Raw genomic sequence first — 56,103 nt, forward strand, 5'->3', positions numbered from 1 at the left:
CCCGCCTCATCAGATAAGGTATGCCGTGTTACTCATATCCTCTCACCCCTTAATAGATTGGAAATCCGCGTTAATTCCCTGTCGAGCAAACAATAAATGGTTTGCCGTTCCAATAAGTATCTAAGATTTCTCGGACAGAAATCCGTTCATCATCTTCTTCACTGTTGCGAACCTTATAGTCTAGAGAAATGATCTCTATATCTTCGTGTTCATACAATTCCGATTCAGATAAACCAGTGATTTCCTTGTACCAATTAATAGCTTCTTCTAGCGAATAAGCTGCTACTGCATCACACTCACAAATTTGAAATACATGTACATCTTTAAGTCCTTTTTCTTCGGCAACCTTTAATTCTTCCATCATCAACACTCCTTAATAAATTGGTATTGGTGTTTCTTCGGACTGCGAAACTAAAAATCCATTTCGAACTGTCCAGTTACTTCCTTGACATGGTCGCTCCATGCAATTTGACCGTTAAGATAATGGTTTGAAGCCGCAGGCGCAAATAGGCTTGTTTCAGATTCCTACCGCATCCATTTGATCCGTACCATACTGAAATTCGTTTCAATGCAGTCCCAACTTTCCAACCAAACAGGCTTCATAATTCGTGCAAGTATTATCGATCAAGATATATTCTTCTTGTTCGTCTGGAGACAACATTTCAGAGCGTTTCACGCTTACACCTTCCTTCGCCATCTTTCGTACTGTGCACTACTTAATCATTTGAAAATAATCAATCTTGTAAAGAAAGAATGAATACGCTGAAAAAGTTATCCCTAAATAGTGTTGATTGACTTCTTTAGAAATCTCGTATCAATGACCTAATATTCAGGGTTTTCTGTGAATGGCCGAATCTCTCCCAAATCTCGACGATGCACTTATAGTAGTTTGCTTCATTTCTGTTCCCTTCCTTGGGGCTATGGCAGCCCTCTATAATCTCAAATAAATACCACTCTGCGGACGAACCTGTTTGAGTAATCGCATAGCATATCTCAAAAACAATTGGAGGTATGCTTTATGTCACAGTTTCTTGATGCCCGAACATCACAAAATGCAAGCTATGGTAATACAATCTCGATCCCTTTTCCTGCCAATACCCCTGCACCAATCGGGCAGGTTGGCCTCAATGTAACTGGTGCAGGTGGAAATATACGAGTGCAATTTTCCGGAATTGCAGAGTTGGCATTTCCGGAAACTCCACCATTTGACTCAGTCATTGCATTTTCCGTTGTGAGAGGCGCAGAAGTTTTTCCTGTCGCTTATGCTCTTTACTCGGTAAGTGTCAACGAGGCAAATCCAAACGCTGTACAGGTCGTAACTATAGAAGCTTCTGATTACAATGTTCCTTTGCCAGCATCGAACGAATTGGTCTATACCTTGTATCTTTTTGCACTGCAGATGCGACTCGGATAGGTATTGAGAGTTTTAATGCTGTTGCTTACTCCGATTAACTCTTGGTTGGTTTCCAGTTAAGGGGCTATGTCAGCCTCCTTAACTTCTTTATATAATCGAAATCAACCGCTGCGTAATCTCTTCGATCTGTGATTTTTTGCGTATCGCTTGTATCTTTTTTTCTATCAGTAGATCTGTCATCTTCGTTTATCCCTCATGCACAGTTTGCGTCCACTACTCATTTACTTGGCTTAGTACCATATAAGCAGCCTCTGCCCTCTCTCTGGGGTGGCAGTAAGCAGATCGGCAACAATGTTTATACTGAGATGAGGCCAATTTGCAATATCGCTAGGTTTATATTTACTCCCGTTTTGGTTTTGACCCGAACACGTACAGACATAAAGCAAACTTCCTTGCGTCTACCTCTATTGCCTTTATCTGTACCTCTAGAGAGGCGACAGGGTCACCTGTAAACCAAGGTGCGTCAAGCCAAGCTATTGTCTCTGTAGGTCGCTCTATCACGCTGTAGTCGCCAACAGGATCTACCAGCATGTAATAACAGCGCTCTGGAACGTCTTTGTCGTAATGATAGACTGTTTACCCCATCAACTCTGCTAGCGCCCGGTTAAGTTGCTGGTCACTCATTGTCTGTAACTGTGTCATGAATGGGCCTCCTAAGCTTCGATACTTGACTCACATAAGAGTCGTAATGCTTTGTGATGATCTCTTTGGCCTTCCTTGCAGCCTCGTTATACCGTTCATGGCTGTACACTTTGGTTCCGGTAGCAACATCTGACACGGTCCAGAAATCGAAGTGTTTTCCTTCCGTAATATGGATAAAAAAGTCGTGCTCACCGATAGTGAACACTTTCTCACCGGTTACTGGCTGGAAATCTCCGTTCATCATCCGTATTTTAAATTCCTCTGGTTTTTTCAGCTTCCGAACTGGCGGACGTGGCTTCTCTTTACTTTTTCTCGTTCTTCTTGGTGTGGCTTTCTTTAGAGATGCGGCAATTTTGTTGAAGTCATCCGCAGCAATTCCCGTCATTTCAATGAGTTTTCGCTCGACTTCCTTGAAGTGCCGACTGTGTTCGGTTACTAAGTCAAGTTTTGAATTGCTGTCCATTTGCTCATACCACCAAGGTCGGAAGACATTGTGATATTGATTATCTGCGAACAATTGGACGCTTTCGACTAACCTTTGAGCGTGGAAACGTGATACTGCTTTTCCTTGATGGACATTTTGAGCAACGATCCTGAACCATTTCTTCTGATTCCGTCTTTTGTGTTTGCGCATTATATCTCCCCTTCCTTATTTCCTTCCAACTCAGCCCGGGCGCGTCTACCTTCATCCTTCATCACTTCTGATTGGACAACTTCATCCAGTCCACCCACCCACCAGCTATTGTTTTCTTCAGCAGCGTAAAACTTCAAAATCTTCTGTTGCCGGGCTATGGTCTGCTGTGCCTCTCCCAAAGCGTTGTTCTTATCTACAAATTCGTCCCGCCATTGTTTAGCTTCTTCTTGCCATTCTTTGACCTCTTGCTGTGCCTCTGTTAGAGCATCCCTAGCAGTTTTAACATCAGATACTAGCTTTACAATGTTTCCACGCGCTATCATTCCTTCGTACTCCGGTTCAATGGGATATCCTTCGCCATCTGTGGGCATTGTCCGATATACACGACTCAATTCGTCTAACTGTTCAATAGCGAAATAAAATTTAATCTTTTCTGATACAGGGGTTCCACAGTTCCCGCAAAAATCGTATTCCGTACCATCTTCGTGATAATCCGTTATATATGAATCATCGAATCCGCATTTGGTGCATGGCTTGCATTTTTCATCAATCATTCCGCTTTCGCCGCCTCTCCCTGAATAGGGTTGAACTCACCAATATCCTCGCCGTACGATCCTTTGTAAACCTCTCGGTCATGATTCCAGCAATGCCGGCACATCCGCCCTCCGATTGCCATGTCAAACGTGTGTGGATGGCTCAACTCCAGGGTTTGATTGTCGCACCAGTCAAAGACACTCAATTCCGGCAAGCTGGAAATCCAAACTGTTATGTCCATAGCTAGTTGCTGATTATCGATTGACTCTGCATAGGCCATCAGCGCTGCTCGTGCCGCAGGATCAGCAGTAGGCTTAAGCACAAAGTAATTACCATCGGCCTCTTGCCCAGTCTCCCGATTAATAATTTGGTATTTGTTATAGAGTCCTTTTTGGTCGCTCATACTGGTGTATCCTCCCCGCTATTTTCTCCTTTTTCCCATTTCGCCCGATCTGCTTCATAAAGCTTTTCCCAATACAGTGCATCGACCTTTTCCTTATGAAGTACAATTGGTTTCATAACCGCTCTGGGCAGTAAGGATAATGGACAAAATTCCAGGTGGTCCCTGTTCAGCGTGCAACCCGCATCATATTCGCCCCAGTAATCGACATTCTCCCAAAATGCCGGACACTTCTCGCAACGGCGTTCTGTTATCTCGTGAAATTTCTGCAGAACAATTGATCCCGCGTCTTTAATTGCTTCAATCGGTCTCATACTAGCGTCTCCTTTATGGGTAGGTGGTTAACCCTCAACCTTCTTCAAAAATTCAGTTGCGAACCCGCCTGATTTACCTTCCAGCAGCACAACCTCCGACCCGCAAAGATCCCACGGCTCCGATCTAACCGCCCATACCTTATCCTTGTTTTCTTCTTTACGGGCCTCATAGCAGCTGTGCATGATTACCTGATCACCCGGCTTCAATCCGGACTTCTTCAACTTTGGTTGTTTTGCCATATCGTTTATCTCTCCTTATGGGGCTATGCCCGATTAAAATAACTCCATTTGTCCTATCTCTAGATCAGTGAGCTTAACTAGATTCGGTGCTTGCTCCCATGCGTCTCCACCGTAACCCCTAAACTCACCATCGCGCCGAATATATCCATCCTGAGTATCAATTAAGTAGCGTTGTAGACTTCCATTTACTAGACACACACAGCTATTCTTATACAATTGGTTTATCGCAACCAACTCAATATCTTGTTTCTTAGCTGCTATAGTTTTCTTGATCTCCTCTGCATGCAGGAGCATTTGTTGTTTGGTAGCGCGTACTGCATGCGGTGAATCACCATAAAAGAAACAGCTCATGAAGTTACACCTGATCTCTCTTTCAAACGGCGATGCTTAAAGTCAAATCCCATTCTCTCGAGCTTCCCGCGAACTCCTAGTCCACTCTTACCGATTGTTTGACCGATCGTTTCATAGCTATATCCTTCCTGAGCCATTCGGAGCAAAGTTTGTACCTCTTCGAATGTGTACTTGATATGGTTTTCCATTCGTTCAGGTCGGACTTTCACGCCAAGGTCATGCAGTCGCCGCTTAACCGATGCTTCCGATCGATCAAAGAGCCTGGCGACCTCTGGATATGTCATTCCTTTTGTCCCGAGGACCTGCACTAACCTCTGATCTTCTTCCGGAGTCCAGTTAACAGCCTGAAAGGTTTTCTGAGATCTCATTTTGTCTGCTTTCCGTTTCACCTTTGCCCAGTCCGGCTCTGCTCCCAAGGTGTTAGGATCCATCTTGGCAAGGTTAAGGAGTTCTTTATGCTGCTCAGCCCATTTCCAGAATTCTTCATATCCAATGACCAGGACCCTTGCAGTATTTGCAAAGAGTTTCCTTTTGACCGGCAACCCGTAATCCGGTACCCAATAATTAACGATTTGCCCATATGATTTATCAAGAGCAAGGGCTAATTGATTGACTGTGATTCCGTCAAAGTTCATCCGCGAGTCTCCGAGCCCTAATCTGCCAGCTTTCAGTTTTACCGCATCGATGCTCCGACCCAAGTTTGCAGAGATTGATTTCAAACTGATCGATCCCCATTTATCCTGGAGGTAATCAATCTCTTCTTTTGTCCAGTTTTTGGCGCAACCCAATGATTACACCCCCACCTGTTTTAATTCTGCTGCCTCGGTGTCATCCATTGTGATTGTTGCCATTCCGTCCCACTGTTCCCGTATTTCCTGAGCCTTGGCTTTGACAGCTGCTGCTTGCTTCGGCTGGAGAACGATGCTCATAGCCTCTTCATAGTGCTGCTGGGCTTTGGCGTACGCCCGGGAGTGGATCATGTTCATCCAAGCCCAAAACTTCTGATTCGTGAATGATTTAATTTTTTGAAACGCTCTGCGGCGCTGCTCTTCGGTCATGAGTTCCCATCCTTTCACGTACTATCACGTACAAGTTTCTTCCCTAACTCCTGCAGTTGCTTTCCTACTGGGCAGACTTTATTGCAATGTCCATCGATGTAAGAGTAATTATTGTTGTGGGCTCGGCTTAGTTCGATCCGTTTCAGGCAGCCTATACAATTCAATTCAATGATGTCTCCTATTTCATAAACTGCCTGAACCCGATTCATAAACGTCATACCTCCGTTGTTATATGCATTTATTAATCCTCAAATCGATCAAGGGCCCGATAAGTTCCCTGGGATGCATATCCGTTTAAGGAGTCAGTAATCATTCCGGTAAATACTTGGAGTGCCTTGGGTTCTAGTGATTGCAACAACTGCAATTCTTTTACTCTTAACGGTCGCCCCGCTGCGGTAGTGATTAAGTCAGCCACAGGTTCAATCTGCTGCCTGCGGACCTCCAGTTCTCTCTCTGACTGCTCCTGTGCCGCCATTTTACGGTTGTGTTCTTCCCAGTCCAATTCGTCATACCAAAAGTATTCGCCGTATCGATCCCGGAAGACTCCAATCCAGTATTGCAGCAGCTCATCAGTCGTTTGGATTAAGTCGTGACACAATCCGCATAATCTTAGACCGTTTGTTTTTACACCGCGTCCCTTCCGGCCTCGAGGCCAGACATGGTGTGTGGTGGTGTCCGGTGCTGATCTGCAGTGCTGGCATACTTCGCCAGCTTCAGCAATTAACTCGGCAACTATCTTGCGAGGGAATTCTGCTCGATCAGCACTACTTTTTCCGGGAGTATGACCGGCGAATAAATCACGTTTCCACTCCGAAACTACTTTCTTTTCCTTTTTGTGCTGTCCCAGGCTGCTTGTCTTTTTCGGCTTTTCTTGCTTTTCCGGTTTCCAAAAAGTTTGGTGAGTCACCGAACTATACTCCGACCGATTGGAGCTCAGCCGCTTCCGTATCATCCATGGTGATCGTTTCCATGCCGTCCCATTGCTCTCGAATTTCTTTGGCTTTAGCAAGTACAGCAGCTGCTTGTTTTGGTTGCAGGACAATCGACATAGCTTCTGTAAAATGCTGTTCAGCTTTGGCATAAGCCCTGGAGTGAATAAAGTTCATCCAAGCCCAGAACTTCTTGTTACTGAATGACTTAATCTTTTGAAATGCGCGGCGGCGCTGCTCTTCGTTCATATTGACCCGTCCTTTCTAGCTTCCATAGCATCAATTTCTTTTTGTAACACTCGTTGTTCGAGATAAGTGATTTTTTTAATGTCCAGTACATCCAAGCTCCTATGATAAAAAGGGGCGTATCTGTAATCTGTTTTAGTTTGGGCAATGTACATATAGGCGGTGGCTTGTTCATCATCTACTGGGCAGCCCAGATCCTTGCAACGCTTTCGTGTAAGTAAGATACCTTTATCTGGTGGAGAACCGTACCATTTACCCGTAAACGCTCCAATAGCGTCTGGTATAAAACAAGCGGCTCCTGTATCCATCATTTCATTTTTCGTGAGCCATCCGCGGTGATCGGGCAATTGGATTCAGCTCCTTATAAGATGGGGCAGCCGAAGCCGCCCCGATATGGTTTGTTATGCGATAATGACAACCCGGTCTGATTTAACTTCCTTTTCAAGCGCAACTAGTAAAAAATCTTTAATGTTTGCCATTGCCTGTAGCTTCCAAGCGCCACCATCCGCTTCAATCAGTGCAGCTCGAGGCCCATCCTGCAGCCGGAACACAAAGTCACAAATAGGTTGCGGCACTTCGACGAATGTTCTGAATGGTTTAAGTGAAACTGGATTCGGTACTTTCTCCTCTGAAACAATCTTGACACCGCCAGATGTTGTTACCGCCTGGGATATCCCATCGTCTCCAGTGCTTCTCACTTGCTCTTCTTTTATGTTCCCTACAATCCGCAGCATTGTTGCTCGATCATCATTTGGAACAAAGCAGGACTGAAGGAGAATATTGAATTCCTCAACGTTGATAAATTGCTTAAAAGGAATTGTTGGCAGGAGCGCTTCGGCTTGAACAAGTATGTTCCGGTTCATATCTCGATTGAATGAGCTCATAACCTTAACTTCTGTAGGACTTTCAATGTGAATCATCACTGGTGGCTGTCCATCATAGTCGTTTTTGATGTAATCAACGATGCCCGATAAATTTCTAACCTTAAGCGGGCTTGGTGTTGCTTCTTGGATCAATTGGAAAGCGCCCGTGGAAAACTTTTGAGTTCCTACTTCTTTAATTTCCTTGTTTCCGAGCCCAACAATATACTGAAATGCTTCTTTTAACATGAATAATTCCTCCTATGATTTGATTATCTAAAACCTACTACGTTACTATCTTTCTTGACTTCGAGCTCAGTGACAGGGTTACCAGTGTCATCTCTCACGGATCCATCGTTGGCAATGTAGGTTTGCCCTTTAGTTCCAGACTTCAACTCTTTTGCGGCCACTTTTCCTCCACCATCACGACCCATGACGAAAGTGGTTCCGACACTCTTTATAGGTGCGGTGATCTTGGCTGTGGAAATATCAACTTCTACGATATCCCGTTTATCATTTGCTTTAAATTTCAAGGTAAGTTTGAGCTGTCGGATTTTCTTTGGATCTGTGTTCAGATCTGCAATGTTCTCGAGGATGCGTTGTAACTCGAGTTCAACGACCTCAGCAACTGCTCCATCTGCCAGAGTTGAGAAATCAATATTCATACTTAATCACTCCAATTTCCGTATTTTGTATTAATGGGTACACCAGATCGTTCTATACCTGCGGAGGTGCCCGGTCCCCTGTCATGTATGGGTACCTACGCTGTTTCCGTGAACCAAATTTTATCGACCGTTGCCAAGTAATCCAACTGCACCCGGCCCTGCATAACTTCGTAGGCATCCACCTCAAAGTTATCAATAGTCATGCTCTTTCGCCCACCCCGAGTAGCCTCTCCTTTGTACGCTCGCAGCGTGGCGAATGGTAACAGATACGTTTTACGCTGTCTGCGAAACTCCACAAGGACAAAACATACAGCTCCTACTGCGTGGCACTTTTCTAGATGCTCGTACTGGTGATCCTCAACTCTCTTTAAATCAAATCTATCAAGCTCCTGCGTTGATTTGGCCTCGAAGAATATCGCACGACCTCGATATATACCGTCATAGTCTACAGTGGATTTTGCTTCATAAAATCCTGCGAGTACCTTGGTACCTTTGCTTCTGGTGACTTTTACAGGAGTAGAACGTTTATTAATGACTGCCAGTTTTCGGTTTTCGTAAATTTGATTTATATAATTTATCACTGCTTCAAAGCCAGACCCGCGATTTCCGTATACCACTGTTTTCATGGGTTCACCACCAAATCTTGATGACGCCAAGGCATATAAGGAGCAATGGAATAGATAAGTGTTCGATCCTCGGGCAGCAGCTTCTCAGCGTAATAGTCTAGTTGCTCCGTAGTCAGTGTTTCCTTGCAGTGCTGACACACCGGAATTGTAGCCCAAGTATGCTGAGCAAATGTCTTGCATCCAGGAATCTTACAAGATGGCCACCGTCGACGCATGCGTTCCTCTTGTGCCTTAATCCGAATGTCATAGTCCAAAGATTCATTATTTATAATCTCCAGCAATTGCTTGTCCGTTCTCCAGTTCAAAAAGTTCATCGTGTCCCTCCTTGATTCTTTGCTTCTTTAATTTTTTTTGCATACTCCATCGCAGCTGCCAACTCTTCCGGAGAGCTTTCCGTGCCCCCACCTGGTTCCACTACGGGTAGATGCGGTTTACCGCTTGGTGCACCACCAGTTCGACGAATTTTTTGCTGAACTCGCATATGTGTAAGTATTTTTGGATAATGCTCTCGTAGATTGGCAGGACTAAGAATAATTGTTCGGTAAAATTGTTCGGCCAGAGCATATTTGATAACTTCGCCCAACTCTGACTCAGGGATTTTGTCCCGTTCAAGAATGAGTCTGAAAGTATCAGACCACTTTTGAAAATTAGCATTCTTGATTAAGTGGCTGGTTCCTAGATCCACGGCATTCTCATAAGCAAGTTCATGAAACCTTTTAGCCAGCTTGTATACCCTGTCATCCTCGGAATAAACGCGCTTAGCGTTTTTTCGAGTGGAAGAATCTTTTATCCTTTCTTTCTTAACATTTATATCTTTGTTATCTTTCTTATTATTGTTCCATCCCTGTTCCAACTCCGTTCCATCCCCGTTCTCAGTGCGTTCCAACTCCGTTCCAACGCTGTTCCAAGTTCCCTTTTTATAGTGTTCAAAGCCTTGATACATAGCATAATTGACAACTGTGAACAGCGTTCCAAGTTCGGAGTCTTCAATTTTCAATCGTTCTTCCTTAACAAGTTGTTCAACTTTTCTCGAAATAACTGAGATTGAGTATCTTTTGATTGAACGATTCTCAACATATTCCAAATCCTTTGAGAGATTGCGGTATGCTCGGAGGTATTGACCGCGTTTCACATGCACGCCAGAAATCGTAATCCCTTCCTCCGCAAACACTGCATTCCCAACGATGTAAAAGAAGATTCGAAACTTAGGAATGTCCTGCCATATTGGATTTTCAAAGATTTCTCGACTCGTCTGAAAAGCGCCTCTCATGCTTTCACCTACTTATTTTGTGCATTTTCATAGAGTGTCTTTTGATAGTTTTCTGCCCATGACTTCCCTTATGCTTAAGTTTTGGAACGGAGGTGAAGACCGAAACTAGGCATAAGGGACACCTAACTCCACCCAAAAGGCACATTTCTGACCGCAATACCTAGCAGCTCCCCATCGATAAGCAGTTTCTCCTAACTTCTTCCCGCAATTGTGGCAATGTGTAATTCCATTTGCGTGTCCAGCTGCCTCGCCCTTAGTTGCTACTTTAGGCGACTTCAATCTTTCCAGATCCTGCCGGAGGGTATAAAGTCTTCGCTCGAGCCTGATGTGCTCCTTTGTATCGCCAGCCGGAATCAATTCTTTCCGGAAGTAGATTTCACGGATTTCCTTCTTAAGGTTTGCCTGTTGCTCTTTATGGACGGTTGCCGTCATCAATCTCCGCCTCCTAATGTGTTCATATCTACCCGTACCCGCAGCCTTAGTTCATAGATGTACTCACGTAATGAGGAAAATTCGTTCTTCCACATCATTTTTTCTTCGAGAGCGTCAGCCTCTAGCATACGTAAATTCTCAATTGCCAGATCGCCAGCTGTTTCCTTTTCTCCTCGTGGTGCTTCCTTACGTGCCTTTGCATAGGCGTTCTTACGGGCAGCATATATCCGAGCATATTCACCGTCTCTCACAGCAGATACACGGCCCATTAACATATGAGCCGCCGTTAGCAGCCGTATCTTCTCCATGATCGCTCCTGGAGCATTATCACTGTAAGCATCTGCTTGAGTTCTAAATTTCTTAATTTCCCGAATGTACTGTTCAACGTCCATGGTCTTCACACTGCTTTACGAGCAACAGCCCGTGACAAGCCCTGTCACAACAAATGCCACCCTTTACTTTAATTACCTTGCGACCGACCTCAAGAAGTCCTCCACATCCGGTGCAGTGTGTATTCCAAGGTAGAGTCATACCCACGGGCTCTATCCGCTTCAATAGGCGCTCAACCGCACGAACTCGCTTAATCTTTGGGGTTGACGCAAACAGCGATATATCAAAAGTGACAAAGAAACTTTCTTCTAAAAACTTCTTACATTTAGCGATTTCTAGATCATTTTCAGCAAGTAGTTGCTCGGCTAATGACGGCGTTGTGTCGCTGTTAGCTACATTTGACATTGCGTTTATCCTCATACGATGTTAATCTGGTCTTAATAATAATTTTGAATGTTAATGACGGTCTGCCGGCTCCTACCCCGGTTGGCCGTTTTTCGTTTTCTAGTGCTTGAAGGTACAAATCACGATAGGCCCGGTATTGCTTGTCCGCCCACTCTGCGGATTTCGCTTCTCCTTCTTCTTTCGCACGATCCCTCCAGGTTAAAAATAACGCCATAATGTTTCGAATTAAGTTGATTGATAATTTCATTGTGTAAACCCTCCCTTGAATTTATTGATAAAATAGCTGATGCCCTTACCGGTAATCTTAGGTGTTCTGGTTACCTTCATACCTTCACTGGCACTTCCACGCTGCCCGATTTTGATTTCCATAATTTTGAGCTCCATGGATCGCTGAGTGGGCATGTTGTATTCGGATCCGGTTTTGATAAGATAACCTTGATCCCTCAGTTCCTTGAACAACCTTATTTCCCCAATGTTAATTCCGTTCTGTTTCAGAAGCTTCGCAAGGTCTGCTATGAGCACTGAGTCTCTCGAGACTTCCAAAGCTTCAGCGAATACTACTTTAGGTCGATCCTCCTCAATCTTTTCTTCCAGAGCCCGGCGAGCTGCCCGTTCTTCTTTGAGTTTTGTGGCTGCCTGAATTAGCAGGTCTGGATTGTCCAAAAGATCATCCGTAGCATACATCCCATTTTTCCGAATCGCTGGCAGCACCTCGTGAGTGATCCATCGTTTGAATGGTTTTGCCTCTGGCTTGCGGCTACCGAGGATTAAGGAATAAAGTCCTGCTTCGTTCACAGCAAGTAATTCCTGCTCACCACCAAGGGTCTGTATTAAACGCAACCCCTTTTCGTCCTCATCTAGTCTCCTTGTTTGTGTCTGATCGACATCAATAGCCAAGCAGACATCTTTGGCTATCCACCAGGATTGTCCATCGTGAATCACAACACGAACTTCATTTCCTGAGAAGTTGAACACTTGTAGTTGTTTCATGCCTCCACTCCTTCCGGTAACTCCAAATACATTGAATTTATATGCCTTACTTCCTGATCATCTATTACTTGGAGTATTTTGGGATTGTTCAGATGATATCGCCGGCAGCGGTCTATGAATTCTTGAGTTTGTTCAGTGGTGCAGCCACGGTTAAGATTGTTTAGCATAACTATTTGTAGTTGCTGATCTTCATCCACTGCTTGCCCTACCTCCTGAAAGCTTGTCCATTTATACAAGCCCCTTGAAAGGGCTGTATAACATCTCAACTCGCCTGTGTGAATCCACATTTTTGGCCGCTTATCATTTCTGCGATTGCCAATTTACACCTATCATGCAATTGCTCGTTATCATTCTGATCCATAGACCGAACAACGCCATTCTCCTTGACGAAATGACCAATACATATCAATTCAATTTTTTGGTTCATACAGACACCTCCGCTTCTAATTTATGCTCAACGGATTGTCCATCTTTACCATGATTTGAATTAAAAAAACCTAGTTTTAAACTTGGATTACCTTCAAAAAAAATGATTTCCTTAGGGTCACACTTGAAAGCATCTGCAATTCGTTCTATATCACAAACCTTTATTTCTTCAGGATTACGCTCCCATTTTGCATAAGTGCTGGGATGTATACCTAGAGACCTGCCCACATCTTGCTTGCTTAAGTTAAGATAAGCTCGCCATTCTCGCATTGTTCGTCTCGCCATTTGGCTCACCTCCTCCTTTGCACCCCCAGTATATTCTAGTTTAAAACTAGGAGTCAATAATTATTTTACAAAATTCGATAATTCTAAGTTTAAACTAGATTTTTTGTGGACATCATAGATTTCGAGTGATAAAATTGATTTAAAAATAATTATAAGAAGAGGTTGCATATATGGCGGATATAAATTTTTCTGAGAACTTAAGAATACATCGCGAGCGCATGGGGATTTCGAAATCCGAATTGGCTAGACGCGTTGGTGTTTCAGACGTAACTGTCGGACATTGGGAAATTGGAAAAATAAGTCCACGTATGGGCAAAGTGGAAATGATTGCTGATGTGCTTGGGGTAACAACTGATGATTTGATATTCGGAGAAAACACTTCCAAAAAGCCCGTTAATAATTCGATTCCTTTGTTCGGATCTATAGCAGCTGGAGCACCATTAGAAATGATTAAAGCCGAGGAATACTTAGAAATCCCAGAATATATAAGTCAGCGTTACCCTGGTGCTTTTCTTTTGAGAATTAAGGGCGATAGTATGAACAAAGTAATTCCAACAGGCGCCTACGCTCTCATTGTGCCGTGTCTGGAAGTGACGAATGGTGAAATTGCTGTAGTTTCCATAAATGGAGATGAGGCAACTTTGAAAAGATTCTATAAACTACAAAATACAATAGTTCTTGAGCCAGATAGTTATAACCCAGAGCATAAAGCAAACTCATTTACCTCTGATGACTCTAAACAATTAAGAATTCTTGGGCGCATGGTATGGTATATGGCCCCTTTCGATCAAAAATTTTAAGGATAGAAGGAGATGTGAGTAAGTGCGAGTTGCTGGTTATGTCAGAGTAAGTACAGATGAACAAGCGGAACAAGGAAATTCACTATTTGAGCAGCAAGAACGCATGACTGCATATTGTAGAGCTATGAATTGGGAATCACCCACCTTTTTTATTGACGACGGTTATAGTGCAAAGAACTTAAAAAGACCAGCTGTAGATCGCTTGGTTAAGGAAGTTAGCCAACAGAAGTTCGATGTTGTTCTTAATACAAAATTGGATAGACTTTGCCGGAATTTACTAGACTTATTACAGACAGTCAGTCACTTTCAAACATATAACTGCGCATATGTTTCCGTCTCCGAGGGATTTGATACATCAACAGCGGTAGGGCGTATGACTATGCATGTCCTCGGTGCCTTCGCAGAATTCGAACGTGAGCGTATTCGTGAACGTGTGAAGGATAATATGATTTCACTTGCTAAAAACACTCACAAGGCATTGGCAATACCTTGTTTTGGTTATGACATTATTGATGGACATTATGCAATAAATCAAAATGAAGCTGAAAGTGTTAAGTATATTTTTGATTTAATATTACAGGGATACGGTCATCGTTCTATATCAATTTCATTAAATGACAAAGGAATCGTTACAAAAAGAGGTAAGTCCTGGGATCAAATTAATGTCAAGCGCTTGATAAATAATAGAACTCTGTGCGGTACACGTATTTTCAATATGAGAGAGAATATAGATGGAAAAATTAAAATCCGTGACGAGTCTGAATGGGTTGTTGTTGAAAATAATCATCCTGCTATAATCGAGCCATCAATATTTGAAGAAGCTCAAGAGATAATGAACTCTAGGAAGCCGGCCAGAAAACATGCTGAGAGCGAAACTTATCTTTTGACAGGACTAGTGTATTGCTCTCATTGTAACAATACAATGGGTGGACAAACTAATCGTAGTAAAAATAAATACGGAGAGTACGAGTATTTTCGTTATATTTGTTCATCCTACGTCCGTAAAGGAGGATGTAAATACCATGCGGTTCATCGTAACGATCTAGAAAGTTCAGTGATTAATGAAATACGCCAACTGGCATCTAAATCAAATAAAGAAGTTGTTGTGATTACTAACTCAAGAAGCAAAGAAGCTGAAAAAATAGAATTAAAAAATGCTCTAGCAAAAGTAGATAAAAAAATGCAGCGTCAAATTGAAGCATACGAGAATGAACTTATTTCTGCAGAGGATCTTAAAAAAGCACGGACGAGAGTTGAAAACGAAAAAGAGCGACTTTTAAAAGATCTCATGAATTTGGAAAATAAATATACGGATGCTAATGTAATACACCAGCGGGCTAAAGATTTAATAGGTGAGATTGATGGGATTGATCGGAAACGCTCAAAGTTTTTAATAAGACAACTTATTGATCAAATTGATTATAAGGACGGAGAATATTCAATCACTTGGCGAATATAAATAAGTTGTGTCTCACTATACAAAAGGATCTCCCTTGGCCTGAATATAAGCTGCCGTCCATGGAACCCCCGCTGAATTCTGGTAGAACAAGGCATGATCACGCTGAGCATAGTTCGGACCGAGACCGGCGGCCTCTAGCTGCTCTAAGGTGGCGTCCTTCGTCAGCTTGTAAATCATAGTAGCAATCATCTCGAGGTGAGCAAATTCTTCGGTGGAAATATCATTTAACACACCAATAACCTTGTCAGGAATAGTATACCTTTGGTTCATATAGCGCAGCGCTGCTGCGAGCTCACCGTCTGCACCTCCATACTGCTCCGTCAAATAACGGGCCATCCGGACATCGCATTTACTAACCCGAACCGGGTATTGCAGCTTCTTCTCATATATCCACATGCGGAAGCTTCCCCTCCTTAGTAACTTGCTAGTAACTCATCAACATCTTTAATGTGTTAGACCTGCCAAGGCCAAGGACTTTGGCTCCATTCCCATGGGCATTTTGAATAAGCACGGCCAAAATTCTGAAGCGGTCCGTATAGCTCCTGAAATTGCTTAGCCATACGTGTACGTTCCTGGGTTAGTTGATTAAACTGCTGAATACTCCTTAAATCCCCGGGATGAGTATTAAGGTATAGGTTCAGCTCTACCAATGCAAAATCGACAATTTGTAATTGCTCCAGCATTTCATAGTAGCGGGGCTCGCAAGGATTTGCCTCCATACCTAGTTCCCTCCTCTGCACTTGGATTCATATGGACTGAAAAGTGCCGGCCAAAGTGTACCCGCTTTTAAGGCCTCGGGTAAACTAAACTGCGGCAGATCCGGCGGCTGATAGCCAATATACTGATTGGGCGGCACGACATACGTCTTGAACGGTTTTGGCGGACAGGGATCAAACGGCCCCCTATACGGTGTGTACACTCGTTCCTGAGAATCCAAAGTTAACATCCTCCTTTACTCATTTCACTGCACACGTGACAGCTATTTTGAGCGCTTACCTTCGTAACTAATTTATGACGGGATTCGAAGGAATAAGACGGATACCGTAAAAAAAATCCAGCTGGCACATAGCCAACCGTTTCGCACCACCTACCTGTTGCGAAACACCCTCCTCCCACCTATTCCTGCACTTTATACAACATTCCAGCTCCCAGTACACGAATTACTCACCTATTCCTGCACTTTATACAACATTCCAGCTCCCAACACACCCGATTCCCACCAATTCCTGCACTTTATACAAGATTTCAGCCTCCAACACACCCCTTACCCATCGATTCCTGCACTTTCTACAACATTTCAGCTCCCAGTACACGAATTACTCACCTATTCCTGCACTTTATACAATATCCAGCTCCCAGCACACCTTCCAGCCAGAGGAACACCCATTATTACTCCACAAGGCTGCTAACCTCCAGGAATATAAGGGATTAGAGCACAAAAAAACCTTACCCCACGAGCAAAAACACTCATTGGGTAAGGTATTATTCGTACAATTAAATTTTCATTTACATTACAGTCTACTCGTTTGCCTCATCTGTATCCGCTGTGTCATCCTCTTCCTGAGCAGGACGCTCACGGTGAATATTAATTCTGGTTATCCGCAGCCGGGTAGATTCCTCCACTTCAAAAATGACACCGTCAATCATCACGCGTTTGCCTTTTGATGGATTGCCCTCCAGTTCCTTGAACAGCCAGCCGCCGATGGAATCGACTTCTTCATCTTCGATGATTACACCGGTCAGTTCATTTACATCTTCAATGAGCATTCGACCTTCAACAGAGATATGGTCTCCATTCCGCTCTACGCTAGGCCGTTCATCCTCGAACTCATCATGCAAATCACCGACAATCTCTTCGAGAATCTCCTCGGCTGTCAGTAATCCTGCTGTTCCGCCATATTCATCCACAACGAGTGTAAGTTGGGACTTATTTTTTTGCATCAGCTTTAATACATGACTAATTTCCATGGATTCCGGCACATTCAAAATCGGACGAACCAGAGAAGTTAGATCATTTTGCTGCTCCGGCGGGGCAAATAAAAGGTCAGTAATATGGATAAAACCGATAATCCGATCCTTATCTTCAAAAGCAACCGGGTACCGGGAATGCTTAGTTTCAGTAATGATACGCATGTTGTCTTCCAGCGATAAATTACTGTACAGAACATCCATATCTGTTCGCGGAAGCATGACTTCACGAGCCAGCAAATCGGAGAATTCAAAAATATTATCCATCAGCTTCATCTCGTCCTTATCAAGGACTCCGCTTTTCGCGGATTGGTTCATCAAAATGCGAATCTCCTCTTCGGAGTGAGCAGCCTCAGCTTCGTTGGCAGGCTCCACACCTACTAGCCGCAGCAGAGCATTAGCAGATGCGTTAAGCACCCAGATCACAGGCAAGAACAGATTATAAAAGAACATTAGAGGTGCAGACAATAGCAAAGCAGAACCTTCTGTTCTCTGAATAGCCAAGGACTTCGGTGCCAACTCACCCAGTACAATATGTAAGAAAGTAATAATCGAGAAACCGATAATAACCGATACCGTAGCAATTAAGGTATGATCCGTAATCCCCATTTTGAACATTAGCGGCTCTACGAGCAGCTCCGAGATTGCCGGTTCACCTACCCAACCTAATCCAAGTGAAGCTAAGGTAATCCCAAACTGAGTGGCGGACAAGTAAGAATCCAGCCTCCTATTAACCTTGAGCGCGTACCCTGCCATTTTATTGCCTTCACTAACCAGCTGTGTCAAACGTGACTGCCTGACTTTAACAAGTGAGAATTCAGCAGCTACGAATACACCGTTTAATAAAACGAGCACCAGAACCAGCAAAAGATTAAGCATCAATCTCCCTACTTCGAATTCCGTATGCACTATAATAACGCCCCATTTCTACAGAGTAATCGCTTTTCTTGTTTTAAAATCAACATTTGGATAATACATATCCGCTACCAGAAGATTAGGCCCGCAGCAGCCAGCTGCGTCACAGTGACAATTTACCTTCTGATTCAACGGGTGCTGTGACTGCCACTCTGCAAATATATCGTCCAGCTTGCGGTTTGCGATGTTGCCAAAAGCCGCAATATCGGCGAAGTCAGTAACAAAGACATCTCCGGTAAACATATTTACGTTAACACGGTTTCGTCCATCCGGATCGTTCCGAAGTGTAACATTTTTCTCCGAGCGTAATCTGCGCAGAAGATCTTGATCTTCCTCCAGAACACTGCAAGCGAAGAAGGGCAAAGTCCCAAATAACATCCAAAGCTCTGGATCACGTGTATCCAAAAGTGAGCGGATAGCATCCGCCATTTCCCTCAGGGACAGAACCGGCAGTGCGGAAGCAAAGCTGGTAGCATACATCGGATGCACTTCATGCCTTTTAGCTCCCATATCCCGGATCAGCTTATGAATCTCCGGCAGCTTAGTATGTGTCCGATAGTTGATCATTGATTCCGCGGAGATAAGCATTCCATCTTCACTTAGGCGGCGGGAATTCTCAATCATCGTCTCATATAGTCGATAAGCGGCTTGTTTGGACACGGCATGACCGCTGTTTGCAAAGCCTACCTCGTGAAAGTCATCGCCATTTACATAGTTAAAGGATATATGCATAACGTCCAGATAAGGCAGCAGCTTCTCGTAACGGCCTAAGGGCATGGTAAGATTCGAATTAATCTGTGAACGTACTCCACGCTCCTTGGCATATTTCAGCAAAGGTACTATTATATTATCTACAGTATCGGCCCGAAACATCGGCTCTCCGCCAGTTATGCTAATGGTCTGCAAATGTTCTACTTCATCCAATCGGGACAGCATTTGCTTCAGCGGCAGCATTTCTCCTTCTCTAAGAGTTAGACTATCCCCTACAGCACAATGCTCACACCGCATATTGCATAAATTCGTAACCGTCATCTCCACACTGGTTAGTACATGCCGTCCATGACTTCGCAGAGAGGTAATCGGATCCCACGGATCATAGCTTGGCGACAGTTCCTTCAATGATAATGATGAGGGTCTATATCCATTCATTAACAAAACTCCTTCAAAAGCTTATACGCTTATTTCCTTTATTAACCTAAAATAAATCCAGATCAACATTCTTTTACCCTATATCATACCACGAAGATCAAAAAAACTGCATAAAGGCTCTTAATCCCTTGTCCCAACAGCCATTTATTCAGCAATAAAACAGAATGCAGCGGGAACGGTCAGGGATTCCGGCATAGTCCGGGTTCCGCTCACTCGTCTCCTCGCTGCATTAAGAATGGAGATCCGTTAAGATGATCATCCTATTGTTGTATGGGCTCACCCTGATCTGCAACATCTGAAATCACTACAGAGAGCGCTTTGCTGAGATCATACTCAAAAGGAGTTACAGTTTCTCCTTCGGCACCTGTCAGCACACGCACAATAGGTCTATGGGGAGTACTGGGATCAATCTTTACCACAACTCCACTTTCCCCGGTGCTCAGCTTAACCGTAAGACCGAGTGGGTAAATCGCTACACGATCACGGAACAACTCCAGCTGCTTCTGCTCGTATAGCGTACCCGAACCGACATAAAGTGCTTCCACTGCTTGGTGCGGCAGCATCGCTTTTTTGTAGATCCGGTTAGAGGTCATAGCATCATAGGAGTCGGCTACACCCAACCATTTGGCGTATTCATGAATTTGTGGTCCTGTCAGACCGCGGGGATACCCGGATCCATCAATCCGTTCATGATGCTGTAGTGCGCAATGTGCAGCCAATAATGGAATGTTAGGCTCTTCTTTTAATATCCGGTAGCCAATCTCAGTATGAGCCTGCATATGGCGGAATTCTTCATCGCTCAGCATGCCAGGCTTCTGGACGATTTTAACCGGGATTTGAGTTTTTCCGATATCATGCAGTAGAGAACCCAGGCCAATCACTTTCAGATCGTTCTTGCTGTAACCATGAGCAATACCAAGTACCAAAGTATAAAGACACACGTTTAGGGAGTGAACGTATAAGTAATTGTCAGCCGTATGCATATCAAGAAGCATGATCATTGGATCTACCTGTGAAGACATATCATCTAGAATGTAGTCCATAATTTTAGAGAATTTTTTGTCCAGATGGTAAAAGCCCTTTGTAATCGTTGATGCACCTGTCATATCTTGAAATTGGTTCCTGATCACCTTAAGAGCCTGATTGCGGGTTTCATCCTGCAGCATCCCCGAGATAATCACGTCATCTGTTAGAGCATCCTCAATATATATATAACCGATGTCCATCTTGGCAAGCCGATTGATGATTGGAGTCGTAAGTTCGGCTCCTTCCGCCAGCAAAATCAGTCCTTCATCATTATAAATTTTTTTACCTAGCCTCATACCAGCCTGAAGCTGATTCACGGATACTAAACGCACCTTAGCTCACTCCTGCCTTTAACGGTAAATTATCTTATCTGAATGGAAACCTTTTGTGTGCATTGTACTTATACCGTTACTTCTAAAAGAACATGCAATTGTGCCAAAAAAATGCCTTATCCGTGCTGTGTTATAAGGAATCGAATTAGCGCATAATAAACAACCAGAAAACGGCCGCTAATATAAATCGATAGATAGCGAAATGGGTCAATCTAATTTTTTGAATCAATTTCATAAATACGATTACCACAAGATAAGCTACAACAAAAGAGATAAGGAAGCCGATTACAAAATACCCGATAGTCTCACTAGTAAAATAGGTGTACGAATCAAGCAGTTCGTAGCCTGAAGCTGCACACATAATAGGGATTGCAATCAGGAAGGAAAAATCCGCCGAGGCCCTATAGCTGACGCCGCTCAACATACCACCTGAAATGGTAGAGCCTGAACGGGAGAAACCAGGCCATAATACCGAAATAATCTGATAGAGACCAATCGCCAACGCCTGTCCGTAAGACAAATCGTCTAGTTCATGGGCAGTGATGCGGATTTTGCGTTTATTAACCCACTCTGCAACAATCATCAGAATCCCGCCGGCTACCAGTGCCCACAGCACGGTGGTAGCCCCGAAAAGGCCTTTGATAAAGTCACGGGCAAAGAATGCAACTCCAAGTGCGGGAGCGATTCCCAAAAAGATGTGGAGCAGATTCAGACGGGCTCGCGGCATTACCCCGCCTCTTTCCGAAGGACTACGGCCTAATCCGAATAAACTTAAGACACGTTGACGATAGACTAGAGCAATAGCGAGAATAGCTCCTAATTGAATCACGATTTCAAATGTTTTCATAATCGGTTCTTGTTCAGCGAAGCCTAATAGATTCGCCGTAAGAATCATATGTCCAGTAGAAGAGACGGGAATGAATTCGGTAATACCTTCGACTATAGCTAAGATTATGGCTGTAATTGTATCCATAAAATCCTCCTGATCCGTATATATCTATTAAACGCTAACTTTTTTGAATATTATTTGAAGACTCTTGGATCCCAGCGAACCTCGGCGCATTCATCCAGGCTGCCTGGCCGTCCGAGCTCTATTCGCAGCAAGTCTCTTAGAAAATATGGAAGCATAAACACAGTATCCTTGCCATTAGCGATACTTTCATACCCCATTTTGAAAGTGAACATATCCAGAGTTCCGACACTATACTCGCGTTCATCCTCCAAGGGCTCATTTTCGACAAAAATTGCAATACCGTTATCATAAGGCATGCTCTGTGGATTATACAAGATTTTTAATCCGTCTACCGCTAGAGTTCCGAGTTGTTCTCCCCGAAAGCCATAGCCGTATATAACTTTACTCTGGAAGACGTCTGTCAGGCTCTGCTCCAAAGCCATTCGAATATCCCTTCCTGACAACATCATCACACAAGAGTTAATTGGCGAAGGGCAAAGGGCATGCAGAAGCCCTGTTGAAATCTCTCCTTTAGGTAGGGAACCGAGAAGCTGGCCTGTGTTCACCAAAGAGATTTGACTTCCTGTAAATTGCCGCACCGCCTGAGCCAGCAAATTACCAAAAGGAGATTCTCCATTCTGGTTAAGAGGCAGCTCACGATCTGTAATCGCTACCGTCTCCCGCAGGGCCTCCTGCCCTCGCGCCAAATGAGTCGCAATCACAGGTAGGATTAGATCCTCTGTGAGTATAGGGTTGACGGGAATGCATTCCCCGCTCACCAGTTCAAAGCCTTCTCCTTCTTGACCTCGTTCGAATATAAGCTTGCCTACATAACGTCCAAACTTTCCTGCCCCACATACAGCTGTACCGTTGATTATCAGCGGCTGCTCAAGCATGTGGTGGGTGTGTCCGCCAAGGATTGCATGAACACCCTCCAATTTCTCAGCGAGATGTTTATCCGCGGGAAGCCCAAGGTGGGAAAGCACAATTAACACATCCACTTGCGGAGCCAAAATAAGACACTGTTCCCGAAGAGCTTCCTCAGGGTCTGTAACTTCCCATCCTAGTAATGAATAAAAGGAGGTAAAGGCTACTGTAGCTCCCGTGATTCCAATTCTTATGCCGTCCTTCTCCACGATGGTATGACGTTTCATCCAGAGCGGAGGAACACCTGTAGAACTGTCAACAAAATTACAGCATACCACTGGACACTGCAGGCCTGAAAAAACAGCCTCTAATATATCCGCAGAAAAGGTAAGACCTTCGTTATTGCCTATGGTTACAGCATCATATCCGCATAGGTTTATAACATCGATATTAGCCTGGCCCATAGTGCCTTCTGTCTCAACAGCTGCCCTATCCATATGATCCCCTATATCTACCAGCAGGACCGGATCCTCGCTGAGAACCCTCTGCTCAGTTATCACAGCAGCCACTGGGCTCATCATTTCAAAGTGGCTATGTATATCATTGGTGTGCATGATCGTCAGTCTTTGCGGCGCGGCCCTCATTTGTCATATCCCTCCCACCTGTTAAGCCACACCATAAAGCGGCAGCAAGTACTAATATCTTCTTAGCCAAGCATAACATTTTCAAGCTCATTATGGTATATTAGAGTCATTATAAAATAGCCCAGAGGTGAATAAGTATGCATATTACGATCCGTTTATTTGCTGGTCTGGCAGAGGTTATGGGTACGTCTTCCCTCTCTTTCAATGTCGAAGAGACGTCTATAACTGCTGGAAGACTGAAAGAACTTCTATCCGCCTCCTATCCGGATGCGGCATCTCAAATTTCTGTATCTCTAGTTGCCATTGACCACGAATATGCTCCCGAAGATTCTGATATTCCGGAAAAAGCTGAAATTGCCCTTATTCCCCCCGTTTCTGGAGGAGAAGCTTCCTCTATATACGAAAGTTCACCTGACGGACTCTATGAGGTAACGAATCAGGTGCTTTTAGCCGAAGATATACTTAATAAAGTGCTGGACACCAATCATGGAGCATCGCTGCTTTTTGTGGGTACAACCCGTGAAATGACCGGAGAGCAACATACAACAGCTCTTTTTTATGAAGCATACATACCCATGGCAATCTCCAAACTTCAGGAAATCGGCAAGGAGGTTCAAGAACGTTGGAACGCCCGTTGCGCAATAACGCACCGACTGGGTCTCGTTGGTCTTAAGGAGGCCAGTGTGATCATCGCAGTTTCCTCTCCCCATCGGGATACTTGTTATGAAGCCAGCCGATATGCGATCGAAAAGCTGAAGCAAATGGTACCGATTTGGAAGCAGGACATCAATGAAAAAGGGCATATCTGGAAAGGGTTTGAGGGTCAAACTGAAGGCTCTTCCAAGATGGAACCGTGACTTCTTAATCATTGAAAATATACCTATTTATTGCTATGCTAAAAAAAATTGAATCAGAAGGTGGCCTAGGCCTTGAGAGTGCATGTCACTGATCTTAAAAATGGTGATTTTCTGAGAGAAGATGCCTTTAGCTCCAGAGGAATTCACGTATTATCCAAAGGAACACAGCTTCGTATCGAGGAAATATCCAAGCTTATGCAACATGGTGTGGATTATGTCGATATTGAAGCCCGGGATGAGGTTCTTATTACCTCAAGTAAACCTCAGACCATTCAGAAATTGACTAAAAATTTCGACCAAATGATTGATGGCTTTGAATCTCTTTATTTAGAGGCATTGGCCAAAGGCAGTTTTAACAAAACGATGGTTGATGATGTACTTCAGCCTATGCTGGGATCTCTGGACAAACAAAAGGACGTAGTTACTCTACTGCTTTTGTTGGACCGTGACGATAACTACACTTATAATCACTCTCTCCAAGTGGGCATGCTTTCTTATTATATTTCTTCTTGGCTAGGTTATACCAAGAAAGAGAGCTATGAGATCAGCCGAGCTGGATATTTGATTGATATTGGTAAGTGTCAGGTTTCCTCAGAACTGCTGAATAAGCCGGGAAAGCTTACAACTGCTGAATTTGATGAAGTAAAGCGTCACACTACATACGGTTATGAGATCATTAGAAATTCTATGGACGACCACAACACTGCTCTGGTTGCCCTTCAGCATCATGAACGCGAGGACGGCTCAGGTTATCCCGACAGATTGACGAAATCGGAAATTAACCCTTATGCTCAGATTGCAGCTATTGCAGACGTATACAGTGCTATGACTACCCCACGGATTTACCAGTCTAAGCAAGAACTAATTAGCGTCCTACGCGAAATACATAACCTCAGCTTTGGCAAGCTGAATGCTAGATCAGTACATGCCTTTATTCAACATCTTATGCCTAATTTTATTGGGAAACGTGTATTAATAAGTACCGGAGACATGGGAGTCATTATTATGAACAATCCTACAGATGTATTCCGTCCATTGATTCAAATTGGCAACCTCTTCTGTGATCTGTCTCGGGAACGCCACATATCGATTGTTGAGATATACATGGAATAGTCATGTTAGCGATTACAACCCCCCGGCGCCTTGGCTCCGAGGGGTTTTGTATAATCATTTGGTAGATGGCTGGCTATTTATAAAAGGCCGGTAGATACGCTTTGTTTTTCTCGAGCATCTCATTCATCAATGTCTTAGCTACGGATACCGACGGTACAAGCGGATGATGTACCAACGCTTGCAATACCAAACCCCTGTCTCCTTGTATAGCTGCGTCAATGGTCAAACGTTCATAGGTTTTAACCGCATGAATTAGCCCTTTTACATGTTCAGGTATCCTGCTAACCGGCAGAGGAATGGGTCCATTCCCTGTCACAAGACAATTTACTTCAATGCAGGCGTTTGAAGGTAGAAAATCTAGAATGTTACCATTCCTAACATTCAACGTTTGAATATCACGTTTGTCGTTGTATAACGAATCCATCACGTTAACGGCTGCTTCGGAATAGTAAGCCCCGCCGCGCTGCTCAAGCTGTTTGGGTTTTTCCTGCAGCTTGAGATCTTTGTATAGCTCAAACAACTCCTCTTCTACCCGTTTCACAACCTCAGCACGGGTACCACCACTCTTGACGGCTTCCAGTTGTTCCTGAAGCATCACATCAGTCATGTAGAAATACTTCAAATAGTAGGATGGCAAGGCACCCAGGGATTGAAGAAACTCCGGATCCCATTCACTGGGCGGAACATTCTTGGCTGCATACTCCTCACGTTGATCCAACAGCTCCAGTAATTTATCTTGGCCGTTTACAAGCACCTGAGTAACCCAGTGCAGATGGTTCAATCCGACGAACTCAGTATAGATGTTAGCTGCAGGCGTCTCATATTTCTGAGTAAGCCATTTTTGTAGGCCGATTGGTGCATTACATAACCCTATACTTTTTACCTTGGAATAGTTATGAATCGCTTCCGTAACCATACCCGCTGGATTGGTGAAATTGAGCAGCCAAGCATCCGGACTTAGCGCTTCTATATCTCTACATATATCCAGTAACGCAGGAATGGTCCTTAGTGCCTTCATCATTCCGCCTGGGCCGGTTGTTTCCTGCCCTATGACGCCATGCTGATTCGGAATATGTTCGTCCCATTTTCTGGCTTCGAGCAGCCCGACACGCATCTGTGTAGAAATAAAGTGGGCGCCTTCTATCGCCTTCTTACGGTCAAGTGTAAGATGAACTTGTATCGGCAGACCCGATTTCTCAATCATCCTTTTAGCTAAGTTGCCCACGATCTCGAGCTTATGCCGTCCTTCCTCAATATCCACCAACCATAATTCCTTAATTGGAAGCCGATCATATCTCAACAGGAAGCCTTCCACAATTTCCGGTGTATAAGAGGAACCTCCGCCAATAACCGCTACCTTTAGCCCATCCTTCAACTGCCTCACCCTCTTTTCTCTAGATTAATGGTCTGAAACTCCTTAATGATCTTGAGCCTCTTGTAAGCGTCCTGAGATAAGGTTCCTCCGGCTGCCTCCATTGCCATCCACACAGCACCGATCACTGGCTCTATGCCCAGCTTAACTATACGAGCTTCTGGAGCTATTGTTTGCACGGCATTTTCAATATGGGAAGGAATGATATCACTTTGGCCCCGCGTGACTATACTGCCTGCCAGCACCACGTCAAAGACTTCCTTCTCCATCCCGAGTCGATTGATAACGGCGCAAGCAGACTTAGCGAGTTCTTGTCCTTGATGCCTCAAAATCTCCCGAGCAACAGAATCACCCAAATTAGCCGCCTCAAATACCAATCGAGCCGTATCTATCGGGGGTATTTTGTTATGATCTAGATAATCATTGAACATGGCACATACGTTTTCGTAGTTCAAATATGAAAGCAAAAGTTCGGTGAGAAGCGTAGGCTGTTCTCTTCCATCCCAAGCACGTATCACAGAACGAAAGACCTCTTCCGCTAAGGAACCGCCGCCGCCGAAATCGCCAAAAAGATAAGAAAAACCGCCACATTGATAAAATTCACCCTGTGGATTCTTCCCAGCACTGTTTGTTCCGCTGCCGCAGATCAACACTACACCATGAGGTCTTGAAGTTCCTGCTCTCAGGGCAATCATTGTATCGCATACCACTTCGTGACGGGGAACGCCAAGCTCGTTAATCAGAGGGCGTAAAATGTTATAGTCTGTTTCTCTGTCCGCCCCAGCCAATCCAAAAACAGCATATTCAATTTCATAAGGCTCAAGACCGGCCTGAACCAATGCTTCAGCCACCGCAGTAGTGATATTATGTTTGGCTATGTCGTAACCGGTCTGATAATTTCCATTTCCGCCTATCCCCACCCCTAGCGCCCTTCCGCTCTGATCCGTGACCAACGCGTAGGTTTTACTGCCCCCTGCATCTACGCCTAAATAATACTTCATAGGTACCACTCCGCTCCAAACAAATTGTCTTATCCATTCACTCTCGCCGTTGATTGGCGGATGATCAACTCCGGTTCGAACTGGAATGCACGCTTTGCTTCCGGTCTCGATGATTCAAGAATCCAGCTCAGCAGGAGTTCCACTCCATGCCGTCCAATCTTCTCCGCCGGTTGGCGGATTGTTGTAAGCTTTGGGTGTAACTGTGAAGCAATAAGCTGATCATCATAGCCAACCACCGAAATATCCTGCGGAACCCGAACACCCGCGTTTTGCAAAGCATTTATTACTCCAAGGGCTATATGATCATCCGCTGCAAAAATTGCTGTTGGAAGATTGTCCGACTGTAACCATTTCGATGCAATATCATAACCCGAGGAAACCGTAAACTCACCGCGTTCAATACAAAAGGGCTCTAACCCAGATTCTTCGAGCGCCGACCGAAATCCAATTTCTCTTTCCCTACTACTAAGAAAAGGATCTGGGCCGCTAATATGGGCAATTCTCTGATGTCCCAAATCGATTAAATGTCTGGCTGCATCGTATCCGCCTTTTCTGTTATGTACGATTACTGATGGAACTAAGGGATTATCCAGCTGATTATCCAGCATAACAAACGGAATTTTCTTCTTTTCCAATTCACGAACGTACATTTCCTCATGAAGTGGGGAAAGTAAAATCAGTCCATCCACCCGATCCTCCTGAAATAAGGGATTATGTATAGCCTCTGCATCCGGTGAATGAACAGAAATGGCCAGAAAATAGCCCTGCTCGGTCAACCGGTCATTCACTTCCTTGACTACACGATCTAGAAAGGAGTCGTCAAGCGTGGTTACGGTTAACCCGATGATCCCTGTCCGTCCAAGAGCCAAACTGCGTGCGGCGGCATTGGGCTGATAATTCAAATCTTTCATGGCTTGAAGCACTTTATCTCTGTTATTTGCACGGACGGTTGTTGAATGATTGAGTACTCTCGAAACAGTTACAACGGAAAGCCCGGACTTCTTAGCCACATCAAAAATATTAACTTTCAAGTGAGTTAATCCCTCCTTTTAAAAGTATAAGCGCTTTAACTTTTGATTAGATTATAGTACACGACCCTGACGAATACAACCTTTTTAATATGACCCTGTTTTGATTTTTCAGGTTCTGGCTACACTTATTAAGGAGGAATTCTTCAAGATTTCTCTAATTCTAGTAAAAGGAGCAGTGAATAATGCTTCCTGTTCATGAACGCCTCGCTGAACTGTATACACTCAGTCGGAAACGCCCGCTTACACACGCCGAAGACGCTGAACTGCAGCAATGCCTGCAGGCTAACGCCAAATACTGTTGGGAGATGGCGTGCTTGAATAATGCGGCTTTGCTCGCTGCAGCAGTAAATGATACCTTATGGCTGCAAGATACCACTGCTTTGATGAATGAGCTTCGATTTACAGGCAGGACTGCCAAACGCAATTAAGGATACAGATTAACATAAAAAACCCGAAAGATAGTCACCAGAAACTGTGGCTATCCTTCAGGTTTTTGTTATTCACCCTACAAAAACCGGAACTGAGCTTCAATGAGGCCGTTATACACCCCGTCACGCGCAGTCAGTTCACGATGCGTTCCTTCTTCCTTGATTTCCCCGTGATCCAGTACAACGATTTTATCCGCATGTCTAATGGTTGAGAGACGGTGGGCTACTATGAATGAAGTACGGCCCCGCAGCAGAATTTTAAGTGCATCCTGAATCTTAAGCTCAGTCTCCGTATCGATACTTGCTGTAGCTTCGTCCAAAATAAGGATTCGCGGATCTGCTAGAAGCGCCCTTGCGAAGGATAACAGCTGGCGCTGACCCATGGATAGGGCGCTCCCCCGTTCTTCAACCTCGGTCTCATAACCCCGTGGCAGCTTCATGATAAATTCGTGTGCATCTACCGCCTTGGCTGCATCTTCCACTTCTGAGTCGCTGGCATTAAGCCGTCCAAAGCGAATATTATCTCTGATCGTTCCTGAGAAAATGAAGGTGTCTTGAAGTACAATTCCGATCTGCTCACGCAGGCTTTGCAGAGTAACATCGCGGATATCTTTCCCGTCAATGGTCACTTGGCCGTGGGTGATATCATAGAATCGGCCAATCAAATTGATGATTGTACTTTTACCTGAGCCTGTATGCCCAACAAGGGCGATCGATTGCCCCGCTTTGACATCCAGATCGATTCCCTTCAGGGCAGCTCTGCCTTTCTCATATTCAAAAATAACTTTGTTAAATTGTATATCTCCTTTAATCTTAGGAAGCGGCTTCGCATCCGGCTTATCTTGAACCATGGGTTCCTCATCCAAATACTCAAAGATACGTTCGGACGAGGCCATAGCCACCAACAGCTGATTGTACATTTGTCCGAGACGGTTAATGGGATCCCAGAAATTGCTCACATAGGTACTAAAAGCAACAAGTGCCCCGATGGTAAGCTCCCCCGACTGAATCAAGTAGGCCCCCAGCCAGAAGAGGATCATAGTACCCAGCCCACCTGTTATTTCAATAATCGGTCCAAAACCCTGATTCATAGCGGAAGCTTTATTCCAGGCCTTACGGCTGTCCGTGTTCATAGCGTCAAAATAATTCATATTTTCCTGCTCTTGTGTATAAGCTTGAGTTACCCGGATACCCTGGATAGATTCGTTCAAATGGGAATTAATCCGTGAATTCTTTAATCGAACATCCTGCCAGGCAATACGGATTTTCTGCCGCAGCTTAGTCGATATCAGGAACATTATTGGTACAGTAACCATCACTGCCAGTCCTAGCTTCCAGTTAATTAGCAGTAGGATAATCATAATACCAAGCAGTTGAACACAGTCGATCATCAAATTCACGACACCGTTAGTGAACAAATCCTGCAGAGAGTTAATATCATTGGTAACGCGTACAAGTATCGATCCAGCAGGTCTTTTGTCAAAAAAATTGAATGAGAGCTTCTGAATATGCTTAAATAAATCCCCGCGCAAATCATAAATAACCCTTTGTCCAATTACGTTCGTATACTTAATCCGGTACACACCCGCAATCCATTGCACCATATACAACACAATTACGCAGCCGGTCAGAATATATAATAGCGTCAGACTTGGATTCCCATTCTTTGGAGCAATAGCACGATCAATCGCAAGACTCGTTAAAAAAGGAACCGTGAGCTTGGTGATTGTCCCCAGTATCATCATAATTATGACCAGTGGCAGCATTTGCTTCGCATAAGGCCTCATATAACCAAACAGTCTTGTGAACTGCTTCCAGTCAAAGGCTTTATCCATTTGGTCATCATCCTTATACACGAACCGCTCTTCAAGAGTCTTATTCTCTTTAGCCTTGTCCGAGCTTGTTAAGCTGGCCTGATGGGCTTCAAGTTTCATAGTAGTAAATCACTCCCCTTCTGTTCCAGTGTCTCTGGCCAGATAATCTGCGTACTGGATCCGATAGACATCCTGATAAGGACCCGGTATCCGGATAAGTTCATTGTGTGTTCCTTGTTGTATCACACGACCCTCTTCTAACACAATGATCTGATCCGCATGACGGAGTGAAGATATCCGGTGTGCGATAATCAGGGTTGTGCGGTCGCGCATGACCTCTTGGAAACCTGCCTGAATCTCATGTTCTGTTTCCATATCTACTGCGCTTGTGGCATCATCAAGGATAAGAATCCGGGGATTCTTCAAAAGTGCTCTCGCGATAGCGATACGCTGTTTTTGTCCGCCCGACAAGCCCATTCCCCGCTCTCCTACAACCGTATCATAGCCGTGAGGCATTTCCATGATGAACTCATGTGCTTTTGCCAGCTGGGCGGCCCGGATAATCTCCTCTATCGTCACATTCTTAAGACCATAGGATATATTGTTACGGATGGAGGAAGAGAATAGGAAGGTCTCCTGAAATACAGTAGCAATCTGCGAGCGCAGACTGTGAACACTGTATTCTCTGATATCAACACCATCCAGCTTTATGCTTCCTGAGTTTACGTCGTAGGCACGCATCATCAGCTGCGTAACCGTCGACTTGCCTGAACCGGTACCTCCTAGGAATCCTATGACCGAACCCGGTGCAGCTTCAAAATGTATATCTGTTACTGCAGGCAATTTATTCCCGTAAGCAAAAGTAACATGATCAAAAACTACATGTCCTTGCACCGTAGAGGATTCTAGCTCGCGTGCGCTTTCCTTATCCTCCACGTCAATTCTCTGGTTAAGCACCTCAAGTACCCGTTCACCGGAAGCCTTGGACTGTGTATAGTTATTAATATGAAAGCCCAGCCCCCATATCGGTCCAATAATGTACCAGATTAAGCTGAAAAAGGCCACTAATTCCCCGAGCGACATTTTATCATGAATGACAAGTGTACCTCCGACTCCCAGCAGAATCGCTATACTAACCGAGGCCAGAAGCTCCATCACCGGAAAAAACTTACTCCACAGCTCCGCAGCAAAAATCTGATTATTCTTGTAACGTTCATTTCGATGGGAGAATTTCTCTACTTCATAATCTTCGCGGGCAAATGACTTCACCGTCCGCACACCCGTTACATTCTCCTGAACCGCCGTAGTTAAGGCGCTCAGCGCCATACGCATCTCCTGAAAGGCCGGATGAATTTTGGATTCAAACCGTAAAGCTACCCCAGCCAGAAAAGGCATTGTAATTAAAGTGACCAATGTAAGCTGCCAGTTAAGTGTGAACATCATGATAGACCCAAAAGCCACCATAAAAAAGACGTTAAGAAGTTGCGCAAATCCAAAGCCGATAAATAAGCGAATGGCTTCCAGATCCCCAGTCAGCCGGGACATCAAATCCCCCGTTTTAGCCGTATCATAATAACGAAAAGACAGAAACTGCAGCTTCTCATAACAGGCATTGCGCAGCCGGTATGCAAGGAAATTCCCCAGTCTGCCTCCAAAGAATCCATGTGTGAACTGTAAACAGGCTTTAATGAAGATTACCCCGAGTACACTGAGAGCCAAGAACGGAACCTCTGTAAAGTTGCGGGGAATAATGACATCATCGATGAGCTTTCTTAATAAATTGGGGATGATTAATCCCACTGCTGTTGCGGCAGCCAAGCATAATATCGAAAGAATCAAAAAATGTAGCTTCTCCCGGTAAAAGCCCCGCAGTTGCCTGAGAACTTCCATCTCTCTCCTCCTTAAAGCTTTACGAATTAAAAATTTGGTTTCGTAAGCATCGCTTTTTTAGCGCTTCCATTTTAGTGACTTTAAGCAGTTTATCATCCATAATTTAATGCGGCAAAGGGGAGAATTGATCATTTTTCCCTTTATTGCCGACAAATCAGCGTTCTTAGTAAGGTAAACGGATGCCCATATCTTCAAATGCTTCTAATTACTCGCAAATGCTTTTGAATTAACAATGGACTTAATCCAACTATGGATTACTTCAATCACCACTACCCTGAATAAGGGTTTTCTACATAATATTTCAATAATTTAGCGGAGGAAGTAACGGTATATTTTTATGTGCCAAGCAATTTACTTGAAACGTGAGAATAAACATCAATATTCAAACTATAGACGGGGATGGTATGTATAAGGATTTGCTGATGGATACTGCTACAGAAGAACTGGCCCAAGGAGAAATGCTGGCCACCATGATTGCAAGATTGCTCGACAATGCACCCTTGGAACTCAAGGTATACGATTGCCAGCGGGAACCTGCTTGCAGATTTCAGAGCTAATCTGAATGCAGAATCCCAAGGAAGGCTTCAAGTCGCCAGACTCTATAAAATGACTTGTGACAGAGGCGTAAGAGATATGCTCTCTTGGCTACTCGCACGTGACACCATGCATCAGAATCAATGGATAGCCGCCATTCGGGATTTAGAATCAAAAGAAGGGGTTGTTGTCCCTTCAACCTTCCCACGGGAATGCGAGAAGCAGGATGTGTCACATGTTCTCTTCAATTTCTCACGGGGTGAGGAAAGCGCTAAAGGCCCGTGGGCCCATAGACGGAGTCCAGACGGTGCGACCTTCCAATATGTCTCACAGCCACAGCCTCTGGCACCGGAGCCCCACTTGCCACCAGCTCCACCTTACTTTTATGACGCTCCACCCCAAGTTTTGCGTTTTGTCAACTCTCCTACCCAACCTCCTATGTAAAATATAAATACACCATCAAAGGATCTCCTCTTGGTGGTGTGTTTTTTGTTATGCCTACTTTAATTCTTAAAATAGTTCACCAACCCATCGCCCGGTGCATAAATAAATACATAGAACTTCAAAAGAAAATTTGATATTAGGTGATCAATCAAAGATTGCTATTCGTTCATAGGAGAGTGTGGAGCAAATGAAGAATGATAAATTGAAGCCGGGACAAAGGGTGCAGATCTCCAAAGGGCATAAGAGCGGATTAGGTGGAAGACAGGGTACAGTGGTAGCACTTGGCATGCAAGAAGAACAGAGCAAGGCCCAGATTTCGGTTGCAGGTAGCAAAGAACCGATGAAAGTCTTCATTGAGCTTGACTCGTTGGAGGAATTGAAGTCCGACACACTGCCCCCTGGATGGTTAGAGTTCTATATATAACCAAACAAAACAAAGGGAGGTCCCGCGCGAGCCATCAAAATGGCTGCCGTGGGACCTCCCTTACTTATGTTGAAGATTATAAACTGGACTTATGCTAAGGTCTATATAAATGGTTATGCAAAGAGGTCTACTGCACAAAAAGGCCTTTTATGGTGTAGCTCAGCAATTGGTTAAAGACGAGGACACGGGTTTTGTACATCTGAAACCGAGTTTACGCGCTAAGGTACGTACGAGGAACTAGACAAGATCTGGGTTGCTACGCAATTCAGTATTCACAGAGTTTATAGGGTTACTCCTTGGGCGGCTCTGCTATGTCCAAAGAACCGCAGTCTGCGATTTAGGCTTCTCTAGTGAGAGAAGAGTCCTCTATATAATATCCAAAGAAAACCATGACTCATTCAACCCACGAGAGTTTCCTAATATTAACGGGTTCTCATGACCTGCAATATATAACTGTTGAAGGTCTAGTTCGAACTTAATCTCATTAAGGACACTTTTTAAACCAGGAACCCACAACAAGGTATCTTGGCGGATGTAGTTCAAAACCAATTCATAACTACGCTCAAACTTTTCAATATTTGGGCTATTATCTTTTCTCAGTACTGTGCGTACCCTATCTGCTAATTCCATGTAATCAGCATCAATATGCTCTTGTTTATTAATAACTGCTGGTTTTAATTTTGACCATGCGTATGCTCCACCAGCTACTACTTCTTCCGACCCTTCTACATATTCAATGCATGAATCATCATTAATAAAAGCATTAATCCGATCCTCTAAGCCTTTGAATGCTTGAACGAGCGTTAATAATTTCCTCAAAAAAGAAACCCCCTAATGAATAGCTTACCTGCTTTATAATTGCCTCAGTTAGCCATCACACTATTTTGTGATTCCAGTATATCGCATTTTGAAACATAAATAAATTATATAAATTTCACCTAAAGTCAGAATTCTATAATCATAATTGGTTTGAAGAATCGACGAAAGGGTATTATACATTAGTACATATGAAGGAGTTGTTCATTCATGCACGAGACAGAGATCAACTCGATTTTAAATACCAATGATTCCTTACGATTTCATCTGATCAGTGGTGAGAATTATATCGGTAGATTTGATAGAGACGAGCCGACCGGATATATAAGATTAGTTGGCTTGAGCATATCATTCCCGATTTGGTCGATTAAATGCGTCCAGTCAATTCCTATAAAATACACCGTCAGTCATACTGTTCAAAACCCCATTTTATAGATATTGAAAAAAGACTCTAGGCTATAAGCTGCTTCCGGCACTCTACCGGAGGCAGCTTATTTAGTTTATGTTGCGGACGATGTTTGTTGTTAAAGTGGATGTATTCCTCAATTCTCCTTTGTGAGTCGTTCATACTTCGGATATCATATAGCATCTGCTATCTTTCAGGGCCGTTTATGAATTATCAGGAAGAGTACGCAGAGCAGCCCACGCTTTGTGTCATGACCATGAATACCATTTTTTTGAAGCTGGGACAAATAAAAAATACGTGTCCGAGTGCCTTGGACACAAGAGTGTCAAGATCATTGCGGACACGTATCTATTACTGAAAAAATTGGAGATAATGCTCTTACACTCTACGAAAACTACGTAAAATAAGCAAACCGAACAAAAACCGGACAAAGCCATCTTCGAGCACCGAAAAACACATTTAAATCATGTTAACCGATCGAACCTTCCATCTCGAACTTGATGAGACGGTTCATCTCTACCGCATATTCCATCGGCAGCTCTTTGGTGAAGGGTTCAATGAAGCCCATTACGATCATTTGCGTTGCTTCGGCTTCTGTAAGACCACGGCTCATGAGATAGAACAGCTGCTCCTCGGAAACCTTGGAGACCGTCGCTTCATGTTCCAGTGTAATGTTATCGTTCATGATCTCATTATAAGGAATCGTATCCGAAGTGGACTGGTTATCCATAATGAGGGTATCGCATTTAATGTTTGATTTTGCTCCATCAGCTTGACGGCCGAAGGAAGCGAGACCCCGGTAAGTTACCTTACCGCCATGTTTACTGATCGACTTCGAGATAATTGTAGAAGTCGTGTCCGGAGCCAAGTGAATCATCTTGGCGCCTGCATCCTGATGCTGGCCTTTGCCGGCTACGGCAATAGAAAGCACAGAACCTTTGGCTCCGCGGCCCTTGAGCACTACCGCAGGGTATTTCATGGTCAGCTTGGAACCGATGTTGCCGTCAACCCATTCCATTGTGGCGTTTTCTTCTGCAACCGCACGTTTGGTAACGAGGTTGTAGATGTTTGGTGCCCAGTTCTGAATGGTGGTATAACGAACGCGTGCATTTTTCATACACAGGATTTCTACTACTGCGCTATGCAGGGAATTCGTGCTGTAGATTGGTGCTGTACAACCCTCTACGTAATGTACGAAGCTGTCCTCATCGGCCAAAATCAGAGTACGCTCGAATTGTCCCATGTTCTCGGAGTTAATACGGAAGTAAGCTTGCAAAGGCACTTCGCATTTCACACCTTTTGGAACATAGATGAAGCTTCCGCCTGACCATACAGCGCTATTCAATGCGGCAAATTTATTATCAGTCGGAGGGATAATCGTTCCGAAAAACTTTCTGAAAAGTTCCGGATGATCGCGCAGTGCACTATCGGTGTCTGTAAAGATAACCCCTTGATCTTCAAGGTTCTTTTGCATGCTGTGGTATACAACCTCGGACTCGTATTGAGCCGAGACACCAGCAAGGAACTTCTGCTCCGCTTCCGGAATACCAAGCTTATCAAAAGTCTCTTTAATTTCAGAAGGGACTTCCTCCCATGTCTTTCCTTGTTTCTCGGATGGTCTTACATAATATTGAATATCCTCGAAATCCAGATCATCCATGTTGCCGCCCCATGTAGGCATCGGCATCTTGCGGAATTGTTCCAGTGATTTCAGGCGGAAATCAAGCATCCACTGGGGTTCATTCTTGATTGCTGAGATTTCTTTAACAATTTCGGCCGTCAATCCTTTACCAGACTGGAATATCGACTTGTGCTCATCCCGGAACCCGTACTGGTATTCCTCCATATCAGGCGCTTTCTTAGCCATGGTGTCAGCCTCCTTGTTTCTTCTGTTATTTTGAGTAGCTGTTATTTGTGCTGCTCTTCTTCGTCTATTCCTTTGCGAAGCGCGTTCCATCCAAGTGTTGCACATTTGATCCGAGCCGGAAATTTATTAACACCGGAAAGGGCTTCAATATCCTCATAGTCACCAAAATCTACGGCATCACCCTTCATTAGGCAGGAAAACCGGTCCGCCAAGTCAAGAGCACGCTCTACAGTTTGGCCTTTTACTGCCTCGGTCATCATAGAGGCCGATGACATGCTAATCGAACAGCCTTCACCATTGTAACGTGCATCCTTGACGATTCCGTCCTCCACCTTAAGCTGAAGCGTAATGCGGTCGCCGCAGGTTGGGTTATTCAGTTCGATCTTCATGGCTTCATCATCAAATGAGCCGCGATTCCGGGGATTTTTATAATGATCCATAATTACGCGTCTATACAAATCATCCAAGTTCATCGGCGAAATACTCCTTTGTCTTGAGTAAGGCACTGACCAGCCGATCAACATCTTCTTCGGTGTTATAGAGATAGAAGCTGGCCCGAGCCGTTGAGCTCACTTCCAGCCAACGCATCAGCGGCTGGCAGCAGTGATGACCGGCACGAATAGCAATACCCTCCGCATCCAGTACCGTTGCAACATCATGCGGGTGGACATCACCCAGATTAAAGGTTACAACGCCAACTTTGCGTTTAAGAGGTCCATAAATCGTCAGCCCGTTAATTTCTGACAGACGTTGCTCGGCATAAGCAGCAAGTTCAGTCTCATGGTGGTGAATCTCGTCCAATCCAATCTCTTGAAGGAAATCAATCGCTGCACCTAGTCCAACGGCGCCGGCAATTATCGGTGTGCCTCCCTCGAACTTCCAAGGGAGCTCCTTCCAGGTCGATTCATAGAGGCCAACATCATCAATCATCTCGCCGCCGAACTCTACAGGATCCATTGCTTCCAGAAGCGATCTCTTGCCATACAGAGCACCTATGCCGGTAGGAGCAAGCATTTTGTGTCCGGATAATGCATAGAAATCGCAATCCAGTGCTTGCACATCCACTTTCATATGGGGTGTGCTTTGAGCCCCGTCCACTACGATTACCGCACCATGACGATGGGCAATGGCAGCTAGCTCTTTAATAGGATGTGTAACACCCATTACGTTGGATACATAAGCGATAGCAACGATCTTGGTCTTATCCGTAATCGTCTTCTCCGCATCCTCTAGCGTAATGGTTCCATCCGGTTGAAGCGGTATATATTTCAAAGTGGCGCCAGTTCTCTTAGCTAACTGCTGCCAGGGAATAAGATTGCTGTGATGCTCCATTTGGGTAAGGACAATCTCGTCGCCTTCCCCCACCGCTGATGGCCCGTAAGAGCTGGCTACAATATTCAGCGCGGTTGTAGTCCCGCGAGTGAAAATAATTTCTTTTGTACTGCGGGCATTAATAAACTTAGCGAGTTTCTCTCTGGCACCCTCGTAAGCATCCGTCGCCCGGCTGCCCAAGGTGTGGACACCGCGATGCACATTGGCGTTGTCCCACTCATAGTATTTCTTGACGGCCTCTATGACCTGGCGAGGTTTCTGTGAGGTCGCTGCGCTGTCCAGATATACCAGTGGATGGCCGTTTATATTTTGATTCAGTATGGGAAAATGCTCCCGAATGTTGCTGATCATTGGCCTAACTTCCTTTCCACCAGAGATTGGAGCTGATTACGCAGTCCCTCCAGTGGAATTTGCGACACAACAGGAGCCAGAAAGCCATATATGATCAGTGTTTCCGCTTCATGTCGGGAAATTCCGCGGGACATTAGGTAATAGACCTGTTCGTAATTGACCTGTCCTACGGAAGCGGCATGGCCTGCTGTAACATCATCTTCGTCAATAAGGAGAATCGGGTTCGCATCCCCACGGGCTTTTGGACTCAGCATAAGTACTTTTTCGGTCTGCTGTCCATCCGCTCTGGTAGCACCCTTCTCAATCTTCGTGATCCCGTTGATAATCGATGTAGCTGCATCACGCATAACCGCACGGGTAATCATGTTACTTGGTGTGTTTTTGCCGAAATGCTGTGCTTGAGTCGTGTAGTTAAGCTTTTGAGAGCCTGAGCCAACGGCAATAACCTTAGCATTAGATGTGGAGCCGTTACCTTTAAGTATCGACTTGGTATCACTCGCTGTATTCCCGTAGTTCATCTCACCGATAATCCAATCAATCGCTCCATCGTTCTCCACGACTGCACGGCGGTAAGTCACGTCTGTTGTGTCCTCACCGAGCTGATGAACCGATGCATAACGAACTTTGGCACCTGCACCTACAAAGACTTCTACCGCACCATTGTGCAGACCCGCTTCGGTTTTGTCTGAAACGTAGTTATCCACGTAAGTCACCGAGCTGTTAGTATCTGCAACGATAAGGATATGAGGCACGAATGAAGCTTCTGCATCGTCTGTCAAAAGCACGGCCTGCAGCGGTGTACTTACGACAACATTCTTAGGAACATAGAGGAATACTCCACCATTCCATAGTGCAGCGTGAAGAGCTGCTAGGGAGTGCTCGTCAGGCTTTACAGCCTTATGCAGATAACGCTGCACTAAATCCCCATGTTCTCTAACCGCAGTCTGCAAATCCGTAAAAATAACACCTTGTTCAGCCAGCTCAGGAGCGAGTCGTGTAAAGACTACACCGGAGTTGCGGTGAATAATCAAGCTGCCTTCCTCTTGATCCTTAACCAGTGCGGTTATGGAAGAGGGGGCTTCATGAAGGGATGCAATCGGTTGGGTTTCTTTATAGTTTCCGTAATGATTCACATTCCAGCGATCAATCCGTGTTTTCTCTAATTTAGGCAGTGTCAATTCTGCTGCCAGTTCCAGTGCCTTCAAGCGGCTTTCTTTCAGCCAGCTCGGTTCACCGCAGCGTAGCGATAATTCGCTTAAGCGCTCAGCGTCCACTGGAAGAATGGTTTGCGTCGTCATAAATGGTCTCCTCCTTCCCGGCGTCTTTTAAGCGTCCTGCCCTACGGTTTCATCTTCAATTCCTAGTTCCTCTTTAATCCATTCGTAACCTTCTTCTTCCAGACGCTGAGCCAGCTCAGGGCCACCGGATTTCACGATTCTGCCTTGCATCATAACATGCACGAAATCAGGCTTAATATAGTTCAGCAAACGCTGGTAGTGGGTAATAATAAGGAAGCCGCGATCTTCATTGCGCATGGAGTTCACGCCGTCGGCTACAATCCTCAAAGCATCAATATCCAGACCGGAGTCAATTTCGTCCAAAATAACGATCTTAGGATCAAGCATCATCATTTGCAGGATTTCATTACGTTTTTTCTCCCCGCCGGAGAAGCCTTCATTCAAATAGCGGTGTAGAAACTCAGGATTCATCTCCAGTTCCTTCATCTTCGCTTCCATCTGACGGATAAACCGGATCAGAGAAATTTCACTGCCCTCTTCACGACGGGAATTGATTGCGCTACGAAGAAAATCGGAATTCGTTACTCCTGAAATTTCACTTGGATACTGCATGGCCAGGAATAGACCGGCGCGTGCGCGTTCGTCAACAGCCATTTCCAGAAGATCTTCACCTTCGAGGGTAGCTGTGCCTTCTGTAACTTCATATTTAGGATGTCCCATAAGAGCGGATGCCAAAGTACTTTTACCTGTTCCGTTGGGTCCCATGATGGCGTGGATTTCTCCGCCCTTCATTTGAAGGTTGATTCCCTTCAAGATCTCTTTTCCTTCAATGCTTGCTTTCAGTCCCTCAATGACAAAATCTGCTGCCATAATTAGTATTCCCTCCAATGATCGATTTGCGGATTCTAAAGCCTAGTTTTGTATTGTAACAGGGTAAACCCTGAATGCCAGCACAATTAGTTTTTTTATTAGATAATAATTATTATAAAGTGTATTTGACTGATTATCAATGATTCTCATTAAGTTTATTACAAACTGCTTATTTTTACAAATATCTATTTTCGTTCGGAATACACTCAAAGGCCTTATATTAGAGGCATTAAATCGCCTTTTTGATTTCAATACATAAAGCCTCGAACTCCTCGTCATCAAGAACCGGCTTCATTGGTCTGAGTTCAGGTGGTGGACTTAGTTCAATCCATGATCGACAACCGGAATATTCCGGGAGTACCTCGATCTCCGAAGGCTCTTCTAAGGTATATACTCGAAGCAGCAGCACATGAAGCGGCTCTTTGGCTTTCCAGCGTAACCGTTCGGCAGCCAATCCCTCACTCCACATATGATAAGGAGACAGTTTCTCCAGCTGTTCGAGATCACGGATTTCAAGATCTGCCGCCACTTCCGCATAAACGGTAAGCTTGACTGTGAGTGCATTTGGTTCAAAGCCACTTAAGGATTGCTCCACAAAATGCCGATCCTGCTCCTTCACTAATTCAGGCCGTTGATGCTCGTAGGTAGGATACAGATAAAAGGAATCACTTTTTAGTTCAAAACGTCTAGTCTCCTCCTTAATTCCGCCCTTACGTAATAGTATGACTTGTCTACCCTCTGCAAGAACCTTTATCGTGGAGTCCCATTCCTTCAGAGCTACAGAATTAACTTTCATCGTAAGTATCCCCTTTCTTCTCCCAAGAATCCTAAAGAAATAAATGATAATTATAGCGCTTGTTACTTAGAGATCACACTAAAATGCAAAAAATAAAGCCTCCGCACGGAGGCTCTATTGTCAAAGATCTAAAGTCCCAAAACAATGATCTTATCCTTAACCGAGGAAAGAGCGAAGCATCCATTGATTCTTCTCCAGATCGCTGCGAATCCCGATAAACAAATCAGCCGTAGGCTGGTCGCCTGCTTCTTCCGCTACTTCAATGCCTTCTGTCAGCTCTTCAGATACCGTTGCGAAATCTTCAATAAGAGATTGAACCATCCCACGTGTATCTTCCTTGCCTGTTGCTTCCTGAATGGTTGCCAGTTCCAAATATTCCTTCATGGTAGCGACCGGTGAACCTTTAATGCTTAGGAGCCGCTCTGCCACTTCATCCATTTTAAGCGTAACATCATCGTACAATTCTTCGAACTTGACGTGGAGGGAGAAGAATTGCTCCCCTTTTACATACCAGTGGTAATTGTGCAATTTAACGTACAATACGTTCAGGTTGGCAACCTGACGATTCAAAATTTGCTGCAATGAAGTTGTGTTCACTTTATTAGATGCTTTAGCCATGATTTTATCCCATCCTTATTCATATTGTAGCCAGCTCTTTTCCCCGGCTCTGTACCTCTTATTCTATACTCATTTTACCCGCTACAGTACGAGCCGAAACAAGGGAACCCCAAGTGAAACCCAAGTGAAACCTTGCTATAAGCATGCTTACCTCACTTTATAGGATGAGCTAAGACGACATTCCTTATGCTCTGCATAATGACGCATCCTAAATTCTCTTCAAAAAAAAAGGCCCAGCGGGCCTTAAGACACTTTTCAAATGTCGAAAATTGTTGTTACATCATTCTTAGCAAAGCGTCCGCTCCCGTCATGCCCGGTAGTATCCCCAGATTCTCTGCTTCTAAGGTGACCGACTCCAAAGGAGCGGCTAACAATTCAGGCAACGTACGTACACCCACCGCCCGCCCGGCAATGATATGCCGTTCTTTAAGACGTTCATTGAGAAGACCTACATCTAAAGCCCCGCACATAATATATCCCTTGCTGGTGCTGATCGTCAGCAGAGTTGTTTTGGGAAGCTTAACTTCAACTCCGAGGAAAATGTGATCACCCACCACAATTGGCTCCAGTGTAACCAAAATACAGCACCTCCCTATTTTCGCATTACACTCTATATAGATATGCCTTATCCCCTATGGATGTGTGGATAGAGTTCTTAGAGCGAAAATACAATGGGGAGGCAAAAGTCCCATACTTTCCAAGGATTCTATATAATTTCCCCTTAATTAATGATATAGTTTATAATAATTATTAGCAGTATTCTAACTGAAATGCTGGGGGATCTATGGACAAAAAACTACAAAACACTGACGGAAATTATCTTTTTAACGTCGACATCCTGATTAATGCCCGTACAAACCCGCTTGCCATGCAATATTTACTCGAGTTGTTGAATAACCATGATAAAGTAACTGATTTTAAAATTAATTCGGGTCTAGAACTGGGTCGAACGATCGACAGTCTGCTCCGGTCTGCAAAACTGGCCTTAAAACAGGAGATTTCTCCTCCAACGCCAGTAAATCTGCCACACAAAACTGCAGTGAAACAGACATCATCACCCTTAAATCAGTTGATACCCCAACAACCAACACCGCAAGCGATGGAACCTTCTGATGCCTTTAGCCAGATTCGGCAATATATTCAGAGTAATCAATTGGTCCGTATTAGAACTAATCGCCATGGCAAGCAGTTATCGATACCATGCCGTATTCTAAATTTTGACGAGGCAGCCACAACGATAAGCGTTTATCATGTAGATGAGAAGCAGGTCTATACCTTCAGACTAAATGAAATAGACGAGTTTCACTAAAATACAGGGTACAGAAACAGCAAACAAGCACCTGCCTTCATTGAAAAGGTACGGTGCTTGTTTTTATGCGGCTAGCTTCCTGTTTTACGAGAGAATGCTTCCAGTGATAAACACAACCAGCCCGCGAGAAAACACAGACCGCCAATCGGTGTAATTGCTCCTAAAATGGTAATACCGGATATACTAAGAACATACAAGCTGCCTGAAAAAAGCACAATTCCGAAAATCAGCAAGATCCCAGCCCAGCGCAATCTTGGACTTCCCCCCCATTGACCTATGAGCAGGGCAATTAAAATCAGTCCAAGAGCATGCATCATCTGGTATTGAACACCTGTCTCATAAACCTTTAATGAATCTGCATCAATTATAGGTTTTAGCAGATGGGCGCCAAATGCCCCAATCGCCACTGAAAGCATAGCAAGCAAAGAACCCCAAGCTAAAAATGTACGCTGCATGATTTACAACTCCTTAAAGTATTCCCTCTATTCTAACGTATAGGATTGCTTTATTTCCAGTTGCCCGATAACCTTTTTAACTGGGGGGTTGCATTTCCAGCCGTCTTGTGAAAAAGTGAATGTAGACAAGCTATTCTCATCTGCCAAAGGAGTGCCTAGTATGGACAATAACTCTTTTTCGAAGTCTGATTCGCCAATTCCATCAACTGTTCATTCAATACCTGATCAAGAAATGAACGTAGATCCTAATTTTCACGAAATTAAGCCTCATCTTAAACAATCCGGACCCGGTATTGCTTCATTCGTGATCAGTCTTGTTTCCCTTCTCGGTTATCTAGTCTCTTTTATGATAGCCGCTACCATGGCCACATCCATCCTGAATGAATTCGGAGAAATGAGCAGTGACTCTTCACAAGCTTTTATGTTCCTGGGAGTTGCGGTTTTGGCTCTCGCTGCTCTTAATGTGATCGGCGTAGTGCTCGGAATCATAGGGATCTCGCTGCGCAACCGTCGCAAGGTCTTTGGGGTTATCGGCACGATCATTAATGGCATCATTCTTCTGGTCTTTATGCTATTAATTGCTACAATACTGGTCAATATCGGGGCACAATAGTACCTTCAGCAAGAAAAAGGGCGGTCTCCGCGATGTAAGCTTTACATCGCGGAACACTGCCCTTTTTCTTTTACTGGCTCACTATGGAATTCAGAGAGGCAAATACATGCGGGGAGAAACCTTCCGAAGCTTCGCCCTGAGGAATGTTGAGTTTGATAATATACCCCTGTCCTTTGATTTCCTTCACGATATATTCCCTCGTTAGATTGGAACCGCTGGCTGACAAATACAACCGGGCATTAGTGATCTGAACGGATCTGTCAGCCTCTGTTAATTTCTTTACTTTACCCGTCTGAGCAAGCTCCTCCCGTCCCTCGATTAACAAATAATCAAGATTAAAATCAGAAGGCAGCTTTATGATTTCCGCATAATAATTTTTGTCAATTTTCATAGCCAATTTATTACTGCCTGAATCAAAGGTAAAGATATCAAATACATATAAGGAATATCCTTCACCTTTTGCAAGCTTTGCCTCTTTCTCTTCCGAATTGCCTTCCAAATTCAGCTTCAGAGTCTTACTCTGCGGCAAAACTCCTCCAGTAGAGGCATCAGGCGCAAGAGAAAGCTTAGACAATACACGCTGTTTCAGCGTATCGTCTCCGGGTACCGATTTTTCAACAAATTCAAAGACTACCGGATCATCCATATTCAAAGTCTCAGGAGCAGTCTCTGTACCTTCTCCCAGTTCAAAGGCAGTGGAACCTTCCTCCGTCTTAATCTCTACGGAATGATTATCAATTTGTCCGACGTAGATGCCGGTTCCCTTTATCAGTAGCGGTTGTTCATTTTCGGGCGTTGCAGACGCTATAGGGCTGACGCTCTCAGTCGGCACAGGCGACGGTGATGCCGAAGCTGTTGCCGTTTCAGCGGGGTTGTTACTCTCCCCTGGAGCCGCTGCAGGAGTGTTACCGCCACAGGCAGTTAATGCCAGCATTAGTACAGCAACTGCGGCCATAGCAGGCAATGAGTGTGAGTGTTTCAAGTTGACTACCTCCTGAATTAAGAATTTGTAGTGTCTTGCCGTATAGGCTTACCTTTATAAACGCGAAACCACTCCGAAGGTTGCAAAAATAATGTCCTGCGCATCCCTTATCTGTAGCCCGGGGCTCCATAATAATCACATATCCCCCATCTCCATGAATATACTTTAGTTACAAGCCAAAGCTCGTGGTGTCTTATATTTCATGGGAGGTGGTCACCTTTGCCGCAACAGCCTCAGCCCTTTACGTTTGTAGTATCTAAAGAAGACTGGTCCCTGCACCGGAAAGGCCATCAAGATCAGGAACGTCATCAGCAAAAAGTCAGAGACGCCATAAAAGATAATTTGCCGGATCTTGTTACCGAAGAGAATATTATTATGTCCGATGGCAAACAAATTGTTAAAGTGCCTATACGCAGTCTGGATGAATACCGGATCATTTACAATTACCGTAAGCAAAAGCATGTAGGTCAAGGTGACGGAGACAGCCAAGTAGGTGATGTGCTCGGTCGTGAACCCTCGTCAGCGGGACCGGGTAAAGGCGATAAAGCGGGCGACCAGCCTGGTCAGGATACCGTAGAAGCCGAAGTCAATCTGGAAGATTTGGAGGATATTCTGTTTGAGGATATGGAGCTTCCCCATTTGAAGCCAAAGGATAAGGAGCAAATCGAGGTTAAATCGATTGTCTTTAACGATATCCGCAAAAAAGGGATGATGTCCAATATCGACAAGAAGCGGACCCTGCTTGAGAATCTAAGACGTAATGCAAGTGCCGGAAATCCGGGTATACACGGTATCAGTCCAGACGATTTACGCTACAAAACATGGGATGATATTACCATTCCCCACTCTAATGCCGTCATTATTGCGATGATGGATACTTCGGGTAGTATGGGAACCTTCGAGAAATACTGCGCCCGCAGCTTTTTCTTCTGGATGACCCGTTTTCTTCGCCGCCAGTATGAGAAGGTTGAGATCGTTTTTCTGGCCCACCATACGGAAGCGAAAGAAGTAAGTGAACATGATTTCTTTACCCGCGGGGAAAGCGGAGGAACCATCTGCTCTTCAGCGTATCAGAAGGCGATTGAGATCATTGACAGCCGTTATCCACCTGCAAAATATAACATTTACCCCTTCCACTTCTCAGACGGGGATAATCTCACCTCAGATAATGAGCGTTGTGTAAAGCTGATCGAGGAACTGTTGAAACGGAGTAATATGTTTGGATATGGCGAGGTCAATCAGTACAACCGCAGCAGCACATTGATGTCGGCTTACCGGCATCTCAAGAACGAGCAGTTCATGCATTACGTCATTAAGGACAAAAAGGAAGTTTATCAGGCTTTAAAGACTTTTTTCCGCAAGCGTGCGAGTTCTCAAGGTTAATAGTTTTGGGAAGTATTTGCATTAAAAAAAAGAACTTCCAGCTCCGCTTTCAAAGCGGTTTTGGAAGTTCTTTTTAACTGAATGGAGGCTTAATGAACCTTCTCGCGGTCCTTGCCCTTGTCGGATTCTCCGGCATTTTTGTTCGCGGCGTCACGGTCCTGTTGCATTTCTTCCACAGACTTGACCTTCAGGCGGGCGGCGCCTTCATAATTAGAGGCCGTTGGAATCAGGTTGCCCGATGCCAGCGAGATTTTGGCCTTGGCAATCGCATCGCCATATTGAGGCAGCCATTGTTCACCGGCAACCAGCATTTCATCCACCATCTGCCAAATTTCCTTAGGGTTACAGACTGCACCCACAAGAGGGTCCATCATGAACGCCTGACGCAACAGCTTATCATCCCCGTGTACCGCTGCTTCAACGGCCAGACGTTGTACTGAAATGCTAACGTTGCAGACGGCTGCCAGCCCAAGCGGCAAATCGCCCACATGCGGCATAGAAATACCGTTACGGTCCACATAACCCGGGGCTTCAATGATGGCATCATTAGGGAGGTTGGATATTACACCGTTGTTCACTACATTAAAGTGGCCTCGATATACTCTTCCTGTCTCCAGACCTTCGATAATAAAAGAACCGTGTTCTTCCCCTCTACTCTCCTTTGTATACTCCAATGCAGGATCCTTCATCCAGTTCGGGAAATCCGTCTCGAACCAGTTACGGCCTTCGGTACAGACCCGTAAATATCCACCGGTCTCGCCGTTGATCCAGCTGCCCAAATCAATCCAATCTTTGATTTCATCCGCACGTTTGCGATACCAAGGCACATACTCGCTCAGGTGACCATTCGATTCCGTACTGTAGTAACCAAATCGGCGGAGCATATCAATGCGGACCTTTTCCGTTCGGCTAAATTCCGGGTGCTTCTCAAAAGCCTCCAATAACCCTTCGGTTAAATCCTTTCCCTCATGAGTTGCGGAAATGTACCAGGTCTGGTGATTGATTCCGGCACAGATGATGTCCACCTCTGATTTTTGGAGTCCGTACACATCTGCAATCTGTTGATGCCCATGCTGCACTCCGTGACAGAGCCCAATGGTCCGTACACCGCCATATTTATTACAAGCCCAAGTCAGCATGACCATCGGGTTCGAATAATTAAGCAACAATACATCGGGTGAAGCCACCTCTCGAATATCCCGGCAGATGTCCAGCATCTCCGCAATCCCACGCTGCCCGTACATGATGCCTCCTGCGCACAGAGTATCCCCCACACATTGGTCCACGCCATATTTAAGGGGAATATCCACATCCGTTGCAAAAGCCTCAAGTCCACCCATACGAATGGTACAAAATACGTACTTGGAATCCTGCAGCGCTTCTCTGCGGTCAGTCGTTGCCTTTATGTTAATCTTCAACCCGTTCTCGGTAATATCCCGTTGACATAGCTCGGTCACCATCTCCAAGTTATGTTTGTTAATATCCATAAACGATACTTCAATATCCTTAAATTCCGGTACTGTCAATAGATCACGCAGCAAACCCCGAGTGAAACCGATGCTTCCCGCACCGATAAACGTTACTTTAAAAGACATGGTAATCATCCTCCGTCATGTATTGGTTGTTCCTGTCCATTGTAGCAAGGGACCTTTGGGAAGCGTAACCAATATCATGACTTGTTTCTCATTTAGGTGTCAAATATCCTCACCTAAATTTCCGGATTCACCATCCTCATAAATCCACGAGTGACGTTCAATCGAGTTGCGATATTCTACTGGCGTTAACCCAGTATATTTTTTGAAGAGCAAATGAAAATACTGCCTGCTGCTTACCCCTACATAATCGGCAATTTCCGCAACAGGGATATCGCTTTTCGCCAGCAGCATTTTTGATTTTTCCATTCGCAGGATGTTCAGATAATCCGTAATGGTTCGACCTGTATGTATCTTGAAGATACGGTGCAGATACCCGGGGTGGAGACTGACAGCCGAAGCAATATCTTTAACCTGAATACTGCGGTCATAGTTCTGATGCAGGAATTCTATGCTTCGCCGGACATAGAACTCGGTTGACTGCTGACTGCTACGCAGCTTTTCCTCCTTCAATCGGGCGATTCGCAGCAGCATTTCACAGAAGAGTAAATCAATCATACTCCCCCCATCCGCTCCGCGTTGGTCTAGCTCCAATACAAGACTTTTCAATACATGGTACACTTCCTCCGGGTCAGGTAAGATCAGACTTGAGAAAGGCGTGTCCAGTAACTTTTCAACCACCCGCTCCTCGCGAGCCAATCTTCCTACAGATGGAGCGACACCCTTATACTCCGTAAATCCAAACTCCACATTCAGCATTCGGCAAGGAGTGCCTTCCTCCACGATGAGCCGGTGCGGTACGTTGGCATCCAGAATAATGAGCTCTCCGCGCTTCATGGAGTAGCTCTCCGCACTTCCTTTCGCCTGCCTGACATCCACTATGCAGCTTCCGGATATAAGATACATAATTTCTGTAGAGTTATGGTGATGATACTGCATTTTATAGTTATTCCATTGCTTATAGTAGTAGGCAAAAAAACGGGGACTGTAGTCCCCGTTAATTAATGCCTGCTGAAATAGACTTCCACTCCGCTCAGACAATGCATTACACCCTTTCACTTTACTGAAACTTATACTTAAACTTATACTTTCTTATATTTTAAAATGAATTCAAGTTTACCTCTCAATTGGTTTTGGAACAAGATTTTCTATATAAGACGAACTTAAATATTAACTTTAGGCTCAGGCGTCACTACCGTGAAGACTTGGACTTCCGGCCGCTGTTGTCTCCATATTTCTTTGTTTTAATCCGCTTTTAGCGGTTGAAATCCGGATACAGCTTATGCTTTCGAAGCTGGGGCTGTCCCATAAGCCATGAAATGGCTGCTTGGGACAGCCCCGCTGTTTTTGAGTCGGATTGACTTGTGCACTTGGTGCGGACGCTCCGCGAACGGACCGTTGCTCCAATCGCCGTGCTCTCCAGATTTTTTTTATTTCCCTTAGCGGTAAAAATCCGGAGACCAAGGCGACCGCTACCGCTTTTCCGCAATCAGTCCGTCCTCTCCGCTGCTTTGAGCAGAAAAAGTTTCTACAATCTTCTTTAAATCCACAAAAAGAAATCGCCCTTTTGGTAAAATGGAGGTACCACCCAACCATTCAAAAGGAGCGATTTCTTTGTACATTCAATATACCATGGACCAACTTTGCTTGCCAATGGATCTGGAAGAAGACATTCCGGAAAATCACCTCGTTCGTGTCGTGAACGCAGCCGTCAATCGGCTGGACGACACCATCTTTGACGCTGCCTATCCTGGCGGCGGCCGCGACAGCTACCACCCTAAGATGCTCACCAAAGTTATTATCTACGCGTACACCCAGCAAATCTATTCGTCTCGCCAAATCGCCAAAGCGGTACGGGAGAACATTCCCTTTATGTGGTTGGCCGGACGGCAGCAACCCGAATTCCGCACTCTTAATCGTTTCCGTTCCCAGCGAATGAAGGACGTCCTTGAAACGCTATTTACCGCCGTGCTTCAGTTTTTGTCTGACGAAAAATACGTTTCGCTGGAGCATTACTTTGTGGACGGAACCAAAATCGAGACAAATGCCAATCGCTACACCTTTGTGTGGGGCAAAGCGGTCAACAAGCACAAATTGTAATTGCAGGAGAAGGTACACGCCCTGTTCGTGAGCATTGAAGCGGCAGAAGACCAAGAAGAACGCGAGCACCACGGAAACGACCTCCTTGAACTCGGGGAGTCTTCCGAGTGGAACAGCGAGAAACTCGAACAAGCAGCACAGAAGCTTGAAGCCCAGCTACTGGAAACACCCAAAGACAAGCCCCTGAAAAAATCCGTACGGAAGATTCGCAAGGATTTGCTACCTAGGCTACTGAAGTATGAGCAGTACCAAATGCTGCTTGGTGACAGGAATAGCTTCAGCAAGACCGACCCGGATGCGACCTTCATGCGGATGAAGGAAGACCAGATTGGAACGGAAAACCAATTTATTTTGGCCTACAGCCTACACCCAAGACCTACCGATACTCGTTGTTTACAGCCACACCTGGAAAAGGAAGAGATTCAGGCGGTAGTGAAATACGGAAGCTACCATAAAGAAAAAAGCAAAGCAAGGAAAGTAAGGAGCTCTTGGAGAGTGGATATGAAATTGGAAAACGTCATTACCGCAGCTCAAGTTGCGACGGTTGCCCGCTGAAGGAACGCTGTACAAAGGCAACAGGAAATCGGGAAGTGGTTGTAAGTCTGGAACGAATGCGGTACCAGAAACAAGCTCGGGCAATCTTGCAAAGCGAGGAAGGCTACGCTTTGGCCGTACATCGAATGACAGAACCAGAAAGTGTGTTTGGACAACTAAAGAACAACCGGGGATTCCGGCAGTTTCTGCTTCGCGGCATGGAAAAAGTGACGCTTGTAGTCGGGTGGCTTTCCCTTGCCCACAATCTATTGAAGCAAGCTGCAAATGACCAAAGACGCAGAGCAGCGATCCTCCAATAACAGGAGAATCGCTGCTCTGTTGACTTCTTGCGATTTTAAAAATGAAGAGGATCATCGCTCCTACAGTTCCAAATTTTTCTTTCGTTCCTTTTCGCTTTTGTTATTTTCTTTTGATCAGCTTATATAGTTAATTATACGTTAAAAGAAACCAGAGACTCCTTAAGAGATTCAGCCAGCCCTTCCAATTTGGCAGAAAGGGCTACTAACTCTTCGCTCACAATGAATTGCTGAGAAGACATAGAGGCTACTTCTTGTGTCGCGGCGCTTGTCTCTTCTACAACCGCACTGACGCTCGCCATGGATTCACCCAACTGACGCTGAAAGTGTAGCAGCTCGGCAATGGATAAGGAAGATTGGCCTATATGCCCAATAAAATCCTCCATCTCCTGTTTCACACTTTCAAATATGCTTGAAGATTCCCGTACGCTTGTGATCTGTTCTTGGAATAGAGGTGCTGCTTCATTCACTACCTTGACCGTATTCTCAATATCCAGCCCAATCTCATCAGTAATTCGAGAGACTAAGTGAATCGATTCACTGGATTGATTAGCCAGTTGACGAATTTCATCTGCAATTACGATAAACCCTCTCCCTGCAACACCGGCTCTAACTGCTTCAATAGAAGCATTAAGCGCCAATATATTCGTCTGCTTATTCACTGCGATCATCGGAGTAAGAATACTGCGAATAAGATGTGTGCTTTGTCTCAGCTTGTCTGCATTTTGAACAATCAAATTCATCATTCCTACAGAAGATTCACTCTTCTCCACCAATTGCTTCATCAGTTCAGATCCCTGATTACTGACCCCTATAACCTTGCCTGCGGAAGCATCCATCATCGTGTTAATCTCAGCCACGTCATTCATTTTAAGCCCCATGGTTTCCACGTTCCGATTACTTTTCTCTGCTTCCTCCGCCAGACTGGTTGCTCCAAGGGCAATATCACCCGTTGCAGTTGCTACTTCTCGCGCGTGAAGTGATGTGGTACTGGACGCCGCTACAAGCTGCTCTGATGTAGCCAGCACTTCATTTGCCGACATTCCGCTTTGCCCAGCCAGAAGAGCGATCTGCTCCATCATTTTGTTAAAGCTAATCCCTAGTCTTCCAATCTCATCCTGACTCTTAAAGTGGGTACGAACCTGAAGATTGCCCTTTTGTCCTTCTTCCATCAAACCTGCCAGTTTGCCAAGCGGTCTTCCAATTAGACGCATTAGGAAATAACCTATGAGCGCAGCGATTAATGCTGCTGCCAGCACAACTAATAATGTTATGTACAATAGCTTGCTTGCGGAGTGGGTGAAATCATTGACAGGAGCATAGCCCATCATCGTCCATTTGGCGGTCTTCAGTGACTGATAGACCACTAGTTGTGCATCTCCCCTATCATCCGGTGCTGTAAAGGAGTGGTTCTTCTTCTTAAGCTGCTCTGGATCCACTTTAATAGAAGAAATCTGGCCTAACAACGCATTGTCCGCACCATATACAATAGTTCCTTCGGGGTTCAGTATACGAATCTCACCGCCTAACCCGATGTGCAGATTCGATAATACATCCGTCAGGGCTTTTCCTTTAATTTCTATCAGCATATAATATTCGGCCTCAGGATGCTGGATATTCCGGAGTAATCTGCCCATGGTTAGAGAAGGTTCATTGTAGGCATCAAAAAAGCCCTTCGGCCGGACCGGAAACCAAACAGGGTTCCCTTTGGCATCTACAATCTGCTTCATTCTGTCCATGATAGCTTCATCACTACGAAGAGAGATCGTTCCCGCTGATTTATAGGATTCCGCTTCTACCAAACTTTTGGATACTAATCGGATGCCTAACAGCCGCTCATCTGAGCCTTTAACAGAATCAAGCTTTCTGCGGATCCGATCTTCTGCTGCAGTCTTCTTCACCGTACCTGCGGCTGAATTATTAACCATTTCAATATCCGCTTTTAATACGGAGTCTACAGCAAATTGTCTCGAAAGCGCTTCATATTCAGCAAACAGAAAATCCAGCTTGTCCGCTGCCTGAACGATAGATTGGGAGGACGCCGCAGCAACCTCATCTGTAATGATCCCTTTAGCTGTATAATACGAGGTCAAACCAAGTACGGAAGACAGAATCACAATGGTACAGAATAAAATGACAAACAATTTCATACCAACCGATCTAAAATGCAAATAACTGCGCGATCCTCTCATACCTTTCTCTCCCCATAACAAAATAAAGGTACAGCCCTTCAATAGTGCACAAGGCTGTACCCGATTAACTAATAGAAGCATGTTCCTAAAAATTCGATTATCCCTTACTCGCGCCAGCCGTTAGTCCATCTACAAGTAGACGCTGCAGGAAGGCGAACAAAATCATAATTGGAATAGAAATCATTACAGCACCAGCTGCAAATAGTGTAAAGTTACTGTTCTGCATGGTGTTAACCATATCCCACATCCCAACGGCCACTGTCCAATTTTCCTTTGTACGCAGAATAAGCTTGGCAAAAATAAAATCGACCCAAGGACCAACAAATTGCGTTAGCGCCATATAAGTTATCATCGGACGTGACAGAGGCAGGATAATTTTCATAAATATCCCAAAATTGCTCGCGCCATCGATGCGGGCCGCCTCATCCAAAGACCTCGGAATGGTATCCAGATAACCCTTGGCAATAAATGTGCCCATAAGCGGTGCACCTGCAGCATAAACAAGAATCAGTGCCATGTGAGTATCCAACAGATGGAACTCCTTGAGTAACAGATAAATGGCGATCATGCTCATAAAGCCAGGGAACATTCCCAGAATCAATACGATAGAAAGCGCTGTTTTCCGTGCTTTGAAGCGGAATCTCGATACCGCATAACTGGTCAACAGAGTAAGAACTACCCCGATCAGCATGGAGGATATGGCGATTTTGAATGTATTCGCATACCAAGTTCCGAACATATAGACCGGCGAGGTAAACAGTTCTGTATAATGTGCCAAAGTGAATTGCTCAGGAATTAATGTTTTACTGTACAAGGATTTACCGGGCCGGAAAGACGCCATAAGAATCCATACGGCCGGATACAGTGCAGCAATAGAAAGCGCAATTAAGACAATATAACTGGCCGTCAAACGTACAAAGTTACCAATTTTACGTCCGCTCATTGGATCATGTCCTCCTCTTTAAATGATTTGGTCCGGCGGTAATTATACAGGGAGAACGAAGCGACAATAAGAAAGATAATAATCCCAATAGCGGAAGCCATGTTGTTCTTGTTCTGATCCAGCGTTAATTTGTACAACCAGGTCACCAGCAGGTCCGTTGAACCGGCGTACTGATAATTACCGTTAACCGGGTTACCGCCGGTCAGCAGGAAGATCGCATTAAAGTTATTGATATTGCCGGCAAACTGCATAATTAATGTAGGGGCAGTGGAGAACAGGATCATTGGTAGCGTTACAATACGGAATTTCTGGTATGCAGTTGCTCCATCGACCTCTGCTGCTTCGTACATATCCCGCGGTATGGTAGTTAACACACCCATAATAAGCAGCATGGATACCGGAATACCTACCCACATATTAACGACAATAACTGTAACTTTAGCCCAGAAAGGATCTGTAAGCCAAGGCAAACCACCCATCCCGAAATATCCGAGATATTGGTTGATAGGACCAAATTGACCGTTGAACAAATTGCGCATCAGCAGCAGAGAGATCAGCTGCGGAACCGCATAAGGTACGATCAGGATCACTCTCCACATTCCTTTGAAGCGAATGCCGCGTTGGCTGATCAACAGTGCGACCAGTAAACCGCCAAAATATGTAGTAACCGTTGAAAGTACAGCCCAGATAATCGTCCAAGTCAAGACACCATAGAATGTATGGCTCCAAGTCTTGAGAACAAGTAAGTTTCGGAACGTTTCAAACCCAACCCAGTCTACCAATTTGGCCGGAGGCAAATGATTCGGCGCGGCGTAGTTGGTAAATGCCAACATAATCATGAAGATAATCGGCATCACGGTAAAGAATAAGATACCGATACTCGGTAGGATTAGGAACGATTGGGCAAATTTATAATCCAGTATATACCGAACCGTTTGTTTGAACGTATTCGATTGAAGACCGGCTTCGAGTTCCACCCCAGTCTTATAAGCATCTCTAATATTCATAGACCAGGCGATAAGAAATACGATTAAGACCAGCAGAGTAATTAAGCTTTGAATCAAGATATAGATAGAGTGGTCTCCAGGGATTAATTTAGAGATACCCTTTACCTTTTCAAAATGACTGGCTGCATCCCCCAGTGAGGTAATGCCCCATATTGCCCGGCCAAGATTGCCGATAAAATAATACACACTGAAAGCTTCTACAGCTAAAAAGATTATCCCTTTGATGAATTGGCGGTTATATATTTGTCCCAATCCCATGAATAAGGTCGACAGTATTGCGGCTCTCGTTCGGTGTCGCTGCATTTCCCTTC

General features: G+C 44.7%; 65 protein-coding genes and 3 pseudogenes. 12 read left to right on the top strand and 56 right to left on the bottom strand.

What is annotated here, in order from left to right:
- Positions 1-70: 70 nt before the first annotated feature.
- Positions 71-364, bottom strand: a complete 294-nt coding sequence (locus tag PWYN_RS02920; RefSeq protein ID WP_205622729.1) for a hypothetical protein — start codon at positions 362-364, stop codon at positions 71-73.
- Positions 365-1,018: 654 nt separating this feature from the next.
- Here PWYN_RS02920 and PWYN_RS02925 point away from each other — a divergent pair.
- A complete protein-coding gene (locus PWYN_RS02925; RefSeq protein WP_240479667.1) occupies positions 1,019-1,414 on the top strand; it encodes a hypothetical protein in 396 nt (131 codons plus the stop codon).
- Positions 1,415-2,030: 616 nt separating this feature from the next.
- Here the strand turns inward: PWYN_RS02925 and PWYN_RS02935 are convergent.
- From PWYN_RS02935 to PWYN_RS03050, 25 genes are all read right to left on the bottom strand, one after another.
- A complete protein-coding gene (locus PWYN_RS02935; RefSeq protein WP_036648347.1) occupies positions 2,031-2,690 on the bottom strand; it encodes a hypothetical protein in 660 nt (219 codons plus the stop codon).
- Complete coding sequence (locus PWYN_RS02940) at positions 2,690-3,244, bottom strand: hypothetical protein (protein ID WP_036648350.1); 555 nt, start codon at positions 3,242-3,244, stop codon at positions 2,690-2,692. The genes PWYN_RS02935 and PWYN_RS02940 overlap by 1 nt, the downstream gene beginning before the upstream one ends.
- Positions 3,241-3,627 carry a hypothetical protein gene (locus tag PWYN_RS02945; protein WP_036648353.1) on the bottom strand — a complete coding sequence of 129 codons (387 nt, stop codon included), beginning with the start codon at positions 3,625-3,627 and terminating at the stop codon, positions 3,241-3,243. The genes PWYN_RS02940 and PWYN_RS02945 overlap by 4 nt, the downstream gene beginning before the upstream one ends.
- On the bottom strand, positions 3,624-3,938 hold the full coding sequence (locus PWYN_RS02950) for a hypothetical protein (RefSeq protein ID WP_036648356.1): 315 nt from the start codon (positions 3,936-3,938) through the stop codon (positions 3,624-3,626). The genes PWYN_RS02945 and PWYN_RS02950 overlap by 4 nt, the downstream gene beginning before the upstream one ends.
- Positions 3,939-3,965: 27 nt before the next feature.
- Positions 3,966-4,178, bottom strand: a complete 213-nt coding sequence (locus tag PWYN_RS02955) for a hypothetical protein (RefSeq protein WP_036648358.1) — start codon at positions 4,176-4,178, stop codon at positions 3,966-3,968.
- Between the two features lie 33 nt (positions 4,179-4,211).
- Entirely contained in the window at positions 4,212-4,529 is a 318-nt protein-coding gene (locus PWYN_RS02960; protein WP_036648361.1) for a hypothetical protein, read from the bottom strand.
- The gene (locus PWYN_RS02965) at positions 4,526-5,317 is read right to left on the bottom strand and encodes an RNA polymerase sigma factor sigma-70 region 4 domain-containing protein (protein ID WP_036648363.1); all 792 of its coding nucleotides are present in this window, start codon (positions 5,315-5,317) and stop codon (positions 4,526-4,528) included. Before PWYN_RS02965 ends, PWYN_RS02960 begins: the two co-directional genes overlap by 4 nt.
- Positions 5,318-5,320: 3 nt before the next feature.
- Positions 5,321-5,587: an EthD domain-containing protein gene (locus tag PWYN_RS02970; protein WP_036648366.1), complete on the bottom strand. Its 267-nt coding sequence runs from the start codon at positions 5,585-5,587 to the stop codon at positions 5,321-5,323.
- 14 nt (positions 5,588-5,601) lie between these two features.
- Positions 5,602-5,796 (bottom strand): zinc-finger domain-containing protein, encoded by a 195-nt coding sequence (locus PWYN_RS02975; protein ID WP_036648369.1) that lies wholly within the window; start codon positions 5,794-5,796, stop codon positions 5,602-5,604.
- Positions 5,797-5,828: 32 nt separating this feature from the next.
- Positions 5,829-6,494 carry an HNH endonuclease gene (locus tag PWYN_RS02980; RefSeq protein ID WP_052087715.1) on the bottom strand — a complete coding sequence of 222 codons (666 nt, stop codon included), beginning with the start codon at positions 6,492-6,494 and terminating at the stop codon, positions 5,829-5,831.
- A gap of 4 nt (positions 6,495-6,498) precedes the next feature.
- Entirely contained in the window at positions 6,499-6,765 is a 267-nt protein-coding gene (locus tag PWYN_RS02985; RefSeq protein WP_036648372.1) for a hypothetical protein, read from the bottom strand.
- Entirely contained in the window at positions 6,762-7,109 is a 348-nt protein-coding gene (locus tag PWYN_RS02990; protein WP_036648375.1) for a hypothetical protein, read from the bottom strand. Before PWYN_RS02990 ends, PWYN_RS02985 begins: the two co-directional genes overlap by 4 nt.
- A 54-nt stretch (positions 7,110-7,163) precedes the next feature.
- Positions 7,164-7,871, bottom strand: coding sequence for a hypothetical protein (locus PWYN_RS02995; protein WP_036648377.1), 708 nt, complete (start codon positions 7,869-7,871; stop codon positions 7,164-7,166).
- Positions 7,872-7,894: 23 nt separating this feature from the next.
- On the bottom strand, positions 7,895-8,287 hold the full coding sequence (locus tag PWYN_RS03000; RefSeq protein WP_036648379.1) for a hypothetical protein: 393 nt from the start codon (positions 8,285-8,287) through the stop codon (positions 7,895-7,897).
- Between the two features lie 95 nt (positions 8,288-8,382).
- Positions 8,383-8,913: a Holliday junction resolvase RecU gene (locus PWYN_RS03005; protein WP_036648382.1), complete on the bottom strand. Its 531-nt coding sequence runs from the start codon at positions 8,911-8,913 to the stop codon at positions 8,383-8,385.
- Entirely contained in the window at positions 8,910-9,227 is a 318-nt protein-coding gene (locus PWYN_RS03010; protein WP_036648384.1) for a hypothetical protein, read from the bottom strand. Before PWYN_RS03010 ends, PWYN_RS03005 begins: the two co-directional genes overlap by 4 nt.
- Positions 9,224-10,183, bottom strand: coding sequence for a hypothetical protein (locus tag PWYN_RS03015; RefSeq protein WP_052087716.1), 960 nt, complete (start codon positions 10,181-10,183; stop codon positions 9,224-9,226). Before PWYN_RS03015 ends, PWYN_RS03010 begins: the two co-directional genes overlap by 4 nt.
- Before the next feature lie 105 nt (positions 10,184-10,288).
- Positions 10,289-10,615, bottom strand: a complete 327-nt coding sequence (locus PWYN_RS03020) for a hypothetical protein (RefSeq protein WP_036648386.1) — start codon at positions 10,613-10,615, stop codon at positions 10,289-10,291.
- The gene (locus PWYN_RS03025; protein ID WP_036648389.1) at positions 10,615-11,007 is read right to left on the bottom strand and encodes a hypothetical protein; all 393 of its coding nucleotides are present in this window, start codon (positions 11,005-11,007) and stop codon (positions 10,615-10,617) included. The genes PWYN_RS03020 and PWYN_RS03025 overlap by 1 nt, the downstream gene beginning before the upstream one ends.
- Complete coding sequence (locus tag PWYN_RS03030) at positions 10,997-11,350, bottom strand: hypothetical protein (RefSeq protein WP_036648391.1); 354 nt, start codon at positions 11,348-11,350, stop codon at positions 10,997-10,999. The genes PWYN_RS03025 and PWYN_RS03030 overlap by 11 nt, the downstream gene beginning before the upstream one ends.
- Positions 11,334-11,597, bottom strand: coding sequence for a hypothetical protein (locus PWYN_RS03035; protein ID WP_036648393.1), 264 nt, complete (start codon positions 11,595-11,597; stop codon positions 11,334-11,336). The genes PWYN_RS03030 and PWYN_RS03035 overlap by 17 nt, the downstream gene beginning before the upstream one ends.
- Positions 11,594-12,340, bottom strand: coding sequence for a phage antirepressor KilAC domain-containing protein (locus PWYN_RS03040; protein ID WP_036648395.1), 747 nt, complete (start codon positions 12,338-12,340; stop codon positions 11,594-11,596). Before PWYN_RS03040 ends, PWYN_RS03035 begins: the two co-directional genes overlap by 4 nt.
- On the bottom strand, positions 12,337-12,537 hold the full coding sequence (locus tag PWYN_RS03045; RefSeq protein ID WP_036648397.1) for a hypothetical protein: 201 nt from the start codon (positions 12,535-12,537) through the stop codon (positions 12,337-12,339). Before PWYN_RS03045 ends, PWYN_RS03040 begins: the two co-directional genes overlap by 4 nt.
- A 65-nt stretch (positions 12,538-12,602) precedes the next feature.
- Complete coding sequence (locus tag PWYN_RS29025) at positions 12,603-12,767, bottom strand: hypothetical protein (RefSeq protein ID WP_157261073.1); 165 nt, start codon at positions 12,765-12,767, stop codon at positions 12,603-12,605.
- The gene (locus PWYN_RS03050; RefSeq protein WP_036648404.1) at positions 12,764-13,051 is read right to left on the bottom strand and encodes a helix-turn-helix domain-containing protein; all 288 of its coding nucleotides are present in this window, start codon (positions 13,049-13,051) and stop codon (positions 12,764-12,766) included. The genes PWYN_RS29025 and PWYN_RS03050 overlap by 4 nt, the downstream gene beginning before the upstream one ends.
- Positions 13,052-13,221: 170 nt before the next feature.
- Here PWYN_RS03050 and PWYN_RS03055 point away from each other — a divergent pair, with 170 nt between their 5' ends.
- Together PWYN_RS03055 and PWYN_RS03060 are read left to right on the top strand one after the other, a co-directional pair.
- Complete coding sequence (locus tag PWYN_RS03055) at positions 13,222-13,851, top strand: LexA family protein (RefSeq protein ID WP_052087717.1); 630 nt, start codon at positions 13,222-13,224, stop codon at positions 13,849-13,851.
- 22 nt (positions 13,852-13,873) lie between these two features.
- Complete coding sequence (locus PWYN_RS03060) at positions 13,874-15,310, top strand: recombinase family protein (RefSeq protein ID WP_036648407.1); 1,437 nt, start codon at positions 13,874-13,876, stop codon at positions 15,308-15,310.
- A gap of 24 nt (positions 15,311-15,334) precedes the next feature.
- Here PWYN_RS03060 and PWYN_RS03065 read toward each other — a convergent pair.
- The 8 genes and pseudogenes from PWYN_RS03065 to PWYN_RS03100 all read right to left on the bottom strand — a co-directional run.
- Positions 15,335-15,706: pseudogene (locus tag PWYN_RS03065) on the bottom strand (manganese catalase family protein); the annotation flags it as partial.
- A 56-nt stretch (positions 15,707-15,762) separates the two neighbouring features.
- Positions 15,763-16,029, bottom strand: coding sequence for a spore coat protein CotJB (locus tag PWYN_RS03070; protein ID WP_036648408.1), 267 nt, complete (start codon positions 16,027-16,029; stop codon positions 15,763-15,765).
- Positions 16,030-16,031: 2 nt separating this feature from the next.
- Positions 16,032-16,247 (bottom strand): spore coat associated protein CotJA, encoded by a 216-nt coding sequence (locus tag PWYN_RS03075; RefSeq protein ID WP_036648410.1) that lies wholly within the window; start codon positions 16,245-16,247, stop codon positions 16,032-16,034.
- Positions 16,248-16,828: 581 nt separating this feature from the next.
- Positions 16,829-18,157, bottom strand: a complete 1,329-nt coding sequence (locus PWYN_RS03080; protein WP_052087969.1) for a hemolysin family protein — start codon at positions 18,155-18,157, stop codon at positions 16,829-16,831.
- A 48-nt stretch (positions 18,158-18,205) separates the two neighbouring features.
- Entirely contained in the window at positions 18,206-19,342 is a 1,137-nt protein-coding gene (yfkAB, locus tag PWYN_RS03085; protein WP_036648417.1) for a radical SAM/CxCxxxxC motif protein YfkAB, read from the bottom strand.
- A gap of 260 nt (positions 19,343-19,602) precedes the next feature.
- Entirely contained in the window at positions 19,603-20,700 is a 1,098-nt protein-coding gene (locus PWYN_RS03090) for an HD-GYP domain-containing protein (RefSeq protein WP_036648419.1), read from the bottom strand.
- Between the two features lie 145 nt (positions 20,701-20,845).
- Entirely contained in the window at positions 20,846-21,673 is an 828-nt protein-coding gene (locus PWYN_RS03095) for an undecaprenyl-diphosphate phosphatase (protein WP_036648421.1), read from the bottom strand.
- A gap of 50 nt (positions 21,674-21,723) precedes the next feature.
- Positions 21,724-23,163 carry a bifunctional metallophosphatase/5'-nucleotidase gene (locus PWYN_RS03100; RefSeq protein WP_036648424.1) on the bottom strand — a complete coding sequence of 480 codons (1,440 nt, stop codon included), beginning with the start codon at positions 23,161-23,163 and terminating at the stop codon, positions 21,724-21,726.
- Positions 23,164-23,300: 137 nt separating this feature from the next.
- Here PWYN_RS03100 and PWYN_RS03105 point away from each other — a divergent pair, with 137 nt between their 5' ends.
- Together PWYN_RS03105 and PWYN_RS03110 are read left to right on the top strand one after the other, a co-directional pair.
- Positions 23,301-24,020 (top strand): molybdenum cofactor biosynthesis protein MoaE, encoded by a 720-nt coding sequence (locus PWYN_RS03105; RefSeq protein ID WP_036648427.1) that lies wholly within the window; start codon positions 23,301-23,303, stop codon positions 24,018-24,020.
- Positions 24,021-24,092: 72 nt separating this feature from the next.
- Positions 24,093-25,133 carry an HD-GYP domain-containing protein gene (locus PWYN_RS03110; protein WP_036648429.1) on the top strand — a complete coding sequence of 347 codons (1,041 nt, stop codon included), beginning with the start codon at positions 24,093-24,095 and terminating at the stop codon, positions 25,131-25,133.
- Between the two features lie 73 nt (positions 25,134-25,206).
- Here PWYN_RS03110 and PWYN_RS03115 read toward each other — a convergent pair whose 3' ends face one another.
- Genes PWYN_RS03115 through PWYN_RS03125 form a run of 3 tightly spaced genes read right to left on the bottom strand, consistent with a single transcriptional unit; the run spans position 25,207 to position 28,537 of the window.
- Positions 25,207-26,508, bottom strand: a complete 1,302-nt coding sequence (locus PWYN_RS03115) for a 6-phospho-beta-glucosidase (protein WP_036648431.1) — start codon at positions 26,506-26,508, stop codon at positions 25,207-25,209.
- A 5-nt stretch (positions 26,509-26,513) separates the two neighbouring features.
- Positions 26,514-27,506 (bottom strand): N-acetylglucosamine kinase, encoded by a 993-nt coding sequence (locus PWYN_RS03120; protein WP_036648433.1) that lies wholly within the window; start codon positions 27,504-27,506, stop codon positions 26,514-26,516.
- Between the two features lie 29 nt (positions 27,507-27,535).
- The gene (locus PWYN_RS03125) at positions 27,536-28,537 is read right to left on the bottom strand and encodes a LacI family DNA-binding transcriptional regulator (protein WP_036648434.1); all 1,002 of its coding nucleotides are present in this window, start codon (positions 28,535-28,537) and stop codon (positions 27,536-27,538) included.
- Positions 28,538-28,719: 182 nt separating this feature from the next.
- Between PWYN_RS03125 and PWYN_RS03130 the strand changes: the two genes are divergently transcribed.
- Complete coding sequence (locus PWYN_RS03130) at positions 28,720-28,965, top strand: DUF7667 family protein (RefSeq protein ID WP_036648436.1); 246 nt, start codon at positions 28,720-28,722, stop codon at positions 28,963-28,965.
- A 77-nt stretch (positions 28,966-29,042) separates the two neighbouring features.
- On the opposite strand, the gene PWYN_RS03135 is transcribed toward PWYN_RS03130, so the two are convergent.
- Together PWYN_RS03135 and PWYN_RS03140 are read right to left on the bottom strand one after the other, a co-directional pair.
- The gene (locus PWYN_RS03135) at positions 29,043-30,899 is read right to left on the bottom strand and encodes an ABC transporter ATP-binding protein (RefSeq protein ID WP_036648439.1); all 1,857 of its coding nucleotides are present in this window, start codon (positions 30,897-30,899) and stop codon (positions 29,043-29,045) included.
- Between the two features lie 9 nt (positions 30,900-30,908).
- Positions 30,909-32,669 (bottom strand): ABC transporter ATP-binding protein, encoded by a 1,761-nt coding sequence (locus PWYN_RS03140; protein WP_036648448.1) that lies wholly within the window; start codon positions 32,667-32,669, stop codon positions 30,909-30,911.
- A 404-nt stretch (positions 32,670-33,073) separates the two neighbouring features.
- On the opposite strand from PWYN_RS03140, the pseudogene PWYN_RS28500 reads away from it, so the two are divergent.
- Positions 33,074-33,647, top strand: a pseudogene (locus tag PWYN_RS28500) (manganese catalase family protein).
- A 187-nt stretch (positions 33,648-33,834) separates the two neighbouring features.
- Positions 33,835-34,071, top strand: a complete 237-nt coding sequence (locus PWYN_RS03150; RefSeq protein ID WP_036648449.1) for a hypothetical protein — start codon at positions 33,835-33,837, stop codon at positions 34,069-34,071.
- Between the two features lie 366 nt (positions 34,072-34,437).
- Here PWYN_RS03150 and PWYN_RS03155 read toward each other — a convergent pair whose 3' ends face one another.
- From PWYN_RS03155 to PWYN_RS03195, 9 genes are all read right to left on the bottom strand, one after another.
- Complete coding sequence (locus PWYN_RS03155) at positions 34,438-34,890, bottom strand: hypothetical protein (protein ID WP_036648450.1); 453 nt, start codon at positions 34,888-34,890, stop codon at positions 34,438-34,440.
- A gap of 872 nt (positions 34,891-35,762) precedes the next feature.
- Entirely contained in the window at positions 35,763-37,160 is a 1,398-nt protein-coding gene (sufB, locus tag PWYN_RS03160; protein WP_036648451.1) for a Fe-S cluster assembly protein SufB, read from the bottom strand.
- A 41-nt stretch (positions 37,161-37,201) separates the two neighbouring features.
- Positions 37,202-37,633: a Fe-S cluster assembly sulfur transfer protein SufU gene (gene sufU / locus PWYN_RS03165; RefSeq protein ID WP_036648452.1), complete on the bottom strand. Its 432-nt coding sequence runs from the start codon at positions 37,631-37,633 to the stop codon at positions 37,202-37,204.
- A complete protein-coding gene (locus PWYN_RS03170; RefSeq protein ID WP_036648454.1) occupies positions 37,620-38,843 on the bottom strand; it encodes a cysteine desulfurase in 1,224 nt (407 codons plus the stop codon). The genes sufU and PWYN_RS03170 overlap by 14 nt, the downstream gene beginning before the upstream one ends.
- Entirely contained in the window at positions 38,840-40,141 is a 1,302-nt protein-coding gene (gene sufD, locus PWYN_RS03175; protein WP_036648460.1) for a Fe-S cluster assembly protein SufD, read from the bottom strand. The genes PWYN_RS03170 and sufD overlap by 4 nt, the downstream gene beginning before the upstream one ends.
- A 27-nt stretch (positions 40,142-40,168) precedes the next feature.
- Entirely contained in the window at positions 40,169-40,951 is a 783-nt protein-coding gene (sufC, locus tag PWYN_RS03180; RefSeq protein WP_036648462.1) for a Fe-S cluster assembly ATPase SufC, read from the bottom strand.
- 229 nt (positions 40,952-41,180) lie between these two features.
- Complete coding sequence (locus PWYN_RS03185; RefSeq protein WP_036648465.1) at positions 41,181-41,747, bottom strand: DUF1802 family protein; 567 nt, start codon at positions 41,745-41,747, stop codon at positions 41,181-41,183.
- Between the two features lie 156 nt (positions 41,748-41,903).
- The gene (locus tag PWYN_RS03190) at positions 41,904-42,365 is read right to left on the bottom strand and encodes a Dps family protein (protein ID WP_036648471.1); all 462 of its coding nucleotides are present in this window, start codon (positions 42,363-42,365) and stop codon (positions 41,904-41,906) included.
- 275 nt (positions 42,366-42,640) lie between these two features.
- Positions 42,641-42,943 carry a YunC family protein gene (locus PWYN_RS03195; RefSeq protein ID WP_036648473.1) on the bottom strand — a complete coding sequence of 101 codons (303 nt, stop codon included), beginning with the start codon at positions 42,941-42,943 and terminating at the stop codon, positions 42,641-42,643.
- Positions 42,944-43,149: 206 nt separating this feature from the next.
- Between PWYN_RS03195 and PWYN_RS03200 the strand changes: the two genes are divergently transcribed.
- Positions 43,150-43,674, top strand: coding sequence for a hypothetical protein (locus PWYN_RS03200; protein WP_036648481.1), 525 nt, complete (start codon positions 43,150-43,152; stop codon positions 43,672-43,674).
- Between the two features lie 71 nt (positions 43,675-43,745).
- Here PWYN_RS03200 and PWYN_RS03205 read toward each other — a convergent pair whose 3' ends face one another.
- Positions 43,746-44,129 carry a DUF423 domain-containing protein gene (locus PWYN_RS03205; RefSeq protein WP_036648483.1) on the bottom strand — a complete coding sequence of 128 codons (384 nt, stop codon included), beginning with the start codon at positions 44,127-44,129 and terminating at the stop codon, positions 43,746-43,748.
- Positions 44,130-44,289: 160 nt separating this feature from the next.
- Here PWYN_RS03205 and PWYN_RS03210 point away from each other — a divergent pair, with 160 nt between their 5' ends.
- Positions 44,290-44,742: a hypothetical protein gene (locus PWYN_RS03210; RefSeq protein WP_052087719.1), complete on the top strand. Its 453-nt coding sequence runs from the start codon at positions 44,290-44,292 to the stop codon at positions 44,740-44,742.
- Between the two features lie 70 nt (positions 44,743-44,812).
- On the opposite strand, the gene PWYN_RS03215 is transcribed toward PWYN_RS03210, so the two are convergent.
- Complete coding sequence (locus tag PWYN_RS03215; RefSeq protein WP_036648486.1) at positions 44,813-45,724, bottom strand: hypothetical protein; 912 nt, start codon at positions 45,722-45,724, stop codon at positions 44,813-44,815.
- A gap of 219 nt (positions 45,725-45,943) precedes the next feature.
- Between PWYN_RS03215 and yhbH the strand changes: the two genes are divergently transcribed.
- Entirely contained in the window at positions 45,944-47,107 is a 1,164-nt protein-coding gene (gene yhbH, locus PWYN_RS03220; protein WP_036648489.1) for a sporulation protein YhbH, read from the top strand.
- Positions 47,108-47,196: 89 nt separating this feature from the next.
- Here the strand turns inward: yhbH and melA are convergent, their stop codons facing one another.
- From melA to PWYN_RS03235, 3 genes are all read right to left on the bottom strand, one after another.
- Positions 47,197-48,702, bottom strand: a complete 1,506-nt coding sequence (gene melA / locus PWYN_RS03225) for an alpha-glucosidase/alpha-galactosidase (protein WP_036648491.1) — start codon at positions 48,700-48,702, stop codon at positions 47,197-47,199.
- A gap of 99 nt (positions 48,703-48,801) precedes the next feature.
- The gene (locus PWYN_RS03230; RefSeq protein WP_036648493.1) at positions 48,802-49,740 is read right to left on the bottom strand and encodes an AraC family transcriptional regulator; all 939 of its coding nucleotides are present in this window, start codon (positions 49,738-49,740) and stop codon (positions 48,802-48,804) included.
- A gap of 214 nt (positions 49,741-49,954) precedes the next feature.
- Positions 49,955-50,188 (bottom strand): hypothetical protein, encoded by a 234-nt coding sequence (locus PWYN_RS03235; RefSeq protein WP_036648496.1) that lies wholly within the window; start codon positions 50,186-50,188, stop codon positions 49,955-49,957.
- Between the two features lie 125 nt (positions 50,189-50,313).
- On the opposite strand from PWYN_RS03235, the pseudogene PWYN_RS30565 reads away from it, so the two are divergent.
- A pseudogene (locus PWYN_RS30565) lies at positions 50,314-51,653 on the top strand (transposase).
- A gap of 131 nt (positions 51,654-51,784) precedes the next feature.
- On the opposite strand, the gene PWYN_RS03250 reads toward PWYN_RS30565, so the two are convergent.
- The 3 genes from PWYN_RS03250 to PWYN_RS03260 form a co-directional block, all read right to left on the bottom strand.
- The gene (locus tag PWYN_RS03250; RefSeq protein ID WP_036648498.1) at positions 51,785-53,842 is read right to left on the bottom strand and encodes a methyl-accepting chemotaxis protein; all 2,058 of its coding nucleotides are present in this window, start codon (positions 53,840-53,842) and stop codon (positions 51,785-51,787) included.
- 97 nt (positions 53,843-53,939) lie between these two features.
- Positions 53,940-54,785 (bottom strand): sugar ABC transporter permease, encoded by an 846-nt coding sequence (locus tag PWYN_RS03255; protein WP_036648500.1) that lies wholly within the window; start codon positions 54,783-54,785, stop codon positions 53,940-53,942.
- A complete protein-coding gene (locus PWYN_RS03260; protein ID WP_036648503.1) occupies positions 54,782-56,095 on the bottom strand; it encodes a sugar ABC transporter permease in 1,314 nt (437 codons plus the stop codon). Before PWYN_RS03260 ends, PWYN_RS03255 begins: the two co-directional genes overlap by 4 nt.
- Positions 56,096-56,103: the final 8 nt, after the last annotated feature.

Origin of the sequence: Paenibacillus wynnii (assembly GCF_000757885.1) — a bacterium.
In the GTDB taxonomy this organism is placed as follows: domain Bacteria; phylum Bacillota; class Bacilli; order Paenibacillales; family Paenibacillaceae; genus Paenibacillus_AQ; species Paenibacillus_AQ wynnii.

What these genes read in the sequence shown, in the direction of transcription:
- PWYN_RS03035 (WP_036648393.1), bottom strand. Translation starts at nt 11,597, where the DNA reads ATGAAATTATCAATCAACTTAATTCGAAACATTATGGCGTTATTTTTA.
- PWYN_RS02925 (WP_240479667.1), top strand. Translation starts at nt 1,019, where the DNA reads ATGTCACAGTTTCTTGATGCCCGAACATCACAAAATGCAAGCTATGGT.
- PWYN_RS02960 (WP_036648361.1), bottom strand. Translation starts at nt 4,529, where the DNA reads ATGAGCTGTTTCTTTTATGGTGATTCACCGCATGCAGTACGCGCTACC.
- PWYN_RS03255 (WP_036648500.1), bottom strand. Translation starts at nt 54,785, where the DNA reads ATGAGCGGACGTAAAATTGGTAACTTTGTACGTTTGACGGCCAGTTAT.
- PWYN_RS02970 (WP_036648366.1), bottom strand. Translation starts at nt 5,587, where the DNA reads ATGACCGAAGAGCAGCGCCGCAGAGCGTTTCAAAAAATTAAATCATTC.
- PWYN_RS02945 (WP_036648353.1), bottom strand. Translation starts at nt 3,627, where the DNA reads ATGAGCGACCAAAAAGGACTCTATAACAAATACCAAATTATTAATCGG.
- PWYN_RS03095 (WP_036648421.1), bottom strand. Translation starts at nt 21,673, where the DNA reads ATGGATACAATTACAGCCATAATCTTAGCTATAGTCGAAGGTATTACC.
- PWYN_RS03100 (WP_036648424.1), bottom strand. Translation starts at nt 23,163, where the DNA reads ATGAGGGCCGCGCCGCAAAGACTGACGATCATGCACACCAATGATATA.
- PWYN_RS03190 (WP_036648471.1), bottom strand. Translation starts at nt 42,365, where the DNA reads ATGGCTAAAGCATCTAATAAAGTGAACACAACTTCATTGCAGCAAATT.
- PWYN_RS03200 (WP_036648481.1), top strand. Translation starts at nt 43,150, where the DNA reads ATGGACAAAAAACTACAAAACACTGACGGAAATTATCTTTTTAACGTC.
- yfkAB (WP_036648417.1), bottom strand. Translation starts at nt 19,342, where the DNA reads ATGAATGGATATAGACCCTCATCATTATCATTGAAGGAACTGTCGCCA.
- PWYN_RS02975 (WP_036648369.1), bottom strand. Translation starts at nt 5,796, where the DNA reads ATGAATCGGGTTCAGGCAGTTTATGAAATAGGAGACATCATTGAATTG.
- PWYN_RS02950 (WP_036648356.1), bottom strand. Translation starts at nt 3,938, where the DNA reads ATGAGACCGATTGAAGCAATTAAAGACGCGGGATCAATTGTTCTGCAG.
- PWYN_RS03055 (WP_052087717.1), top strand. Translation starts at nt 13,222, where the DNA reads ATGGCGGATATAAATTTTTCTGAGAACTTAAGAATACATCGCGAGCGC.
- PWYN_RS03250 (WP_036648498.1), bottom strand. Translation starts at nt 53,842, where the DNA reads ATGAGAGGATCGCGCAGTTATTTGCATTTTAGATCGGTTGGTATGAAA.
- PWYN_RS03000 (WP_036648379.1), bottom strand. Translation starts at nt 8,287, where the DNA reads ATGAATATTGATTTCTCAACTCTGGCAGATGGAGCAGTTGCTGAGGTC.
- PWYN_RS02940 (WP_036648350.1), bottom strand. Translation starts at nt 3,244, where the DNA reads ATGATTGATGAAAAATGCAAGCCATGCACCAAATGCGGATTCGATGAT.
- PWYN_RS03170 (WP_036648454.1), bottom strand. Translation starts at nt 38,843, where the DNA reads ATGATCAGCAACATTCGGGAGCATTTTCCCATACTGAATCAAAATATA.
- PWYN_RS02920 (WP_205622729.1), bottom strand. Translation starts at nt 364, where the DNA reads ATGATGGAAGAATTAAAGGTTGCCGAAGAAAAAGGACTTAAAGATGTA.
- PWYN_RS29025 (WP_157261073.1), bottom strand. Translation starts at nt 12,767, where the DNA reads ATGAACCAAAAAATTGAATTGATATGTATTGGTCATTTCGTCAAGGAG.
- PWYN_RS03040 (WP_036648395.1), bottom strand. Translation starts at nt 12,340, where the DNA reads ATGAAACAACTACAAGTGTTCAACTTCTCAGGAAATGAAGTTCGTGTT.
- PWYN_RS03025 (WP_036648389.1), bottom strand. Translation starts at nt 11,007, where the DNA reads ATGGACGTTGAACAGTACATTCGGGAAATTAAGAAATTTAGAACTCAA.
- PWYN_RS03130 (WP_036648436.1), top strand. Translation starts at nt 28,720, where the DNA reads ATGCTTCCTGTTCATGAACGCCTCGCTGAACTGTATACACTCAGTCGG.
- PWYN_RS02995 (WP_036648377.1), bottom strand. Translation starts at nt 7,871, where the DNA reads ATGTTAAAAGAAGCATTTCAGTATATTGTTGGGCTCGGAAACAAGGAA.
- PWYN_RS03030 (WP_036648391.1), bottom strand. Translation starts at nt 11,350, where the DNA reads ATGTCAAATGTAGCTAACAGCGACACAACGCCGTCATTAGCCGAGCAA.
- PWYN_RS03140 (WP_036648448.1), bottom strand. Translation starts at nt 32,669, where the DNA reads ATGGAAGTTCTCAGGCAACTGCGGGGCTTTTACCGGGAGAAGCTACAT.
- PWYN_RS03070 (WP_036648408.1), bottom strand. Translation starts at nt 16,029, where the DNA reads ATGGAGGCAAATCCTTGCGAGCCCCGCTACTATGAAATGCTGGAGCAA.
- melA (WP_036648491.1), bottom strand. Translation starts at nt 48,702, where the DNA reads ATGTCTTTTAAAGTAACGTTTATCGGTGCGGGAAGCATCGGTTTCACT.
- PWYN_RS03005 (WP_036648382.1), bottom strand. Translation starts at nt 8,913, where the DNA reads ATGAAAACAGTGGTATACGGAAATCGCGGGTCTGGCTTTGAAGCAGTG.
- PWYN_RS03185 (WP_036648465.1), bottom strand. Translation starts at nt 41,747, where the DNA reads ATGAAAGTTAATTCTGTAGCTCTGAAGGAATGGGACTCCACGATAAAG.
- sufC (WP_036648462.1), bottom strand. Translation starts at nt 40,951, where the DNA reads ATGGCAGCAGATTTTGTCATTGAGGGACTGAAAGCAAGCATTGAAGGA.
- PWYN_RS02955 (WP_036648358.1), bottom strand. Translation starts at nt 4,178, where the DNA reads ATGGCAAAACAACCAAAGTTGAAGAAGTCCGGATTGAAGCCGGGTGAT.
- PWYN_RS03205 (WP_036648483.1), bottom strand. Translation starts at nt 44,129, where the DNA reads ATGCAGCGTACATTTTTAGCTTGGGGTTCTTTGCTTGCTATGCTTTCA.
- PWYN_RS03080 (WP_052087969.1), bottom strand. Translation starts at nt 18,157, where the DNA reads ATGCTTAATCTTTTGCTGGTTCTGGTGCTCGTTTTATTAAACGGTGTA.
- PWYN_RS03260 (WP_036648503.1), bottom strand. Translation starts at nt 56,095, where the DNA reads ATGCAGCGACACCGAACGAGAGCCGCAATACTGTCGACCTTATTCATG.
- PWYN_RS03020 (WP_036648386.1), bottom strand. Translation starts at nt 10,615, where the DNA reads ATGACGGCAACCGTCCATAAAGAGCAACAGGCAAACCTTAAGAAGGAA.
- PWYN_RS03210 (WP_052087719.1), top strand. Translation starts at nt 44,290, where the DNA reads ATGGACAATAACTCTTTTTCGAAGTCTGATTCGCCAATTCCATCAACT.
- PWYN_RS03135 (WP_036648439.1), bottom strand. Translation starts at nt 30,899, where the DNA reads ATGAAACTTGAAGCCCATCAGGCCAGCTTAACAAGCTCGGACAAGGCT.
- sufB (WP_036648451.1), bottom strand. Translation starts at nt 37,160, where the DNA reads ATGGCTAAGAAAGCGCCTGATATGGAGGAATACCAGTACGGGTTCCGG.
- PWYN_RS02935 (WP_036648347.1), bottom strand. Translation starts at nt 2,690, where the DNA reads ATGCGCAAACACAAAAGACGGAATCAGAAGAAATGGTTCAGGATCGTT.
- PWYN_RS03120 (WP_036648433.1), bottom strand. Translation starts at nt 27,506, where the DNA reads ATGAAGTATTATTTAGGCGTAGATGCAGGGGGCAGTAAAACCTACGCG.
- PWYN_RS03150 (WP_036648449.1), top strand. Translation starts at nt 33,835, where the DNA reads ATGAAGAATGATAAATTGAAGCCGGGACAAAGGGTGCAGATCTCCAAA.
- PWYN_RS03105 (WP_036648427.1), top strand. Translation starts at nt 23,301, where the DNA reads ATGCATATTACGATCCGTTTATTTGCTGGTCTGGCAGAGGTTATGGGT.
- PWYN_RS03010 (WP_036648384.1), bottom strand. Translation starts at nt 9,227, where the DNA reads ATGAACTTTTTGAACTGGAGAACGGACAAGCAATTGCTGGAGATTATA.
- PWYN_RS03050 (WP_036648404.1), bottom strand. Translation starts at nt 13,051, where the DNA reads ATGGCGAGACGAACAATGCGAGAATGGCGAGCTTATCTTAACTTAAGC.
- sufU (WP_036648452.1), bottom strand. Translation starts at nt 37,633, where the DNA reads ATGAACTTGGATGATTTGTATAGACGCGTAATTATGGATCATTATAAA.
- sufD (WP_036648460.1), bottom strand. Translation starts at nt 40,141, where the DNA reads ATGACGACGCAAACCATTCTTCCAGTGGACGCTGAGCGCTTAAGCGAA.
- PWYN_RS02985 (WP_036648372.1), bottom strand. Translation starts at nt 6,765, where the DNA reads ATGAACGAAGAGCAGCGCCGCCGCGCATTTCAAAAGATTAAGTCATTC.
- PWYN_RS03015 (WP_052087716.1), bottom strand. Translation starts at nt 10,183, where the DNA reads ATGAGAGGCGCTTTTCAGACGAGTCGAGAAATCTTTGAAAATCCAATA.